At 69.6% G+C, this 55,074-nt stretch carries 50 protein-coding genes, 2 tRNA genes and 1 riboswitch (1 of these 53 only partly in view); of the genes, 23 read left to right on the top strand and 29 right to left on the bottom strand.

Features of this window, described 5'->3' with window-relative positions:
• From ACSSVZ_RS24080 to ACSSVZ_RS24070, 3 genes are all read right to left on the bottom strand, one after another.
• Window positions 1-1,021 carry the 5' portion of a tyrosine-type recombinase/integrase gene (locus ACSSVZ_RS24080; protein ID WP_453973377.1) on the bottom strand. The gene continues 164 nt to the left of window position 1, outside the view, so only the first 1,021 of its 1,185 coding nucleotides appear in the window; the start codon lies at window positions 1,019-1,021; its stop codon lies beyond the left edge, outside the window.
• Window positions 1,022-1,184: 163 nt separating this feature from the next.
• A tRNA-Phe gene (locus ACSSVZ_RS24075) sits at window positions 1,185-1,260 on the bottom strand.
• 855 nt (window positions 1,261-2,115) lie between these two features.
• A complete protein-coding gene (locus ACSSVZ_RS24070; RefSeq protein ID WP_453973376.1) occupies window positions 2,116-4,773 on the bottom strand; it encodes a cation:proton antiporter in 2,658 nt (885 codons plus the stop codon).
• A gap of 608 nt (window positions 4,774-5,381) precedes the next feature.
• On the opposite strand from ACSSVZ_RS24070, the gene ACSSVZ_RS24065 reads away from it, so the two are divergent.
• From ACSSVZ_RS24065 to ACSSVZ_RS24055, 3 genes are all read left to right on the top strand, one after another.
• On the top strand, window positions 5,382-6,512 hold the full coding sequence (locus ACSSVZ_RS24065; protein WP_453973375.1) for a type III PLP-dependent enzyme: 1,131 nt from the start codon (window positions 5,382-5,384) through the stop codon (window positions 6,510-6,512).
• 176 nt (window positions 6,513-6,688) lie between these two features.
• Entirely contained in the window at window positions 6,689-7,243 is a 555-nt protein-coding gene (locus tag ACSSVZ_RS24060) for a GNAT family N-acetyltransferase (RefSeq protein ID WP_453973374.1), read from the top strand.
• Between the two features lie 107 nt (window positions 7,244-7,350).
• Window positions 7,351-8,781: a homospermidine synthase gene (locus ACSSVZ_RS24055; protein ID WP_453973373.1), complete on the top strand. Its 1,431-nt coding sequence runs from the start codon at window positions 7,351-7,353 to the stop codon at window positions 8,779-8,781.
• A gap of 88 nt (window positions 8,782-8,869) precedes the next feature.
• Here the strand turns inward: ACSSVZ_RS24055 and ACSSVZ_RS24050 are convergent, their stop codons facing one another.
• Complete coding sequence (locus ACSSVZ_RS24050) at window positions 8,870-9,370, bottom strand: DUF2937 family protein (RefSeq protein ID WP_453973371.1); 501 nt, start codon at window positions 9,368-9,370, stop codon at window positions 8,870-8,872.
• 396 nt (window positions 9,371-9,766) lie between these two features.
• Here ACSSVZ_RS24050 and ACSSVZ_RS24045 point away from each other — a divergent pair, with 396 nt between their 5' ends.
• The 3 genes from ACSSVZ_RS24045 (at window position 9,767) to ACSSVZ_RS24035 (ending at window position 12,996) form a co-directional block, all read left to right on the top strand.
• Complete coding sequence (locus ACSSVZ_RS24045; protein ID WP_453973370.1) at window positions 9,767-11,173, top strand: adenylate/guanylate cyclase domain-containing protein; 1,407 nt, start codon at window positions 9,767-9,769, stop codon at window positions 11,171-11,173.
• Between the two features lie 126 nt (window positions 11,174-11,299).
• Window positions 11,300-11,869: an O-acetyl-ADP-ribose deacetylase gene (locus ACSSVZ_RS24040; protein ID WP_453973369.1), complete on the top strand. Its 570-nt coding sequence runs from the start codon at window positions 11,300-11,302 to the stop codon at window positions 11,867-11,869.
• A 128-nt stretch (window positions 11,870-11,997) separates the two neighbouring features.
• Window positions 11,998-12,996: a glutathione S-transferase family protein gene (locus ACSSVZ_RS24035; RefSeq protein WP_453973368.1), complete on the top strand. Its 999-nt coding sequence runs from the start codon at window positions 11,998-12,000 to the stop codon at window positions 12,994-12,996.
• Between the two features lie 15 nt (window positions 12,997-13,011).
• On the opposite strand, the gene ACSSVZ_RS24030 is transcribed toward ACSSVZ_RS24035, so the two are convergent.
• Together ACSSVZ_RS24030 and ACSSVZ_RS24025 are read right to left on the bottom strand one after the other, a co-directional pair.
• The gene (locus tag ACSSVZ_RS24030) at window positions 13,012-13,746 is read right to left on the bottom strand and encodes an autoinducer binding domain-containing protein (protein ID WP_453973366.1); all 735 of its coding nucleotides are present in this window, start codon (window positions 13,744-13,746) and stop codon (window positions 13,012-13,014) included.
• A 373-nt stretch (window positions 13,747-14,119) separates the two neighbouring features.
• Complete coding sequence (locus ACSSVZ_RS24025) at window positions 14,120-15,166, bottom strand: LLM class flavin-dependent oxidoreductase (protein WP_453973365.1); 1,047 nt, start codon at window positions 15,164-15,166, stop codon at window positions 14,120-14,122.
• Window positions 15,167-15,270: 104 nt separating this feature from the next.
• Here ACSSVZ_RS24025 and ACSSVZ_RS24020 point away from each other — a divergent pair, with 104 nt between their 5' ends.
• Both ACSSVZ_RS24020 and ACSSVZ_RS24015 read left to right on the top strand, forming a co-directional pair.
• The gene (locus ACSSVZ_RS24020; protein ID WP_453973364.1) at window positions 15,271-16,077 is read left to right on the top strand and encodes an IclR family transcriptional regulator; all 807 of its coding nucleotides are present in this window, start codon (window positions 15,271-15,273) and stop codon (window positions 16,075-16,077) included.
• 67 nt (window positions 16,078-16,144) lie between these two features.
• Complete coding sequence (locus ACSSVZ_RS24015; protein ID WP_453973363.1) at window positions 16,145-16,372, top strand: hypothetical protein; 228 nt, start codon at window positions 16,145-16,147, stop codon at window positions 16,370-16,372.
• Between the two features lie 47 nt (window positions 16,373-16,419).
• Here ACSSVZ_RS24015 and iaaH read toward each other — a convergent pair whose 3' ends face one another.
• The 3 genes from iaaH to ACSSVZ_RS24000 all read right to left on the bottom strand — a co-directional run bounded on the left by iaaH (window position 16,420) and on the right by ACSSVZ_RS24000 (window position 19,995).
• Window positions 16,420-17,940, bottom strand: coding sequence for an indoleacetamide hydrolase (gene iaaH, locus ACSSVZ_RS24010; protein ID WP_453973361.1), 1,521 nt, complete (start codon window positions 17,938-17,940; stop codon window positions 16,420-16,422).
• A 135-nt stretch (window positions 17,941-18,075) separates the two neighbouring features.
• Window positions 18,076-18,834 (bottom strand): response regulator transcription factor, encoded by a 759-nt coding sequence (locus tag ACSSVZ_RS24005; protein ID WP_453973360.1) that lies wholly within the window; start codon window positions 18,832-18,834, stop codon window positions 18,076-18,078.
• A gap of 102 nt (window positions 18,835-18,936) precedes the next feature.
• Window positions 18,937-19,995, bottom strand: a complete 1,059-nt coding sequence (locus ACSSVZ_RS24000) for a MaoC family dehydratase (RefSeq protein ID WP_453973359.1) — start codon at window positions 19,993-19,995, stop codon at window positions 18,937-18,939.
• 102 nt (window positions 19,996-20,097) lie between these two features.
• Between ACSSVZ_RS24000 and ACSSVZ_RS23995 the strand changes: the two genes are divergently transcribed.
• The 8 genes from ACSSVZ_RS23995 to ACSSVZ_RS23960 all read left to right on the top strand — a co-directional run bounded on the left by ACSSVZ_RS23995 (window position 20,098) and on the right by ACSSVZ_RS23960 (window position 24,865).
• On the top strand, window positions 20,098-20,496 hold the full coding sequence (locus tag ACSSVZ_RS23995) for a RidA family protein (protein ID WP_453973358.1): 399 nt from the start codon (window positions 20,098-20,100) through the stop codon (window positions 20,494-20,496).
• Window positions 20,497-20,627: 131 nt separating this feature from the next.
• Complete coding sequence (locus ACSSVZ_RS23990; protein WP_453973357.1) at window positions 20,628-21,209, top strand: YqaA family protein; 582 nt, start codon at window positions 20,628-20,630, stop codon at window positions 21,207-21,209.
• A gap of 272 nt (window positions 21,210-21,481) precedes the next feature.
• Entirely contained in the window at window positions 21,482-21,994 is a 513-nt protein-coding gene (locus tag ACSSVZ_RS23985; protein ID WP_453973356.1) for a disulfide bond formation protein B, read from the top strand.
• Window positions 21,991-22,116 carry a hypothetical protein gene (locus ACSSVZ_RS23980; RefSeq protein WP_453973355.1) on the top strand — a complete coding sequence of 42 codons (126 nt, stop codon included), beginning with the start codon at window positions 21,991-21,993 and terminating at the stop codon, window positions 22,114-22,116. Before ACSSVZ_RS23985 ends, ACSSVZ_RS23980 begins: the two co-directional genes overlap by 4 nt.
• 112 nt (window positions 22,117-22,228) lie before the next feature.
• Window positions 22,229-22,855, top strand: a complete 627-nt coding sequence (locus ACSSVZ_RS23975; protein WP_453973354.1) for an N-acetyltransferase family protein — start codon at window positions 22,229-22,231, stop codon at window positions 22,853-22,855.
• Between the two features lie 209 nt (window positions 22,856-23,064).
• Window positions 23,065-23,487, top strand: a complete 423-nt coding sequence (locus ACSSVZ_RS23970; RefSeq protein WP_453973353.1) for a metallopeptidase family protein — start codon at window positions 23,065-23,067, stop codon at window positions 23,485-23,487.
• A gap of 172 nt (window positions 23,488-23,659) precedes the next feature.
• Window positions 23,660-24,307 (top strand): cytochrome c oxidase assembly protein, encoded by a 648-nt coding sequence (locus ACSSVZ_RS23965; RefSeq protein ID WP_453973351.1) that lies wholly within the window; start codon window positions 23,660-23,662, stop codon window positions 24,305-24,307.
• Between the two features lie 72 nt (window positions 24,308-24,379).
• Window positions 24,380-24,865: a copper chaperone PCu(A)C gene (locus tag ACSSVZ_RS23960; RefSeq protein WP_453973350.1), complete on the top strand. Its 486-nt coding sequence runs from the start codon at window positions 24,380-24,382 to the stop codon at window positions 24,863-24,865.
• Window positions 24,866-24,961: 96 nt separating this feature from the next.
• Here ACSSVZ_RS23960 and ACSSVZ_RS23955 read toward each other — a convergent pair whose 3' ends face one another.
• The 7 genes from ACSSVZ_RS23955 to typA form a co-directional block, all read right to left on the bottom strand.
• Entirely contained in the window at window positions 24,962-25,894 is a 933-nt protein-coding gene (locus tag ACSSVZ_RS23955) for a CHAD domain-containing protein (RefSeq protein ID WP_453973348.1), read from the bottom strand.
• 514 nt (window positions 25,895-26,408) lie between these two features.
• Entirely contained in the window at window positions 26,409-29,582 is a 3,174-nt protein-coding gene (locus tag ACSSVZ_RS23950) for a multidrug efflux RND transporter permease subunit (RefSeq protein WP_453973347.1), read from the bottom strand.
• A gap of 13 nt (window positions 29,583-29,595) precedes the next feature.
• Window positions 29,596-30,801, bottom strand: coding sequence for an efflux RND transporter periplasmic adaptor subunit (locus tag ACSSVZ_RS23945; RefSeq protein ID WP_453973346.1), 1,206 nt, complete (start codon window positions 30,799-30,801; stop codon window positions 29,596-29,598).
• An 81-nt stretch (window positions 30,802-30,882) separates the two neighbouring features.
• Window positions 30,883-31,470 (bottom strand): TetR/AcrR family transcriptional regulator, encoded by a 588-nt coding sequence (locus ACSSVZ_RS23940; RefSeq protein ID WP_453973345.1) that lies wholly within the window; start codon window positions 31,468-31,470, stop codon window positions 30,883-30,885.
• Between the two features lie 144 nt (window positions 31,471-31,614).
• Window positions 31,615-32,160 carry an inorganic diphosphatase gene (gene ppa, locus ACSSVZ_RS23935; protein WP_453973344.1) on the bottom strand — a complete coding sequence of 182 codons (546 nt, stop codon included), beginning with the start codon at window positions 32,158-32,160 and terminating at the stop codon, window positions 31,615-31,617.
• A 397-nt stretch (window positions 32,161-32,557) separates the two neighbouring features.
• Window positions 32,558-33,103 (bottom strand): N-acetyltransferase family protein, encoded by a 546-nt coding sequence (locus tag ACSSVZ_RS23930; RefSeq protein WP_453973342.1) that lies wholly within the window; start codon window positions 33,101-33,103, stop codon window positions 32,558-32,560.
• Between the two features lie 162 nt (window positions 33,104-33,265).
• Window positions 33,266-35,089 (bottom strand): translational GTPase TypA, encoded by a 1,824-nt coding sequence (typA, locus tag ACSSVZ_RS23925; RefSeq protein WP_453973341.1) that lies wholly within the window; start codon window positions 35,087-35,089, stop codon window positions 33,266-33,268.
• A gap of 521 nt (window positions 35,090-35,610) precedes the next feature.
• On the opposite strand from typA, the gene ACSSVZ_RS23920 reads away from it, so the two are divergent.
• Window positions 35,611-36,645: an aspartate-semialdehyde dehydrogenase gene (locus ACSSVZ_RS23920; RefSeq protein WP_453973383.1), complete on the top strand. Its 1,035-nt coding sequence runs from the start codon at window positions 35,611-35,613 to the stop codon at window positions 36,643-36,645.
• Window positions 36,646-36,763: 118 nt separating this feature from the next.
• On the opposite strand, the gene ACSSVZ_RS23915 is transcribed toward ACSSVZ_RS23920, so the two are convergent.
• From ACSSVZ_RS23915 to ACSSVZ_RS23905, 3 genes are read right to left on the bottom strand one after another with little or no spacing between them, the layout of a single operon-like run.
• Window positions 36,764-37,546: a hypothetical protein gene (locus ACSSVZ_RS23915; protein WP_453973340.1), complete on the bottom strand. Its 783-nt coding sequence runs from the start codon at window positions 37,544-37,546 to the stop codon at window positions 36,764-36,766.
• A gap of 58 nt (window positions 37,547-37,604) precedes the next feature.
• Window positions 37,605-38,708 (bottom strand): quinone-dependent dihydroorotate dehydrogenase, encoded by a 1,104-nt coding sequence (locus tag ACSSVZ_RS23910; RefSeq protein WP_453973339.1) that lies wholly within the window; start codon window positions 38,706-38,708, stop codon window positions 37,605-37,607.
• Window positions 38,705-39,052, bottom strand: coding sequence for a DUF952 domain-containing protein (locus tag ACSSVZ_RS23905; RefSeq protein WP_453973338.1), 348 nt, complete (start codon window positions 39,050-39,052; stop codon window positions 38,705-38,707). The genes ACSSVZ_RS23910 and ACSSVZ_RS23905 overlap by 4 nt, the downstream gene beginning before the upstream one ends.
• Window positions 39,053-39,422: 370 nt before the next feature.
• Here ACSSVZ_RS23905 and ACSSVZ_RS23900 point away from each other — a divergent pair, with 370 nt between their 5' ends.
• Both ACSSVZ_RS23900 and ACSSVZ_RS23895 read left to right on the top strand, forming a co-directional pair.
• A complete protein-coding gene (locus tag ACSSVZ_RS23900) occupies window positions 39,423-40,064 on the top strand; it encodes a S24 family peptidase (RefSeq protein WP_453973337.1) in 642 nt (213 codons plus the stop codon).
• Window positions 40,064-40,924 carry a thermonuclease family protein gene (locus tag ACSSVZ_RS23895; protein ID WP_453973336.1) on the top strand — a complete coding sequence of 287 codons (861 nt, stop codon included), beginning with the start codon at window positions 40,064-40,066 and terminating at the stop codon, window positions 40,922-40,924. The genes ACSSVZ_RS23900 and ACSSVZ_RS23895 overlap by 1 nt, the downstream gene beginning before the upstream one ends.
• Window positions 40,925-40,944: 20 nt before the next feature.
• On the opposite strand, the gene ACSSVZ_RS23890 is transcribed toward ACSSVZ_RS23895, so the two are convergent.
• Window positions 40,945-42,603, bottom strand: coding sequence for a lysine--tRNA ligase (locus ACSSVZ_RS23890; protein WP_453973335.1), 1,659 nt, complete (start codon window positions 42,601-42,603; stop codon window positions 40,945-40,947).
• Window positions 42,604-42,881: 278 nt separating this feature from the next.
• On the opposite strand from ACSSVZ_RS23890, the gene ACSSVZ_RS23885 reads away from it, so the two are divergent.
• Window positions 42,882-43,295: a tellurite resistance TerB family protein gene (locus ACSSVZ_RS23885; protein WP_453973334.1), complete on the top strand. Its 414-nt coding sequence runs from the start codon at window positions 42,882-42,884 to the stop codon at window positions 43,293-43,295.
• Window positions 43,296-43,526: 231 nt separating this feature from the next.
• On the opposite strand, the gene apaG is transcribed toward ACSSVZ_RS23885, so the two are convergent.
• Window positions 43,527-43,919 carry a Co2+/Mg2+ efflux protein ApaG gene (gene apaG, locus ACSSVZ_RS23880; RefSeq protein ID WP_453973333.1) on the bottom strand — a complete coding sequence of 131 codons (393 nt, stop codon included), beginning with the start codon at window positions 43,917-43,919 and terminating at the stop codon, window positions 43,527-43,529.
• 209 nt (window positions 43,920-44,128) lie between these two features.
• Between apaG and ACSSVZ_RS23875 the strand changes: the two genes are divergently transcribed.
• A complete protein-coding gene (locus ACSSVZ_RS23875; protein WP_453973332.1) occupies window positions 44,129-44,746 on the top strand; it encodes a CDP-alcohol phosphatidyltransferase family protein in 618 nt (205 codons plus the stop codon).
• Here the strand turns inward: ACSSVZ_RS23875 and ACSSVZ_RS23870 are convergent.
• The gene (locus tag ACSSVZ_RS23870) at window positions 44,743-45,963 is read right to left on the bottom strand and encodes an O-succinylhomoserine sulfhydrylase (RefSeq protein ID WP_453973330.1); all 1,221 of its coding nucleotides are present in this window, start codon (window positions 45,961-45,963) and stop codon (window positions 44,743-44,745) included. The two genes, ACSSVZ_RS23875 and ACSSVZ_RS23870, sit on opposite strands and share 4 nt — an antisense overlap.
• Before the next feature lie 161 nt (window positions 45,964-46,124).
• Window positions 46,125-46,204: riboswitch (SAM riboswitch) on the bottom strand.
• A 101-nt stretch (window positions 46,205-46,305) separates the two neighbouring features.
• Here ACSSVZ_RS23870 and ACSSVZ_RS23865 point away from each other — a divergent pair.
• Window positions 46,306-47,397 (top strand): 2'-deoxycytidine 5'-triphosphate deaminase, encoded by a 1,092-nt coding sequence (locus tag ACSSVZ_RS23865; RefSeq protein ID WP_453973328.1) that lies wholly within the window; start codon window positions 46,306-46,308, stop codon window positions 47,395-47,397.
• 137 nt (window positions 47,398-47,534) lie between these two features.
• Here the strand turns inward: ACSSVZ_RS23865 and ACSSVZ_RS23860 are convergent, their stop codons facing one another.
• On the bottom strand, window positions 47,535-48,371 hold the full coding sequence (locus ACSSVZ_RS23860) for an ion transporter (RefSeq protein WP_453973326.1): 837 nt from the start codon (window positions 48,369-48,371) through the stop codon (window positions 47,535-47,537).
• A 142-nt stretch (window positions 48,372-48,513) separates the two neighbouring features.
• Here ACSSVZ_RS23860 and ACSSVZ_RS23855 point away from each other — a divergent pair.
• Window positions 48,514-48,588: transfer RNA gene (locus tag ACSSVZ_RS23855), tRNA-Gly, on the top strand.
• Window positions 48,589-48,772: 184 nt separating this feature from the next.
• Here the strand turns inward: ACSSVZ_RS23855 and ACSSVZ_RS23850 are convergent.
• From ACSSVZ_RS23850 to ACSSVZ_RS23825, 6 genes are all read right to left on the bottom strand, one after another.
• Window positions 48,773-49,387 (bottom strand): hypothetical protein, encoded by a 615-nt coding sequence (locus tag ACSSVZ_RS23850; protein ID WP_453973324.1) that lies wholly within the window; start codon window positions 49,385-49,387, stop codon window positions 48,773-48,775.
• Window positions 49,384-50,001 (bottom strand): hypothetical protein, encoded by a 618-nt coding sequence (locus tag ACSSVZ_RS23845; protein ID WP_453973322.1) that lies wholly within the window; start codon window positions 49,999-50,001, stop codon window positions 49,384-49,386. The genes ACSSVZ_RS23850 and ACSSVZ_RS23845 overlap by 4 nt, the downstream gene beginning before the upstream one ends.
• 99 nt (window positions 50,002-50,100) lie before the next feature.
• Window positions 50,101-51,642: an ABC transporter substrate-binding protein gene (locus ACSSVZ_RS23840; protein ID WP_453973320.1), complete on the bottom strand. Its 1,542-nt coding sequence runs from the start codon at window positions 51,640-51,642 to the stop codon at window positions 50,101-50,103.
• Window positions 51,639-52,520, bottom strand: a complete 882-nt coding sequence (locus tag ACSSVZ_RS23835; protein ID WP_453973318.1) for an ABC transporter permease — start codon at window positions 52,518-52,520, stop codon at window positions 51,639-51,641. The genes ACSSVZ_RS23840 and ACSSVZ_RS23835 overlap by 4 nt, the downstream gene beginning before the upstream one ends.
• Window positions 52,520-53,458: an ABC transporter permease gene (locus ACSSVZ_RS23830; protein WP_453973315.1), complete on the bottom strand. Its 939-nt coding sequence runs from the start codon at window positions 53,456-53,458 to the stop codon at window positions 52,520-52,522. Before ACSSVZ_RS23830 ends, ACSSVZ_RS23835 begins: the two co-directional genes overlap by 1 nt.
• Before the next feature lie 379 nt (window positions 53,459-53,837).
• Complete coding sequence (locus ACSSVZ_RS23825) at window positions 53,838-54,608, bottom strand: TetR/AcrR family transcriptional regulator (RefSeq protein WP_453973313.1); 771 nt, start codon at window positions 54,606-54,608, stop codon at window positions 53,838-53,840.
• Between the last annotated feature and the right edge of the window lie 466 nt (window positions 54,609-55,074).

Genomic DNA, 55,074 nt, shown 5'->3' with positions numbered 1-55,074 from the left:
TCGAGCTTGCCGTCGCCCGGAAGCCATGCGCCGTGACCTCGTCCTTGCCGTAGCCCATGCGGCGGAGCGCCGTGTTCATCGCGTTATCGGAGATCGGCCGGCGCACCGTCCGGATCGACGGGAAGACCAGGCCGTCCGGGGTGGAGATCGGCCGCACGTCCTCCAGCACTGCGAGCGCTTGCCGTGACAGCGGTACAGCGTGCTGCTGGCGCATCTTCATCCGCTCTGCCGGAATGCGCCAGATGGCGGCGTCGAGGTCGAACTCGGCATGGACGGCGCCGCGCACCTCGCCCGGACGCACGCACGTCAGGATCAGGAACTTCATCGCGGCTGCAATGGTCGGCCAGCCGTCATACTCGTCGATCGCCCGCAGTAGCGCCCCGAACCGGCGCTCGTCGGTGATCGCCGCCCGTCTGGCCACCTTCGGCGCCTGCAGAGCCCCGTGGAGCGGCACGGTCGGATCAGCGTCGGCGCGGAGCGTCACGATGGCGTAGCGAAAGACGCTGCCGATCATGCCGCGCAGCCGGCGAGCAGTCTCCCGTCGGCCGGTCTTCTCGATGCGGGTGAGGAGTGCGAGAAGCTCCGCCGGCGTGATCTCCTTGATCGGCCGGGTCTCAAGCGGCGCAGCGAGATCCTTCAGAAGCCAGCGCGTCTTGGAAAGGGTGCTCTCGGCCGCGCCGTTTTGCACCATGCGCTCGATATACTCGTCGGCGATGAGACCGAAGGTCGTGCGGGCTTCGAGCTCCGCTTGCGCTCTGGCAGTGCGCTTCTCGTTTGCAGGATCGAGCCCTTCGAGGATCTGCTTCTTGGCCTCCTCCCGCTTCTGCCGTGCCTCGGCGATCGTCACGAGGGGGTAGGGCCCGAACGAGAGCAGCTTCTCCTTCTTGGCGAAGCGGTATTTGAGCCGCCAGAGCTTTGACCCGTTGGGCTGGACGAGCAGGTGAAGCCCGCCGCCATCGGAGAGTTTGTAGGGCTTGTCGCGGGGCTTGGCGCGCCGCACGGCCAGGTCCGAGAGGCTCATTGGGGGTACCGCCATTTTGCGTTGGGGGTAACTCCCGAAATGATACCCCCAAACGCATGCGCTTCAAGGGTGTGCGGTGGTCACGCATGAGCACCCCGCGGGGTCAGAACCCGCAGTTTTCCTGACTTTTTGAGGCGCTATGAGAAGCCGTGAGAAGGGGAAATGGTGCCCAGGGGCGGATTCGAACCACCGACACTGCGATTTTCAGTCGCATGCTCTACCAACTGAGCTACCTGGGCGACCGTGAGGGCGCGGACCGGCCGGTCCGTCCCCCGCGTTGGGAGCGACGGTTTATAGGAAGTCGGCGGCGACCTGTCCAGCCCGTTCGCACACCGTGCGGCCCAATCCACACCCGACGCCCGATCGCGGCCGGCATTCAAGCGGAAATCGACCGAGGCTGTGCCGGCGGGGAATTTCCAACATCCTGATTTCTCGTCGATTTTCGCATCGAGCCGAGGGGCGCGCCGGATCGGGGGAGGCCGATCGCCGGATGACGTGGGCGCCCTGCCCCGCCGCCCGGCGCCGCCTCCGGCTGCAAATGGTCTACGCCCTCGGACCACCCGAATCCCGATGCATCCATCGCCCGGCAGGCCCAACGGCAAGGCGATGGTCCGATCGCGGAATCACGGCACCGGCAGGCCTGACACGGGACGGCGTGCCAACGCCGGGCCACAGACCACGCGCCCGTCTTCCACCTGCGGTCGGTCCGCGGGCCTCCGGAGTCCCGTCGCTCCACCGGGCCTGACCTCTTCGGCGCCGAGGGATGGGACGGATGCGGCAGGCCTCTCCGCCGGACCGGGCCATAGAAGTGGCAGGCCGTGCGCGTCGCCCCCGATTGCACCCTGGTGAACGGGGCGGGCGTGCCCGGTCCACCAAGCTGCATGGAGGGGGTCCGATCGTTGTGGCCGCGAAGGGAGCGGGCGGACGCGCCTTGCTCGCCCCTGGGGCGACCCCGTACGACGGGCCGCGGGCCCAAGCCCCCCGCAATCGCAGCCCCGTGCCCGGCCGCACGAAATCCGACAAGCCCATCACGGCCGGACTCACCCGCTCCGGTTCGGCGCGGGCCCGGCTCAGCCCTCTTTCGGACCCGCGGGTCAGCCGCCCTTCTTGTCGGCCTTTTCGGGCGGGCCGGAGGATCCCGGCGAGCGCCAGCGCATCAGCGCCGCGACGCGGCGGGCGGAGCGGTCGTCGTCGTCGTCGTCGTCCTCGTAGGCGCTGTTGGTGCGAAAATCCGGCGCCGCCCCGGAGGTGGTCTCCTCGGGGTGGGCGATGCGGGTGTTCATCAGGTTGCGCGCCTTGGCGATCGCCTCGACCTCGACGCCGATCTCCGGATAGCGGCCGATCAGCGCCTTGAAGGCTTCGCCCTCCAGGACCAGCATCTGGCAGTAGCCGAGCGCCGTCACGTCGGCGTTGCGGCGGCCGCCGTAAAGCAGCGCCAGCTCGCCGATGAAGTCGCCGCGGCCGAGCCGCACGCGCCGCTCGCCGGTGGTGACCTCCACGGCGCCCGAGGAGATGAAGTAGACGGAATCGCCGCGCTCCCCCTTGCGGATCAGCCGCTCGCCCGGCACCGCGAAGCGCGGCCTGAGCAGCCGCACCACCTTGTCGATCTGGTCCGACGTGAGGTTCTTGAACAGCGGGAACTGGGCGACCAGGTCGCGGGTGCGCATGCCGAGATCGAGGCGCGGCCCGCGCTCGACGGTGGCCCGGGTGCGGTCGATCCCGCGCTCCAGGTCGGAGAACAGCTCCGAGCCGATCAGATGGTCGGCGTAGAGCGCGCGGTACTCGCGCTCCTCGCGCTGGGTGGCGATCCGCAGCAGGAAGCGACGCTCCAGGTCGGCGGCGTAGTCGGGATACTGCAGCCTGAGCGCATCGAGCGCCTTGGCGACCGAATCGCGCCTGAGCGTCAGGATTTCCTCGACGATGTCGCCGACGCGTTCGCCGAGCAGCGGCGCCAGCCGGTTGCGGACGTAAGGGACCAGCTCGCCCAGCACGATGCGGCTGACCAGCAGCCGCTCGAAGCGTTCCGCCAGCGCCCTGATCAGCCAGCGGTCGATGCCGGAGAACCGGTGGATCCGGAGCCCGATGCGGAAGGAGAGCGGGAACTCGAGGGCGCGCCGGGCCGCCCGCCGGTAGCCGACGCGGCCGGAATAGCGCGCGTTTTCCCGCATCCGCTCGGCATCGACGACCAGCAGCGAGACGATGCCGGGCGACACCGTGCGCTCGTTGACGTGCTCCAGCAGGATCGAGCGCTCCTGGTCGGCGAGCGCCACCAGACCGAGGGTGACGCGGTCGCGGTCGAGGATGTCCTCGGCCTTCTCGGCCTCCGCCTTGGCGGCGGAGATCCGCGCCTCGTAGGGGCGGCCCGCCTCGCGGGCGACCGAGGGCGCGATGTCGTAGTCGTCGGCCGCGGTGGCCACCGCGTCGCGCACGTTGCCGAGCGCCAGCGCCAGCACCTCCTCGCGCAGCGCCCGGTCGAACGCCGACAGCTGGTCCAGCTTCAGGAGCCGGATCAGCGGCTTGAGGGTGAGGCCGTTGACCAGGATGGTGTAGAGCGTGAAGCCGGTCGCCAGCACCGCGATGAAGCGCTTCTGGTCCTGTTCCAGAAGCCCGTTCTCGGTGACGGCCAGCGCCAGCGCCAGCGTGGCGGCGCCGCGCAGCCCACCCCACAGGATCACCGCCTTGATGGGGGCGGCCACCTTCTGGGAGAGCCGCGCCAGCGACAACAGCGGCAGCAGCCCGAACAGCACCGCGGCGCGGGCCGCCAGCGCCGCGAGAATCAGCACCACCAGGCTCGCCAGGTCGCCCCAGTCGACACCGCCGAGCAGCTTCGGCACCAGGAGCGAGGCGAACACGAAGATCAGCGAGCTCGCCCAGAAGGCGATCTGGTCCCAGATCTCGGTGACGTGGCGCCACGCGTCGGGCGACACCCGGGTCGGGCCGCCCGAGGCGACCACCAGCGCCGCCGTGACCACCGCGCTGACGCCGGAGGTGTGGAAGGCCGTCTCGCAGATCACGTAGACCAGGTAGGGCAGCGCCAGCGACAGCGTCATCAGCGCCGCCGGCAGGTCGCGCACCAGCCGGAACAGCGCCAGCGCGCACCAGCCGCCGATCAGCCCGACCAGCACGCCGCCGGCGGCCGACACGGCCAGCGTGTAGGCCGCCGCCTGCAGGGTGATCTCGGCGTTGGTGGTCAGCGCCTCCAGGAGCAGCACGAACAGCGCGATCGCGGCGGCGTCGTTGAACAGGCTCTCGCCTTCCACCAGGCGCACCAGCCGGGCCGGGGCGCCGAGGTCGCGGAAGATGGCGATGACGGCGACGGGATCGGTGGTCGCGACGATCGAGCCGAGCAGCAGGCAGACCAGCAGCGGCATGCCGGAGACCGGCTGCAGCGCGAAGCCGATGACGAAGGTGGCGACGATGACGGCGACGACGGCGAGCAGGAAGATCGGCGCCGCGTCCTCCATCAGCCGGCGCACGTCGAGCGACAGCGAGGCGTGGAACAGCAGCGCCGGCAGGAAGATGTAGAGGAACACCTCCGAATTCAGCGGTGGGAACACGAACACCGCGGCGACGTCGTCGAGGCCGCTGCTGAAGCTGGAAAACAGCAGCAGCGAGGCGCCGGTGCCGATCAGGATGCCCACCACGGCGAGCATGACCGACGGCGGCAGCGCCAGCCTGCGGCTGAGCGGCTCCGTCAGCCCGATCACGAGCAGCAGACCGGAAATGGCAGCGAGAACGTAAGGAAGGCTCATTGATCGCCCCGGTGACTCGGACGCGGTCTCATCGGACCCAAAAGAGGCTTTTCTGGAGCGAAGAACAAGGGCCGCGTCGCAACCCCGACTGCACGCCCCACGAGCATGATGAAATTCGCCCCAGACGCAAGTTTGCCCTTGCGGGACGGGGTCATTTCTCCTATTTGCGTCTTGCCCAATTTCGCACGTGCCTGTGGTCGCGTGCCGGTCAGTCGATAACAAGACAGGGCAAGACCGGTCTTCCGGAGCATACCGGACCCTGCGAGCGGATCGCCGCACGCAGCGCGACTTGAAGCAACGACGTAGAGGGCTTTTTTGGTCTCTGCCGGCTCTCCAAAGGCCGGGGTCACTGAAGAGGCGACACTACATCCTTGCCAGGCGTGCGGAATGGGACTCTCCCGTTCCAAACGGCGGCATTTCGATAGGCCGGATTCGCATTCCGCACTGGGGTCTGTTCCCCGCGCGGAGGATCCGCCTACGCAATGAGCATAGCCGGCCTTCGGGTCGGCTTCGGGTCTTTGAGGTCGTCCTGCCGTCTCCATCGCGGCCGTTGACGCCCAAGAAGCAGCCCGGTTGGAGCAACCTCGTAGAGAGGGGGAGAAGCGACAATGACCGATCGCATCCTCGACTTTCTTCGTACGCGTCGCCCCGACGGCCCTTGCCTCGTCGTGGACCTTGACGTCGTGCGCCAGAACTATCTCGGCTTCGCCCACGCGATGCCGGACACCCGCATCTTCTACGCGGTGAAGGCCAACCCGGCGCCCGAAATCCTGTCGCTCCTCGCGGAGCTCGGATCCAACTTCGACTGCGCCTCGATCGTCGAGATCGACCAGGTGCTCGCGACCGGCATCGGCCCGCAGCGCATCTCGTTCGGCAACACGATCAAGAAGGAACGGGACATCGCCCGCGCCCACGCGCTCGGCGTCGACCTGTTCGCGGTCGACTGCATCGCCGAAGTGGACAAGGTGTCCCGGGCCGCTCCCGGCGCGCGCGTCTTCTGTCGCATCCTGTGCGACGGCGAGGGCGCCGAGTGGCCGCTGTCGCGCAAGTTCGGCTGCGAGCCGGCGATGGCCGTCGACGTGATGAGCCACGCCCGTTCGGCCGGCCTGACGCCCTACGGCATCTCCTTCCACGTCGGGTCGCAGCAGCGCGACACCGAAGCCTGGGACCGCGCCCTGTCGGTGGCGGCCGATCTCTTCCGCAGCCTCGCCGAGCGTGGCGTGGAGCTGAAGATGGTCAACCTCGGCGGCGGCTTCGCGGCGAAGTACCTGAAGGACATCCCGACGGCGGAGACCTACGGTCGCGCCATCATGGGCTCGGTCCGCCGGCACTTCGGCAACCGCATTCCGGAGACGATCATCGAGCCGGGCCGCGGCATGGTCGGCGGCGCGGGCGTGATCAAGACGGAAGTCGTGCTGATCTCCACCAAGAGCGCGGCCGAGGACACCCGCTGGGTCTATCTCGACATCGGCAAGTTCGGCGGTCTCGCCGAGACGATGGAAGAGGCGATCCGCTACCCGATCCGCACCGGCCGCGACGGCGATCAGGCGACGCCCTGCATCCTCGCCGGACCGACCTGCGATTCGGCGGACGTCCTCTACGAGAAGACGCCGTACCCGCTGCCGATCACGCTTGAGATCGGGGACGAGATCCTCATCGAAGGCACCGGCGCCTACACGACGACCTATTCGTCGGCGGGTTTCAACGGCTTCCCGCCGCTGCAGTCCTACGTGATCTGACATCCAACGTCGCGGCTTCGTCCGCGGCGCGACACGGCGGCCCGCAAGAGCCGGCGCGCGATCCGCGGTCCCTTCGGGGACCGCGGAAGCGCCCGGCTGCGACCCGGCCCCACCATTTCACCCGTTGTTCGTCTTCTCGCCGGTCTGCCAAGCGCGGGCCGGAAGGGGTTAGGCCGATGTTCCACCTGCGCGACGAAATGCCGACCGACTGGTCGGCCCGCGAAACCCTTCTCGACGCCGTCTTCGGAGCCGACCGCTTCGCCAAGACGAGCGAAGCGCTGCGCGCCGGCCGCCTGCCGGCCGAGGGCCTCGCGCTCGCCGCCGAGGACGACGGCCGGCTCGTCGGCTCGGTGCGCCTGTGGCACGTCGCCGCCGGCCGCGTGTCGGCGCTGCTGCTCGGGCCGCTCGCCGTCGATCCGGCCGCCCAGGGCCTCGGCGTCGGTTCGGCGCTGATGCGCCGCGCCCTCAACCGCGCCGGTGCGCTCGGCCATGCCGCCGTGCTGCTGGTCGGCGACCCGGCCTACTATGCCCGCTTCGGCTTTTCGGCCGGTCTGACCGGCGCGCTGGTGCTGCCGGGACCGGTCGACCGGCTGCGCTTCCAGGCCACCGAACTCGTCGACGGCGCGCTGTCGGGCGCCCGCGGCATGGTGGTCGCCACCGGCGCCTGCGCGGAGCCGTCGTTCGCGACCCCGCTGGCGCCGCTTCCGCGCTATCTTGCGGCAGCCGCCTGAGGCAGGATTTTCCCCACGATCGCGGTCGGTGACGGTCACACAACCGTCACCGCCTGCCCCCTCATGTTGCCTGACCCTTTCCTTTCGCCTGTTTCAAGGAGCTTTCCATGGCCGACCATCCGGTACACGGCACCATCAGCGGCCCCGTCGTGATGATCGGCTTCGGCTCGATCGGCCGCGGGACCCTTCCGCTCATCGAACGCCACTTCCAATTCGACCGCGACCGCATGGTGGTGATCGATCCGGTCGACACCGACCGCGCCCTGCTCGACGAGCGCGGCATCGCGTTCGAGCAGCTGGCGATCACCAGGGACAACTACCGCGAGGTGCTGACGCCGCTGCTGACCAAGGGCGGCGGCCAGGGCTTCTGCGTGAACCTGTCGGTCGACACCTCCTCCCTCGACATCATGAAGCTGTGCCGCGAGATCGGCGCGCTCTACATCGACACCGTCGTCGAGCCGTGGCTGGGCTTCTATTTCGACAAGTCGGCCGGCGCCGCCGCCCGCACCAACTACGCGCTGCGCGAGACGGTGCGCCGCGAGAAGGCCGCCAACCCGGGCGGCACCACCGCCGTCTCCTGCTGCGGCGCCAACCCGGGCATGGTTTCCTGGTTCGTCAAGCAGGCGCTGGTCGACCTTGCCGGCGAACTGAAGCTCGACCGCGCGGAGCCGACCAGCCGCGAGGAATGGGCCGCCTACATGCGCGACCTCGGCGTCAAGGGCGTCCACATCGCCGAGCGCGACACCCAGCGCGCCCGCCTGCCGAAGCCGATGGGCGTGTTCTGGAACACCTGGTCGGTGGAGGGCTTCATCTCCGAGGGCTTCCAGCCGGCCGAGCTCGGCTGGGGCAGCCACGAGACCTGGCAGCCCGACAACATGCACAGCCAGGCGGAGGGCTGCCAGTCGGCCCGCTTCATGCTGCAGCCGGGCGCCAACACCCGCGTGCGCAGCTGGTGCCCGACCCCCGGCGCCCAGTACGGCTTCCTGGTGACCCACAACGAGTCCGTCTCGATCTCCGACTACTTCACCGTCGGGTCCGGCCTCGATCCGGAGTACCGGCCGACCTGCCACTACGCCTACCACCCGGCCAACGACGCGGTGCTGTCGCTGCACGAGCTGTTCGGCAACGGCGGCACCCCGCAGAAGGAGCTGCACGTCCTCGACGAGACCGAGATCGTCGACGGCATCGACGAGCTCGGCGTGCTCATCTACGGCCACGCGAAGAACGCCTACTGGTACGGCTCGCAGCTCTCCATCGAGGAGACCCGCCGGATCGCCCCCTACCAGAACGCCACCGGCCTGCAGGTGACGAGCGCCGTGCTCGCCGGCATGGTGTGGGCGCTGGAGAACCCGGCGGCCGGCATCGTCGAGGCCGACGAGATGGACTATCGCCGCTGCCTGGAAATCCAGCGCCCCTATCTCGGCCCGGTCAACGGCTACTACACCGACTGGACGCCGCTCACCGACCGCCCGGGCTTCTACCCGGAAGACATCGACGAGAGCGATCCCTGGCAGTTCCGCAACGTGCTGGTGCGGTAGGCGAAGCGAACAAAAGCGGGATCCGGCGGTCCGTCCGGAATCGGGGACGAGCCCCGTTCCGGGCGGGCTTCGGCGCTGCGGACGGCCGTCACGCCGTCGCGCTGCGCCTGCGTCTCCGCCCGCCGAACACCCCCAGCAGCCCCGCCAGCACCACGCCGAAGACGGCGCCGGCGCCGCCCACCACCGCGCCTTCGATGGTGGTCGGCACCGCCGGCTCGAAGTCGGCCCAGGCGTTTTCGGCGAGCTTCGGATCGAAGTCCTCGGCCAGCACCGCCATCCGCCCGAACGGGCCTGCGGTGCGGAACGCCGCCTGCTGGCGGGTCAGCCGCTCGTAGCGCTCGATGGTTTCCTGCATGGATTTCGCCCGCTCGCGCGGGAACGGGTCGTCGGCGCGGGCGAGCGCCGCGATCGCCTGGGGCCGCGAGTAGCCCACACGGCTGGCGTCGGCGTCGAACGAGGCGACCACCGCCTGCAGCTCGTCGACCGCGCCGCCGAGCCGCTGGCGGTACTGCTGGGTGTATTCGGGAAGCTGCGAGAAGATGACGCCGCACACGACGGCGGAGACGAGAGTGATGCTGCGTCTCACCATGGCTGTCCGTCCCCTGCCGCCCCATGTCCCGCGCCGATCGAATCGATCGGGCGCCGAAGGAAGTGCCCGACAGAGTGACGGGCGCGCCCCTCGCTGTCGATCCGGCACGGCCGCCCGGCCCTGAAGGCGCAGACGCCCGCGTGCGGCTTGCCTGAAACGCGCCACGATACCAAGGTGTTCCCGCCGTCACCGCCTCGGGAGGCCCGGTGTGCCGCCCCCCGCGCCGGATCGCCCTTCACGATCCCGTCACCATCGGACAGGTCCGCAGCACGCCGCGCCCCACCGGTCTATCATCCGCCGCAACCGCATCGGGCCCGGGGGCTGCCGCTCCGGCCCGATGCGGGGACAGGCGCCGCGGGATGGCCGGTGCCGCCGGGCGTTCAGAGGGAACACAGCATGGGCGATCAGCCGCCGGTGATCGAAGCGGAGGGACGCGCGGCACGCCGCGCCCTCGCGCCCTTCGGCCTGTTCCGCCGCTCCGGCCCACCTCTCCGCCCGATGCGGCTGCCGGCGCGCATCCAGAAGCTGGTGATCGCCGAGGAGGAGCGCTCCGAACGGCTGATCGGCTGGGTCCAGCTCGCCGTCGTCCTCACCTTCGCCACCCTCTACGCCCTCGCGCCGCGCCCCGCCGATGCCGGCATGATGCTGGCGCCGGTGCCGATCGCGCTCGGCATCTACCTGGTGTTCACGCTGGTCCGCATCGCGCTCGCCCGCGTCAACGCGCTGCCCGGCTGGTACCTGTTTCTCTCCATGGTGGTCGACACGGCGATGCTGTTCGGGCTGATCTGGTCGTTCCACTACCAGTACGGCCAGCCGGCAGCCTTTTCGCTGAAGGTGCCGACGTTCATGTACATCTTCGTGTTCATCGCGGTCAGGGCGCTGCGCGTCGACCCGCGCTTCGTCATCACCCAGGGGCTGCTGGCGGCCGCCGGCTGGATCGCCGTCGTCGGCCTGGCGCTCCACGAGTCGCCGCCCGGCACCGTCACCCGCTCCTTCTCCGCCTATCTCGGCGGCAACGCCATCCTGATCGGCGCCGAGTTCGACAAGGTGTTCGTCATCCTGATGGTGACGGCGATCCTGGCGCTGCTGCTCTGGCGGGCCCGGACCACCCTGATCACCGCCATCCGCGAAAGCAGCGCCACCCGCGACATGCGCCGCTTCCTGTCAGAAGGGGTCGCCGACGTCATCACCTCGTCCGAGATGGAACTCTCCGCCGGGCAGGCGGTGGAGCGCGACGCCGCGGTGATGATGCTCGACATCCGGTCGTTCACGCCGTTCGCCACCACCGTATCGCCGCACGTGGTCGTCGAGGCGCTGACGCTCTATCACGGGCTGGTGGTGCCGATCGTCGAGCGCCACGGCGGCGTCATCGACAAGTTCCTGGGCGACGGCGTGATGGCGAGCTTCGGCGCCGTCATGCCGTCCGCCACCGCCGCCGCCGACGCGGTCGCCGCCCTCGACGAGATCCTCGCCATCGTGCCCGCCTGGCACGCGGCCCTCGCGGCGCACGGCATCGACGAGCCGCTCCGGATCAACGGCGCCGTTGCCGCCGGGCGCATCGTGTTCGCCACCATCGGCAACGACGAGCGCCTCGAATACACGGTGATCGGCGAGCCGGCCAACCTCGCCGCCAAGCTGGAGAAACACAACAAGGTTGCCGGCTGCATCGGGCTGGTCGACGGCGACACGTATGCGCGGGCGTGCGATCAGGGCTACGCGCCGGCGCGCGCCGTCCGCACCCTCGCGGACTGCCGCGTCGACGGCGCCGTCGGTACCCTGACGCTGGTGGCGTTCGATGCCTGAGCCGTTGCGGCGGGGCACAGCAAACCGAACCGAACGGCGGCGGCACCGTTCCCCTCCCGTGGGGCGGCGCCGCTGCGGCGCCCCGCTTCGATCCGAACCGACGCACATACACCGCACCGCCCGCCCATGAAGACGATCCGCACCGGAACCATCGACCGCACGAGACTGACGATCGTGGTCGCCGACATCACGGCGCTGGAGGTCGACGCCATCGTCAACGCGGCCAACTCCCGGCTCGCCGGCGGCGGCGGTGTCGACGGCGCCATCCACCGGGCCGCCGGGCCGGAGCTGATGGCGGCATGTCGCCGGATCGGCGGCTGCCCGACCGGCGAGGCGCGGCTGACCGACGGCTTCCGACTTCCCGCCCGCCATGTCATCCACACGGTGGGGCCCGTCTGGTCGGGCGGCGACCGCGACGAGGACGCGCTGCTCGCCTCGGCCTACCGGTCCTCGCTGGCGCTGGCCGCCGGGGCCGGCGCGGCCTCGATCGCGTTTCCGGCGATCTCGACGGGCGTCTACGGCTTTCCCGCCGATCGGGCGGCCCGGATCGCGGTCGCCACCGCCGCCGACTGGCTGGACGCCGAGCCGCGCGACCTCGACACCGTGGTGTTCTGCTGCTTTTCGGAAGCGAGCGCCGACCACCACGCCACCGCCTTCCAGGCCCGCGGCATCGCCGCGGCGCCGGAGCGGCCTTGACCATCGACGACGCCACCGGGCCCGGCCATCGCACCGCGCGCCCGGCCACCCGCAACGCTGCCGGGCCGCGCCGCTCAATCCCATCGGATCCGAGCGGACCGGGACCGGGCGACAGGAAGGAAAGCTGAATGGGCTATCTCGACAACGGCCAGTGGGTCTCGGACGAAGGCGGGTTCGCCAACAAGGACGGCACGTTCGTCCGCAAGGACTCCGCCTTCCGCAACTACGTCACCGCCGACGGCAGCCCCGGCCCCACCGGCGAGGGCGGGTTCCAGGCCGAGCCGGGCCGCTACCATCTCTACGTCTCGCTCGCCTGCCCATGGGCGCACCGGACGCTGATCCTGCGCGCCCGCAAGGGTCTGAACGACCAGATCGGGCTGTCGGTGGTGCACTGGCTGATGAAGGAGAACGGCTGGACGTTCCGGGAGGCGCCCGGCACCATCCCCGACACCGTCAACCACGCCGACGCGCTCCACCAGGTCTACACCGCCGCCGCACCGACCTATTCCGGCAAGGTGACCGTCCCGGTCCTGTGGGACAAGCAGCGCGGCACGATCGTCTCCAACGAATCGGCCGACATCGTCCGCATGTTCAACAGCGCCTTCGACGGCGTCGGGGCGGCGGCCGGCGACTACTATCCCGAACCGCTGCGCGCCGACATCGATGCCGTCAACGCGCGGGTCTACGAAACCGTCAACAACGGCGTCTACCGATCGGGCTTCGCCACCTCACAGGAGGCCTACGAGGAGGCGGTCACCGCGCTGTTTGAATCCCTCGACTGGATCGAGGAGCGGCTGTCGAAGCACCGCTTCCTGGTGGGCGACCGGCTGACCGAGGCGGACATCCGGCTGTTCACGACGCTCGTGCGCTTCGATCCCGTCTATCACGGCCACTTCAAGTGCAACGTACGGCGGATCGTCGACTACCCGAACCTGTGGAACTACACCCGCGATCTCTATCAGCGGCCGGGCTTCCGCGAGACCGTCGACCTCACGCACATCAAGAACCACTATTATCAGAGCCACGCCTCGGTGAACCCGTCGGGCGTCGTGCCGGTCGGGCCGGCGATCGACTACGACGGCCCCCACGACCGCGGGCGCTTCGACGAGGAGGCGGTCGCGTCCTGACGCGCGCCGACAGGCTCAGCTGATCAGGCCGCGCCGCAGCGCCTCCGCCACCGCATGCAGCCGGTTCGCCGCGCCCAGCTTGCGTCCGGCGGAGGCGAGATACCAGTCGGCGGTGTGCTGGGAGATCGACAGGATCTGGCTGATTTCCCAGCTCGTCTTGCCCTCGGCGCACCACTGCAGGCACTCCCGCTCGCGGCGCGTCAGCGTGCCGCGTTCGGCCGTGGCCGGAACGGCATGGACGACCGCGCCGGTCAGCCGGGCGTGCGCATTCGTGGACACCACCTGCAGCAGGGCCATGGCCTTCGGCGCGGTGCAGGCCTCGGCAGCCCCGGCGAACACGGCCACCGCCGGCGCCGCCGACAGGCGGCGCACCGGGATCGCGATGCCGTCGGTCAGGCCGAACCCCGCAGCCTCCTCGAAGAAGGCGGTTTGGGCGGCGCCCCCCTCCCCGGCGTCGCGCACGTCCCGCCAGGTGAACGGGTCCACGCGCCGCTCGGCGAAGGCGAGGATCGGGTCCGTCGCCAGATATGCGCGGGACTGGTACAGGCTCGACCACCCCTTGGGCCAGCGCTCGATCAGCACCGAGCGTCCCGTCGGACGGGCTCCCTCCACGGCGTGGAGGGTCGTCAGGCCGAAGCCGCTCAGGCCGAGGCCGGGCAGCGTTCCGCCGACGCACGCCGCCACGTCCCGAGCCGATGTCGCCCTGCGCAGAGTGTCCAGAACCTGTAGCGCCTGATTGAGAAACTCCATTGAAATGTCGATTTCCGATGGTCGGTCCCATCGCCCCCCAGTTCGGCCCGTAGCACGCCCGCAAGCCCAGTCCACCCATGAAATTTCGCGACCTGCGAACCCGCGGCGGCGCGGCGGACCGAAGGTCGCTCCCGTCGGCTTCCGGGCGGTTCCCCCGTCGGGTCCTCGGCCCGAACGCGATCCGCCGCCGGAGCCGAGGATGTCGGCTGGCCCATTGACACTGCGGAGGGAGAGGGAGGCAAGGAGACTTTGAACCGATCGTTCAAAAAGGTGACCAGACCGATCGGCATTTCCGCACGGCGGCCGCGCCGTCCGGATCGTGCCGATGCGGACGGGCGCCTTCTCCCGGTAGTGTGTCGTCTGGGGCGGGCGGCTACGCGGCGGACACGCCGTCGGCCGCGGCGGCCGTCGAACCGGCCCGGTGCGGCCGCGCGTTCGGCACGGCGTCACGCATCAGCCGCCGCATCGACGCTTCGATCTCGGGCACCGGCAACAGGCCGAAATTGTGGAGGGTGACGATGTGGTTCACCCCCATCGCCTGAAGCGCCGCCACCTTGTCGCGCACCGTGTCGACGCCGCCCATCAGCGACAGGCCCGACGCCATGATGTCGTCGTAGGTCTGCTTGCGGGCATAGAGCCTCGTGTCGACGTAGAGGTCGAAGGCACTTTCCGCCGTGCGCCGGGCCGCCGCGTCGCTGTCCGCCACATGGGTGTGGAGGGTCACCAGGATGTCGTCCGGCTCGCCGTCGATGCCGCCGTCGGCCTGGCCGTTGCGATAGGCCTCGACGAGGCCTCTGATGTCGTCGAAGCCGCCGACCGAGGCATAGGGGACGGTGAAGACCTTCTGGCCCTTCCGGCCGATGTGGTAGGCCGCCTCGGCGTTCAGGATCGCCACGTGCACCGGCGGCGTCGGCCGCTGCAGCGGCACGACGTTCAGCGCCACGTCTTCCACGGTGCGCCACTTGCCCTCGTAGCGCACCCGCCCGCCGGCCAGCGCCTTCTCGACGATCGCCAGGTTTTCGTCGAAGCGCTCGCGCTTCTCGGCCGGGTGAATGCCGTAGCCTTCGAACTCGTGCTTGAGATAGCCCGAGCCGACGCCGAGCACGAGCCGGCCGCCCGACAGGACGTCGAGCATGGCATAGCCTTCCGCCACCGTCAGCGGATCGTGGAAGGTGAGGATCGAGATGGCCGTGCCGAGCCGGATGCGGCTGGTGCGCTGGGCCATCGCCGACAGCATGATCAGCGGGTTCGGCACCACGCCGTATTCGTGGAAATGATGCTCGGCGACGAAGAAGGTGTCGTAGCCCTCGGCTTCCGCGAATTCGGCCTGGCCGAGCACCTGCTCGTAGAGCTCGGCGATCGACCGGCCGCGGCCCGGATAATGGTCCTGCACGGAGAAGATCGAGGTGCGGAACGTCATGGCGGATCCTCCGAAGACCGGTGGCAAGCGCTTCGGCCCGCTCCGCCCGGTCTTTCCTTATTTCGTAATTCAATTACACATAGCGTAATTCTGGAGCGCGCCCGATGTCAACGACCGACCCCGCCGACCCGCCCGCACCCGCCGACGATCCCGGCTCCTCCGGCGTGCGCTCGGTCGAGGTCGGTCTGTCGCTGCTGCCGGCGATCGCCGGGGCGGAGGGACCCGTGTCGCTGACGGCGATTGCCCAGGCGACCGGCATGGCCGCCCCCAAGGCGCACCGCTATCTGGCGAGCCTGATCCGCGCCGGCCTGGTCGCGCGCGATCCCGACAGCGGCCACTACGCGCTCGGGCCGCTGGCGGTGACGGTCGGCCTGTCGGCGCTCGGCCTCCTCGATCCGGAGCGGCGCGGGCGGGCAGCGGTCCGCCGGCTCGCCCACGATCTCGGCGAGACGGCGCTGCTCGCCGTGCTCGCCAACCGCGGCGCCACCGTCGCCGCGGTGGAGCCGGCCGCCCAGTCGGTGTTCATGGCGGTGCGCGTCGGCTCGGTGCTGTCGATGGCGCGCTCCGCCTCGGGCCGCGCCTTCCTGGCCTTCCACGACGATCCGGCGGTCCGGGCAGAAGCCGAGACCGAACTGACGCCGGCCGAAATCGACGCCCTCGTCGCCGGAATCCGGTCCGCCGGCGTCGCCTGCGTCCGCGACACCATGCTGGCCGGCATCTCCGCCGTCGCCGCCCCGGTGTTCGATCACGAGGGCCGCGTCGTCCAGGTGCTCACCGTGCTCGGCTCCAGCACCGGGTTCGATGCCTCCCCGAATGGCCAGCCGGCCCGCGCCGTCCGCGCCGCCGCCGATGCGATTTCCGAGGGCCTCGGCAGGAATACCCCCAAGCGCTCGACTCTATATTCGAAGTAACACTAAGAACACACTATATTATATACACTGAGACAACGTAGAATCCTTACCATTAAAGGAGATGGCCGTGAAAGTTTACACCTACCAGATTGGGGACGGCGATGGCCGCTCGATCTCAGCGCTCTCACACTCCGAAACGTTAGGAGCAAGTGACCTCAATGCTGCGATTGCCCAAGCAATAGCGATTACAAAAGGGAGGTCCTCAGATAAGAATGAAAATACGATCAGACTTTTAGAGGAAACCGGTGAGGACAGCATCCCAGTTTGGGTTCGTCCCAGATCCTCAATTGAGTGATGCTCACAACGTCCACGAAGCCTCACCGGTAGCGAGTAGAAATAGGCCTACTCGCTGGCCACCGCCGGCGGCGGCAGCGTGCCGAACAGGTCTTCCATGGCCAGCCCGATCGCCAGCAGGCGGCGGTCGGTGAAGCCCGGCCCGTCGAGTTCCAGCCCCACCGGCAGCCCGGCCTCCGTCAGCCCGATCGGCAGCGTCAGCCCCGGCAGGCCGGCGTTGGAGCCGGGATCGGTGTTGCGGATGTAGGTCTGGAAGGTCGGCACCTGCGCGCCGTCGAGGTCGACGGTCTCGCCCGAGCCTTCCTTCGGCGGTGCCGCCAGGATCGTCGTCGGGAACACCAGCGCATCGAGGCGGTTGGCCGCGAACGTCTCGGCGTAGAGGGCCTGGAGCTGGGGCCGGAGGACGCCGATCGCCGCGGCGTAGGCCGCCTCGGGCATCTGCTTGTCGCCGACCACGAAGCTGTCGAACACGAACTTCACGTCCGGGCTCGCCACGCCGTCGGCGACATCCTGCAGGCTCGCGCCGGCCTTCCACGTGTCCAGGAACGCCGGCAGGTCGCGCGCCACCTCGTAGAGCGCGACGGGGAAGCCGATCTGTTCGTTGAGCGCCATCACCTCCGGCATCTCCACCGGCACCAGCGTCGCGCCGGCGGCCTCGAGCTTCGCCACCGCCGCGTCCCAGACGCCCTGGACCTCCTTCGACAGCCCGCCGGTGAACGCTTCGGCGACGCCCAGGCGAACGCCGTCGAGTGCCACCGGATCGAGTTCGGTCGCGCCGCCCGTGATGGCGCCGTCCAGCAGCACCAGGTCGTCGACGGTGCGGGCGATCGGCCCCGGCGTGTCGCGGGTGTGGGAGATCGGCACGACACCGGACGCCGGATAGCGGCCCATCGTCGGCCTGAGGCCGGCGATGCCGTTGAGGGCGGCCGGGATGCGCACCGAGCCGCCGGTGTCGGTGCCGAGCCCGCCCGGCGCCAGGTGCGCGGCGACGGCCGCCCCGGTGCCGCCGGACGATCCACCGGCCGAGCGGCTGGCGTCGTAGGCGTTGCCGACCGCGCCGAAGCGGGCGTTGTCGGAGGTGATGCCGAAGGCGAGCTCATGCATGTTGGTCTTGCCGAGGATGATCGCGCCGGCCGCCTCCAGCCGCTCGATCACCGGCGCGTTCGCCTCGCTCACGAAGCCTTCCAGCGCCGGCGTGCCGCCGGTGGTCGGCAGCCCCTTCACGATGATGTTGTCCTTGATGACCAGCGGCACACCCAGCAGCGGCTGATCGGCCGCCTCGTCGCGGGCAATCCGCTCGTCGGCATCGGCGGCGGCGGCCTCGGCGGCCCCCACGTCCAGCGTGATGAAGGCGTTGAGATCGGCGTGCGCCTCGGCGGCCTTGGCCAGCGCCTCGACCAGCTGGACGCTGGTCACCTGTCCGTCCCGGATGGCTGCGGCCGCCTCGCGGACCGTCATGGCCCGCGGCTCCTGCTGGGCGGCGGCAGGCGCGGCCACCAGGCCGGCACCCAGAGCCAGGGCCATGGCAAGCCCCTTTCGTCGGATCGCGAACGTCGGTTCGGTCGTCATGATGCACGTCTCCCCTCGTGCGGCCCCTCCCGGAGCCGAAAGGCCGAGCCTCGCCCATCGCGCGCGCCATGCCATCCTCGAAAATGACGATGCCGGTGGTCGCGGTCAGCCGCCCGCGTTCCGCTCGCAGGCGGACTACAGCAGCACGCCCAGGAGCGCCGCGCGGGAGCGGCAGCCGGTCTTGGCGAACATGTGGGTGAGATGGGTCCGGAGCGTCGGCACGCTCATGGCGCAGGCCTCGGCGATGGTGGCGTCGCTGCCGCCGGCGGCCAGCGCCCGGGCCACCTCGGTCTCGCGCGGCGTCAGCCGGTAGTGCGCCGCCGCCACCGCGATCCTGGCGGCGCGGTCGTCGCCGCCGCGCCGATCGGCGAACCGGTACGCGGTGCGCATCGCCGAGGTGAAGGCCGGACCGATCAGGTCGAGCAGCGCCAGCTCGGAGCGGTCGAAGTTCGGCTTGCCGCGCCGGCGCCAGATGCGCAGGTCGCCGACGTGCCGGACGCCGTCGTGGCCGTGGTAGTTCATGCCGAAATGCAGGCCGTCGCGGGCCAGGAAGTCGTTGAAGAACTCGGTCCGCTCGAGCGCCGGCTGCTCCAGCACCTCGTTCACGTGGGTCGCGCGCAGCCGCTTCTTCAGCTCCAGCGTGATCGGGTCGCGGAACTGGAAATAGGCGTCGTAGGTATCGACGTTGGCCGGGTCCATGTTGAGGAACACCCCGTCGCCGAAGCTGCGCCGGACCGGATCCCAGACGAAGGAGGCGAACTGGTCGGCATGCAGCAGGTCGAGCAGAACCTCGCCGGCGCGGGTGCGCATGCGGTCCCGATCCTCGCAGTCCGCGAGGGTCGCCATCAGCTTGCCGACGAGGCGCACGTCGCGTGCGCCGAGCGTGGTCAGCATCGGCCGGTCCTCAACCTCAACCTCGACGTCGAGAGGCGAGTGTAGCGCAACCCGCGCCGCCGTCCATCGCCGTGCGTCGCGGCGGCGGCGGCGCATCGGGCCCTATTCGGTGACCGGCATCAGCACCCAGTAGTCGAGGTCGAGCACCACCGACGGATCGTAGTGGCCGTCGGCGTCGCGGTCGGGGAAATCGGCGCACGGCCGGTCCTTGGTGGCGACCGTCCGCAGCCGCAGCGCGCCGAGATCGCGCCGTCCGGGGATCTCGCCCATGTCGAGCACCTCCGACCACGCATAGATCGTGTCGCCGGCGAAGGCGGGCGCCACGTGCCGGCCGCCATTGATGGCGGCGAGATGAAAGGCGGTGGCCAGCCCGTTGAACGACAGCGCCCGGGCGAGCGAGATCACGTGGCCGCCGTAGACCAGCCGCCGGCCGAACCGTCCCTCGCCCTCGGTGTGCTGGTTGAAGTGCACCCGGGCGGTGTTCTGGTAGAGCCGGGTGGCGATCTGGTGCTCGGCCTCCTCGATGGTCATGCCGTCGACGTGGTCGATCTTCTCGCCGATCGAGTAGTGGCCATAGCGGAACGGCGAGCCGGCGAGCGCATCGCTCCAGCCGTCGACGTCGAGCAGCGGCACGGCGTTGCCGAGCGAGTCGGCGTCCAGCGCCGCCGGGAGATGCGGCACGTGGGCCTCCGGCGGCGGCGTGTCGGGGTCGCGCTTGCGCACCATCACCCAGCGCACGTACTCCAGCACCTCGGTGCCGTCGGCCTTGTAGCCGGTGGAGCGGACGTAGACGACGCCGGTCTTGCCGTTCGAGTTCTCCTTCACGCCGATCACCTCGGAGACCGCGTTCAGCGTATCGCCCGGATAGACCGGCGCCATGAACCGGCAGCCGGCGTAGCCGAGGTTGGCGACGGCGTTCAGGGAGATGTCGGGCACCGTCTTGCCGAAGACGATGTGGAAGACCAGAAGATCGTCGACCGGGCTGTGCGGATAGCCCAGCGCATGGGCGAACGCCTCCGACGACTGCACCGCGAACCGCGATCCGAACAGGCCGGTGTAGAGCGCGACGTCGCCGGCCGTCACGGTGCGCGGCGTGGCGTGCCGGATCTCCATCCCGACGGTGAAGTCCTCGAAGAAATTGCCGTAGAAGGTTTTCGACACGCGCCGCACCCCGATCGTGGTTTCTCGAAACCTGTTGCAGCGGTTGCCCGGGGTGCTGTCAAGATGGCGTGGTGGAACGCCAGGCCGAGGGAGGGTTCCGACATGACACGCAGGCTGATTTCTTCCGGATCGCCGTTCGAGGCCGCCGCGGGATACGCGCGCGCGGTGGTCGACGGCCGCTGGGTCTTCGTCTCCGGCACCACGGGGTACGACTACGCCACGATGACGATGCCGGACGACGTGGTGGAGCAGACCCGCAACGCGCTGGCGACCGTCGGGCAGGCGCTGGCCGATGCCGACGCCTCGTTCGAGGACGTGGTCCGCGCCCGCTACTACATCGTCGATCCCGACGACGTCGAACGGGTGTTCGCCATCCTCGGGTCGGTGTTCGGCCGGATCCGGCCGGCCGCGACGATGATCGTCTGCGACCTCATCCGCCCGGAGATGAAGATCGAGATCGAAGTCACCGCCCGGCGCAGGATCTCCCGCCCGGACGACTGAAGTCGGAAGCTGGAGCGGCATCCCGCGCACGCCGATCTCGTCATCGTCCGCAAACTGCGCTATGGGCTCCGCAGCCCGTGTGATGGGACCGCGCCGGCCTGTGGCCGGTCCCGCTCCGCCAAGGACATCCGATGCTTCGCCGCCTCTACGACAAGACGCTGGCTCTCGCCGCCGGCCGCCATGCCCCCGCAGCGCTTGCGGGCGTCTCGTTTGCCGAAAGCTCGGTCTTTCCGATCCCGCCCGACGCGCTGCTGATCCCGATGGTGATCGCGCGGCGGTCCAAATGGGCGTGGTTCGCGCTGATCTGCACCGTCGCCTCGGTCATCGGCGGGGCGTTCGGCTACCTCATCGGCTACGCCGCGTTCGAGACCATCGCCCAGCCGATCCTCGCCTTCTACGGCTATGCCCACAAGTTCGAGGACTTCGCGGCCCGCTACAACGACTACGGCGCCTGGATCGTCTTCATCGCCGGGCTGACGCCGTTTCCCTACAAGGTGATCACCATCGCGTCCGGCGCCACCGGGCTCGACTTCGCGGTGTTCATGGTGGCGAGCGTGCTGTCGCGCGGCCTCCGCTTCTTCGTGGTGTCCGGGCTGCTCTACCTGTTCGGCCCGCCGATCAAGGCGTTCATCGAGAAGCGGCTCGGGCTGGTGTTCACCGTCGGCGTCGTCCTGCTCGTCGGCGGCTTCGTCGCCGCCAAGCTGTTGATGTAGCGCGTTCGGGGGGGCGGGCCCGGCCCGGGAGCCACGGTCCTCGGGGACGTCCGCCGCACGGCCGGCGGCTCGCCGCCGCCAGGCGCGCGGCGACCGGAGACGATCGCACCGCCTTTTTGTCGCAATCTGTGCCAAGAAGGCGCGACATGGTCCCTCGCCTGATTCCCGCGTCTCGTCCGCCTTCGACCGCCCCGCGGCCCGAGCAGGTGCGGCAACACCGCCGTTGAAGCCGACCGTGATCGCCGTATGCTGCCCCCATGCTGGAGCCTGAAGTGAATCCGCTTTCCCGCCGCCGCCTCATGCTGTACGCGGCCGCCGCGTTCGTCGTCTCAGCGGCGACGATCCTGACCGCCTGGGGATTCCAGCTGATCGGCGGCTACCTGCCCTGCCCGCTCTGCCTGGAGCAGCGCGTGCCCTATTATGTCGGCATCCCGCTGGCGCTGCTCGCGGTCTGGTTCGCCGCCGTCGGGCGGGTGCGGACCTCGCGGATCCTGCTGTTCGCCTTTGCCGTGGTGATGGCCTACGGCTGCTATCTCGGCGTCTACCAGGCCGGCGCGGAATGGGGCTTCTGGCCGGGGCCGACCGACTGCGCCACCGCCGACACCACGGTGCGCAGCGCCGGCAGCCTGCTGCAGACGCTCAGCACCACCCGGATCGTCAGCTGCACCGAGCCGGCCCTGCGCATCTTCGGGCTGTCGTTTGCCGGCTGGAACGCCGTGGTCTGCGCGGTGCTGGTGCTGATCGGCCTCGTCGGCGCGCTGGGCGGGCGGGTCCGCAGCCGATGAGCCGCCGGCCGCCCCCGCCGCCGGAAGACTGGACGGAGCGATGGGGCCGGCGGATCGGACGCGGGCTCGGCTATGTCGCCGCGCTCGGGCTGATCGTCTATCTCGTTCTCACCTACCTCTGACTCCGGACCAGGCTGGAACGCTTCCGGTGTTCACCCTGGCCGCGTTTTCCTGTCGACGCGCCGACCGGCGCATTGCACACTTCTTCCGCTTGGGTTTTCCGGGGGGAGGCACATGACGACTTCGCGCGCCATCGCCATACGGGCCGCGACCATCGAGGATGCCGCCGAGATCGGGCGGATACACGTCGCGGCGTGGCGCGAGACCTACGCCGGCCTGCTGCCGCCGACCGTCCTCGACGCGCAGTCGGAAACCAGGCGCGCCCAGCTCTGGGAAAAGGTCATGCGCGCCCCGGGCCGCCACGGCACCACCGGCATCTTCGTGGCGGAGACCGATCACGGCATCGCCGGTTTCGGCTCCTGTGGCCAGCAGCGCGCCGCCGCCCTGAAGTCGAAGGGCCACGACGGCGAGATCTCCACCCTCTATGTGCTGCGCGCGTTCCAGCGCCGCCGCATCGGCTCCGACCTGATGCGGACCATGGCCGGCGCCCTGCTTGACGACGGCATCCGCGCCATGAGCCTGTGGGTGCTGCGCGAGAACGAGGGCGCCCGGCACTTCTACAAGCGCCTCGGCGGCACGCTTGCCGGCGTGCGCGAGGAGACGCTGGGGCAGACGGTCCTCTCCGAAGTCGCCTATCACTGGAACGCGCTCGACGGCCTCGCCGACGGACGGGCCCCCGAAGACCGCGACAACGGTCCGCAAACGCCGCACGGTGCAGGGTCCGGCCATGTCATATGCTAATGCGCCCGACGCGCCATACCGATAGGCACGGTATCGAATCGGGTGCCATCACCGGCTGCCCGTGACGCTCCGCGCCCCGGCCGGCCGGGTCTGCCGCCCCCGGCGGCGTGATCCAGCCGCCGCTCCGCTGGCTGCGGCACGTGCACGGGTCCGGCAGAACTGATCAACAGACTGAGAATCCAGCCGGATTCTCTCACCGCAGAGTCGAAATGAGAACGACGCACCCAGACCGCTGGCCTGCCCTGACCGCGCCCGATCTCGATGCGTTCGAGCAGTTGGGGCGCAGCGCCTTCGAGCGCCTGCCCGAATCGTTCCGGGCGCTGACCGGCGACCTGGTCATCCGCGTCGCCGATTTCGCCGAAAAGGACGCGCTGGACGATCTCGGTCTGGACTCGCCCTTCGAGCTGCTGGGCCTGTTCGAGGGGGTCGGCATGACGCTCTCCGGCGGCCTGGCCCAGACCGGCCAGATGCCCAACCAGATCTGGCTGTTCCGCCGCCCCATCCTGGATTTCTGGGCCGACACCGGCAACACCCTGGGCGACATCGTCACCCATGTGCTGATCCATGAGATCGGCCACCATTTCGGCCTTTCCGACGCCGACATGGAAGCCATCGAGGCCGCCTCGGACTGAGCGGATCCGTCGGCCCCGACGCCGCGGTCGGCGCCTCCCTGCGGGCCCGTCCCGCGGGTGCGTCGTTCTGTCTGACGGGCGCGGGGGCGCCACAGTTGCTAGATAAGGAGGCAACCGGCGCCCGCGCCCTCTGCGGACACGCAGGGCGGACAATCAGGGAAGGACGCTCGTCATGCGCATCGGCAGGAACGCCCCGCTGCTGGCCGTCCAGGTCACCGTGCTCGCGGTGATGATCGGCCTGGTCTCCTATTCGCCGACGCTCTACCGGATGTTCTGCGCCGCGACGGGCTACGGCGGCACCGTCAACCGGGCCGAGGCCTCCGTCGCCCCCGCCACCTCCGACGGCCATACGGTCACGGTGCGCTTCGACGCCAACGTCGCGCCGGGGCTCGACTGGGAGTTCGAGCCCGGCCAGCGCTCGGTCGAGGCCCGCATCGGCGAACCGACCAAGGCCTACTACACCGCCCGCAACACCTCCGACGAGACCATCGTCGCGCACGCCAGCTTCAACGTGACGCCCTACCAGCTGGCGCCGTATTTCTTCAAGATCGAGTGCTTCTGCTTCACCGAGGAGCGCCTCGGCCCTGGCGAGAGCGCGAAAATGCCGCTGGTCTTCTATCTCGACGAGGAAATGCTGAACGACAAGGACGCGGCCGACCTCAAGTCCGTCACGCTGTCCTACACCTTCTTCAAGCAGACCGGCCTGACGGCGGAACAGATCGCCGCCGCCCGCGACCTGGCCGGCGAGTCGGAGACGCTGGACGCCGAGCTCGCCGAGGGCGGCAAGGCCTCGTTCGCCAACGACGCGCCGCGGCAATAGCGGGAGAGGGACAGGCGGAACCGGTTTCCCCTCGCCCCGCTCTCACCCCCAGTTGAGACCACCGGAGGCCCCATGACGGTGCCCGTTTGCCGCTCCACCCCCACCGCGCGCCGCCGCGCGCCGCTGCGCGTCGCCGCGGCCGCCGTCGCGCTGCTCGCCTGCGCCACCGCCGCCATGGCCCACAGCTACAAGCTGGGCGACATCGCCGTCGGCCACATCTGGGCAAGCCCGCCCGCCGCCGGTGCCGATGGGATGGCCGTCTACGTGCCGATCCTCAACCGCGGCACGGACACCGTCACGCTGGTCGGCGTCAGCTCGCCGATCGCGGCGTCGGCCGGCTTCCGGCGCGACAAGGACGGCGCGGTGACCGAGGTCGACACCATCGACGTTCCGTCGATGAAGCCGGTCTCGCTGGCCGCCTGGCGCGAGCACATCTGGCTGCAGGGGCTGAACAGACCGATCGAGGTGGGCGATGCCTTCCCGCTCACCCTCGATTTCGGCCCGGCCGGCACGGTCGAGGTGGAGGTCGAGGTCGAGAAGGCGGGCGAGCAGCACTGAGCGGCCGCCCCGAGCGAAGGGGCGACGGGGCCGGCCGGTGATCGACGGTGATCTACGGGAGATCGCCCCCGTCTGTATCGACCGAGCCACGCCGCCTCAGGCGGCGGCGGCAGCCGCCGCCGGCAGGTCGCCGGTCTTGCGCCAGGCGCGCCAGTAGGCGCCCCAGCGCTCGGAAAGCGCGTCGGCGGGCTCGCACAGCAGCCGCTCGCCGATGTCGAGGGCCTCCGCTTCCAGCCCCTTCCGCCGCTCGTCCATCAGCGCCACGAACACCTCGATGTCGCCCGTCCGCCCGTAGGCGTCGGGCTCCTCGGCGAGCGACTGGGTGAACACGTCGAGATCGTGGTGGGCGCCGAGCGTCTTGCCCAGCGCATCGGCGGCCGCGTGATGCGCGGCGATCGGCCCCTCCCAGGCGGGCGTCAGGAGCCGGGCGTGGTAGCCGTGATACTTGATGCGCTTGCGCCACTCGTGGAAGGCCTCGGCGGAGGGCTTGCGGCGCGCCGCCTTCATCGCCTTGCGGGCCCGGCCGTAGGTCTCGGCGAGACCGCCGGCGATCGCATCGGCGCCATTCCCCTCCAGGCTCCAGCGCAGCGCCCGCACCTTCGCCTCCACCATCGTCTCGCGGAAGGCGTCCAGCCGGTCGGCGAGATCGTCGCGCGCCTCGGCCTCCTTCTGCCGGAGCGTCAGCCGGCGGCGGATCGAGGCGAACGCCTGCCGGTCGATCTGCGCCTCGTAGAGGCCGGTCACGCGGTCGTAGGTCTCGATCAGCGCCTCGGTATCACGCAGGAACGACAGCTCGCGCGCCGCATCCCGGTAGGTTGCGTTCTCGCGGCTGTAGTCGGGAAAGGCGGGACGGATCAGGCGCACCACGCCGCGCAGCTTCTTGCAGCGCTTGCGCACCTGATGGACGGTCAGCCGGGCGTCGAGGGAAGCATCGTCGAGCTCTTCGATCGCCTTGTCGATCTGCTCCACCGCGATGCGGCGGACGCCCTCGCCAACGGCGGCGTCGTCGAGCTTGAACCGGTAGGCCAATGCGATCTCCCTTGGGTCATTCTCGGGTCGTTCGGTCGGGGAGAGCGGTCGCCGGACACGCGTGGCTCCGGCGCTCTGCGACCGGCGCGTCCCAGCCGTCGCAGCTCCGCATCCGGGCGCGATCGGGCCGGAAGGCAACCCGGCCGGCCGCGATCGACGCTTGGAGTCGCCGATCGCAGCCGGCCAGTCGCGTCCGCTCGGAGAGGCAACGTGTGCGCCCCGGGAAGGTTCCCCGGGGCAGCACCCGCCGCCCATCCGAGGCGCGCCCGGCTGCGCCTGGACGGCCGCCATCGGGCGGACCGTCGGCAGCGCATTCCGGGATCCTGTCACGGCGAGGCAGCCGCGGAAACCGATCCCTGGCGGTATCCTCTCGATCGGGTAAACCCACCCGATCGAATGCCAGCGAGAGCCCGTTTCGCCGTCCGGGAGCGGTCCCCGACGGCCTTCATCGCGCGCTCCGGAGGCGCCCAGAGCACGTCCCGTTCAGGTCGAAGTGACGTGACCGGAAAAGTCTCTAGTGGGCCGCCTCCTGTCCCGGTCCGGCCGGTGGCGCGGCATCGTCCGGTGCGCCGCCGCTCGCCGGCGGCGCGATCACCTTCTTGGCGCGGGACCCGAAGGTCCGCATCACGAAGACGAAGAACACGGGCACGAACAGGAGCGCCAGCACGGTGGCCGAAATCATGCCGCCGAGCACGCCGGTGCCGATGGCGTTCTGGCTGGCCGCGCTGGCGCCGGTCGCGATGGCGAGCGGCGTCACGCCGAGCGCGAACGCCAGCGACGTCATCAGGATCGGCCGGAAGCGCAGTTCCGCCGCCTCCCAGGTCGCCTCGTACAGGTCCTTGCCCTCGGCCCTGAGGTCCTTGGCGAACTCGACGATCAGGATGGCGTTCTTGGCCGACAGGCCGATGATCGTGATCAGGCCCACCTTGAAGTACACGTCGTTGGACATGTCGCGCATCATCACGGCCAGCACCGCGCCGAGCGCCCCCAGCGGCACCACCAGCATGACCGCCAGCGGGATCGCCCAGCTCTCGTAGAGGGCCGCCAGCAGCAGGAACACGAACAGGATCGACAGCCCGATCAGCAGCGGAGCCTGGGTGCCCGAGGCGATCTCCTGCAGCGACTGGCCGGTCCACTCGTAGCCGAAGCCCGGCGGAAGTTCGCCGACGAGCCGCTCCATCTCGGCGATGGCATCGCCGGAGGAATAGCCCGGCGCCGCCTGGCCGGAAATGCGGATCGAGGGATAGCCGTTGTAGCCCACCACCTGCAGCGGCCCGCGCGTCCACTCCACCGTGGCGAACGCCGACAGGGGCACCATGCCGCCGTTGACGTTGCGCACGTTGAGGTCCAGCAGGTCGGTGGTCTGCATGCGGCTCCGCTCGCTCGCCTCCACGGTCACCCGCTGCATCCGGCCGGCGTTCGGGAAGTCGTTGACGTAGGACGAGCCGAGATTGGCGGAGATCGCCGAGTTGATGTCGGCGAACTGGACCCCGAAGGCGTTGGCCTTCTCCCGGTCGATCAGCAGGCTGACCTGCGGCGCGTCCGGCAGGCCCTCCACCCGCAACCCGGTCACCATCTGGCTCTCGCCGGCGGCGGCCAGAAGCTGGTCGCGGGCGGCGACCAGCGCCTCCTGGCCGAGGCCGCTGCGGTCCTGGAGCCGGAACGAGAAGCCGCTGGTCGTGCCGAGACCCTGGATCGGCGGCGGCGACAGCGCGAAGGCGATGGCGTCCTTGATGCCGAAGATCTTCATGTTCGCCCGCTGGGCGATCGCGTTGGCGGAATTCTCCGGCCCGCGCTCGCTCCAGTCCTTCAGCGTGACGAAGGCGAGAGCCGCGTTCTGGCCCGATCCGGAGAACGAGAAGCCGAGGATCGAGATGACCTTGTCGACCGCTTCCTCGCCTTGCATGATCGCCTCGACCTGACGGATCACGTCGAGGGTCCGGTTGGCGCTCGCGTCCGGCGGCGCCTGCATGTCGACGATCAGGAAGCCCTGGTCCTCGTTGGGCAGGAACGCGGTCGGCAGCCGCAGGTACAGGTAGCCGAGACCAACGACCAGCCCGAGATAGACGATCATGAACAGGCCGGCGTAGCGGGTGGAACCGCGCACCGTCTTGCCGTAGCCCTGTGTCGTCCGCGTGAAGTTGCGGTTGAACCAGCCGAAGAAGCCGCGCCGCTCGTGGTGACCCTTGATCGGCTTCAGCAGCGTGGCGCAGAGCGCCGGCGTCAGCGACAGCGCCAGGAAGCCCGAGAACAGGATCGACACCACCATCGTCAGCGAGAACTGCTTGTAGATGACGCCGACCGCGCCGGGGAAGAACGCCATCGGCACGAACACCGCCGTCAGCACCACGGTGATGCCGACGATGGCACCGGAGATCTGGCCCATCGCCTTGATCGTCGCCTCGCGCGGCCCCAGGCCCTCGGTCGCCATGATGCGCTCGACGTTCTCGATGACGACGATGGCGTCGTCGACGAGGATGCCGATCGCCAGCACCATCGCGAACATGGTGAGCACGTTGATCGAGAAGCCGGTGGCGAGCATCACGCCGCAGGTTCCGAGCAGCGCGATCGGCACCACGATCGCCGGGATGATCGTGTAGCGGAAGCTCTGCAGGAACAGGAACATCACCAGGAAGACGAGCCCGACCGCCTCCAGCAGCGTGTGCAGCACCTTCTCGATGGAGATCTCCACGAAGGGAGAGGTGTCGTAGGGAACGTCGTATTCCACGCCCTCGGGGAAGTAGCGGGAGAGATCCTCCATCCGCTCGCGCACCGCGTCGGAGGTCGACAGCGCGTTTCCGGAGGGCGACAGCTGGATGCCGACCGCCGCCGCCGGCTGGCCGTTGAGGCGGGAGGAGAAGTTGTAGCTCTCGCTGCCGAGCTCGACCTGCGCCACGTCGCGCAGGCGCACCGTGGATCCGTCGGGATTTGCGCGCAGCACGATGCCGCCGAAGTCCTCGACCGTCTTCAGCTGGCCTTCGACCAGCACCGTCGCGGAAATCTGCTGGGAATCCGGGACCGGGGCGGCGCCGATGCTGCCGGCGGCGACCTGGGCGTTCTGGGCGCCGATGGCGGCGATGATGTCGTCGGCGGTGAGATCCAGGCCGACCATGCGGTCCGGGTCCATCCAGACGCGCATCGCCCGCTGGGTGGAGAACAGCTGCGCGCTGCCGACGCCCTCGACGCGCCGGATTTCGCCGATGACGTTGCGGGTGATGTAGTCGCCGAGCCCCACCGGGCTCATCGAGCCGTCGGTCGAGGTCAGGGCGACCACCATCAGGAAGCCCGAGTTGGCCTGGTCGACCTGGATGCCCTGGCGCTTCACCACGTCCGGCAGGCGCGATTCCACCCGCCGGATGCGGTTCTGCACGTCGACGGACGCCTGGTCGATCGAGGTGCCGGACTCGAAGGTGGCCGTGATGTTCACCCGGCCGGACGCCTCGGAGGTGGACTCGAAATAGACCAGCCCGTCGACGCCGTTGAGCTCCTCTTCGATCGGCCGCGTGACGCTCTGGTAGAGGTCTTCCGGCGAGGCGCCCGGGTAGTTGGTCTGGATCGACACCTGCGGCGGCGCGACCTTCGGATACTGCGAAATCGGCAGCTGCGGGATGGCGATCACGCCGGCGATCACGATGAAGATCGCGATCACCCAGGCAAAGATCGGACGGTCGATAAAGAATCTCGGCATCGTTGGGGTGCCCTCAGCCGGCTTTCTGGGGAGCGCCGGTGGACGGCTCCGTCACTGCGGTGCCTTCCGATTTCCACGGCTGGCCGTTGACCGGCGCGCCCGGCCGGATCTTCTGGAAGCCCTCGACGATCACCTTGTCGCCGGCCTTCAGCCCTTCGGAGATGATCCAGCGCTCTCCGATGATCCGTCCGGTCTCGACCGGGCGCAGCTCGGCTTTGGAGTCGGCGCTGACCACGTAGACCTGGGCATTGCCGCCGGCGTCGTGCTGGACCGCCTGCTGCGGCACCGCCAGCGCGTTCTCCTCGATGCCCTGCTCGATCAGCACGCGCACGTAGAGGCCCGGCAGGAGGTCGCCGTCCGGGTTGGGAAACTCGGCGCGCAGGATGACCTGGCCGGTGGTGCGGTCGACGGTGGTGTCGGAGAACAGCAGCCGGCCCGGCTGTCCGTACGGGGTGCCGTCGTCGAGCAGCAGCTTGACCGGCGCCTCGCCGGGATCCTTGGCCAGCGCCCCCATGTGCAGCGAGTTGCGCAGCGCCATCAGGTCGCGCACCGACTGGGTGAAGTCGGCGTAGACCGGATCGAGCTGCAGGATCGTCGCCAGCGGTTCGGTGTTGTTGGCGCTGACGAGCGCGCCTTCGGTGATCAGCGCCCGGCCGATCCGGCCGGAGATCGGCGCCTTCACGTCGGCGTACTGCAGATCGAGTTGGGCGGCTTCGAGCTCGGCCTTCGCGACGGCAACGTTGGCGTTGGCCTGGGCCAGCGTCGCGGTCGACGTCTCCAGAGCCTGGGCCGCGATGACCTTGCGATCCAGCAGCAGCTTCTGCCGGTCGGTGTCCTGCTGGGCGCGAAGCTGCTCGGCCTTGGCGCGCTCCAGGCTCGCCTGGGTGCGGGCGACCTCGACCTTGAACTTCGCGGGATCGATCTTGTAGAGCACGTCGCCCGCCTCGACGCGGCTGCCCTGGGTGAACACCCGGTCGGTCACGATGCCGGAGACCCGCGGCCGCACTTCGGCGATCCGCGTCGGCGAGATCCGGCCCGGCAGTTCGTTGACGATCGGGATGACCTCCGGCTCGACGGTGATGATCGACACCGCCGACGGCGGCCGCGCCGGCGCCGCCGCAGCCTTGTCCTTGCCGTCGCCGCTGTCGTTGCAGGCAGCCAGCATCGGCAGCAGAAGGGCGGCGGCGATCAGAGCGAAAGAAGATCGGGTCCGTGACATTCCGGCTCTCCGTATGCCACGCACGGGACGAGGTCGGCCCGGGGCGTGCAAAAGAAACTGATTGGTCGAAAGGGGGTGCGGTCAGGCGACCTCGGCCGGGACATCGAGCGGAACCCGCGTGGGCTCCTGATCGACGAGCCAGCGAATCTGTTCGATCAGCCGAAGCCGGTCGGCCGGGTCGAAATTGTAGACGCCGAAGTGCTCCATCATCCGCAGGCCCTCCAGCGCGACGAAAGCAAGAAGCGCGCCGTCCTGGTTCTTCGACGACTTGCGGAGCTCGGCGATGCTGTCGCCGATCTTGCTGCAGATCGGCTTGCGCAGTTCGTTGTCCTGGGCCACCGCCGCCGCCATGCACAGCGTGATCGCCTGGTCGTCGTCGGTGGCGGGGTCGGAAGCGGCGGTGAGGCGGGTGCGGATGAACGCGTTGGGCACGTTGCCGAGCGCGGCGCGGATCTGGTCCTCGCGGGCGTGTTCGGCGGCCATGCGGCGCTCGACGATCGCCCGCATCAGGGCAGACTTGGTCTTGTAGTCGTAGAGAACGCTGGCCTTGGAGATCCCGGCTTCCGCGGCCACCGCATCGAGGGTCAGCCGGGCGGTGCCGTCCCGCTGGACCACGCACTGAGCAGCGTCGAGAACCGCTTCGCGGTCGATGGTACGTTTGCGACCCATGGTACTGTCGTCCGATTAATTTCCAACCGGACGGTTATCTATATAGCCGGACGCGTGCCGTCAATATGTTTGCTGCGCCGCAACAATCAATAACTGCGTGATCGGCCGGCCGGCCCAGGATTTCCGGGCCGGCCGGCCCGCAGATTATTCAGCCGGCTTGGTCTCGGCGGCGGCCTGCCGGATCGACCGCTCGATGATCGCCTCGGCTTCCTCGGGGCCCTGCCAGCCGGTCACCTCGACCCACTTGTTCGGCTCGAGGTCCTTGTAGTGGTCGAAGAAGTGGACGATCTGCTCCAGCGTGATCTTCGGCAGGTCCTCGTAGCTGCGCACCGTCTCGTAGCGGCGGGTGAGCTTGGTGGTCGGCACCGCGAGGATCTTCTCGTCCGCGCCCGCCTCGTCCTGCATCATCAGCACGCCGATCGGGCGGCAGTTCATCACCGCGCCGGGCACGATCGGCCGCTGGTTGACCACGATCACGTCGAGCGGATCGCCGTCGTCGGCCAGGGTGTGCGGCACGAAGCCGTAGTTCCCCGGGTAGCGCATCGGCGTGTACAGGAAGCGGTCGACCCAGAGCGTTCCGGACTCCTTGTGGAGCTCGTACTTGATCGGCTCGCCACCCACCGGCACTTCGATGATGACGTTGATGTCCTTGGGAGGGTTGGTCCCGATCGGGATCGCCTCGATGCGCATGTTGGTGTCACCTTGTTTTTCTCTGCCGGGACAGCACCGCAGCGATGACGCGCTGCAAAATCGACCGGCGTGGTGCCTTCAACCACGGCTCTACGCCGCGGACAAGTGCGCCGACCCGCTTTTTGGCGCCAATGTGAACGAAGCGGCCTCCGGAGCCGGAGGGTGCGGCATGGCGCCGCGCCGCCTTTGCGCCGGCTAACCGTCCCAGGCATTCCTGCCTGCGCTTCGAGGCGCCGGGTGCGCCCCCGCACGCCGCCCGCCCCCGGCCCCGCCGTGTCTCGCCAACCGCTTGCTGCAGCAACGTTTTCCTGGAGGCCGCCGGCCGGACTGGGCGCCCGTGCGCGCCGGCATGCGCGAGCCGGTCGCTGCGCGCCAGGTCGCCCGCACCGGGACGGCCTCAGCCGGAGTGTTCGGGACCGGTCTGGCGGGCGTGCCGGGCCGCGAAGCCGAAGGCGATCTTCGGCAGGTGCGCCGGGCCGATGGTCTCTTCCGCGTTGGCGACGGCGTGCCCGCCGAGGCGTTCGTAAAACCGGCAGGCCGCCTCGTTGTCCGCCAGCGCCCACACGACGAACGACCGCCGACCCTCGTTCGACATGGCCGTCCGCGCCGCATCGAACAGCCTGCGGCCGAAGCCGAGACCGGAATATTCGGGCTGGATGTAGAGTTCGTAGACCTCGCCCCGGTAGGGCAGGCTGCGGGCCCGGCTGGCGCCGAAGGTGATGTAGCCGCGCACGGTGTCGCCGACTTCCAGCACCATGATCGACACCCGGCGCTGGATGGCGCGCTCCCACCAGGCCGGTCCCCGGCGCGCGATCATGCGCTCCAGTTCGGCGCCCGGCAGGACCCCGCGGTAGGCGTAGCGCCAGGCCGAATCATGGACCTCTGCGATCGCCGCAGCATCCGTCAGCCGTGCGCGCCTTATGCCGATCGAACCCGTCTTCATGAGAGGAAGGGTAGCTCGACCTTCGCGGCGGGAAAAGAGGAAAGCCGCTGCCGGGGCGATCGCCCACAAGCACGACCGCCGCCGGGCCGATGCCGGCGGCGTCGTGATCGGCTGGAAGGCCTTGGTTTCCGTGCCGTTCCGGCGCCCGGGCCGGGGAGCCGGTCAGGCCACGCCGGCCTGCTTGCTGCGCTCCGCCTTCTTGCGATCGTTCGGGTCGAGGATCGCCTTGCGGAGGCGAATCGACTGCGGCGTGATCTCCACCCGCTCGTCTTCGGCGATGAAGGCCAGCGCCTTCTCCAGCGTCATCCGCATCGGCGGGGTGAGCTTGATCGCCTCGTCCTTGCCCGAGGAGCGCACGTTGGAGAGCTGCTTGCCCTTCATCACGTTGACCTCGAGGTCGTTGCCGCGGGTATGCTCGCCGACGATCATCCCCTCGTACACCTTGGAGCCCGGATCGATCATCATCGGACCGCGGTCCTCCAGGTTCCACAGCGCGTAGGCGACGGCCTCGCCTTCGGAATTGGAGATGAGCACGCCGGTGTGACGGGTCGGCACCTCGCCCTTGTACGGCTCGTAGGCCCGGAAGACGCGGTTCATCACGGCCGTGCCGCGGGTGTCGGAAAGCAGCTCCGCCTGATAGCCGATCAGGCCGCGGGTCGGGGCGTAGAACAGCAGCCGCACCCGGTTGCCGCCCGACGGACGCATTTCCTGCATTTCCGCCTTGCGCTCGGAGAGCTTGGAGACGACCGCGCCGGAATACTCGTCGTCGACGTCGATGGTGACTTCCTCGACCGGCTCCTGCAGGTTGCCGTCGTCGTCGCGCTTGTAGACGACCTTCGGCCGGCTGACCGTCAGCTCGAACCCTTCGCGGCGCATCTGCTCGATCAGGATCGCCAGCTGCAGTTCGCCGCGGCCCGACACGATCATCGAGTCGGCGTCCTCGCCCGGCTCGACCTTCAGCGCCACGTTGCCGGCGGCTTCCTTGAGGAGACGGTCGCGGATGACGCGGCTCTGCACCTTGTCGCCCTCGCGGCCGGCCAGCGGCCCGTCGTTGATGCGGAAGGTGACCGACACGGTCGGCGGATCGATCGGCTGCGCTTCGATCGGCTCGGTGACCGAGGAATCGGCGAGCGTGTCGGCGACGGTGGCCGTCTGCATGCCCGCGAGCGCGACGATGTCGCCGGCGCTGGCGCTTTCGACCGGCAGGCGCTCGAGCCCGCGGAACGACAGCACCTGGCTGACGCGGCCGGTCTCGACCACCTTGCCTTCGCGGTTGAGCGCCTTGATGGCCTGGTTCGGATGGACCTCGCCCGAGCTGATCCGGCCGGTCAGGATGCGGCCCAGGAACGGATGCGCCTCGATGGTGGTGGCGAGCATCCGGAACGGCCCGTCGTCCACCGGCGGCGGCGGAACGTGGGAGACCACGAGGTCGAGGAGCGGGCCGATGGATTCCTGCGGGCCGGTCGGCTCTTCCGCCATCCAGGCTTCCTTGGCCGAGCCGTAGAGCACCTTGAAGTCGAGCTGGTCCTCGTCGGCGTCGAGCGAGGCGAACAGGTCGAAGATCTCGTTCAGCACTTCCTCGTGGCGCTCGTCGTGGCGGTCGATCTTGTTGATCACCACGATCGGCCGCAGGCCGACCTTCAGCGCCTTGCCGAGCACGAACTTGGTCTGCGGCATCGGCCCCTCGGCGGCGTCGACCAGCAGGATCGCGCCGTCCACCATCTGCAGGATGCGCTCGACCTCGCCGCCGAAGTCGGCGTGGCCGGGGGTGTCGACGATGTTGATCCGCGTGTCCTTCCAGATGACCGCGGTCACCTTGGCGAGGATGGTGATCCCGCGCTCACGCTCGATGTCGTTGGAGTCCATCGCCCGTTCGGCGACCCGCTGGTTGTCGCGGAAGGTTCCGGACTGCTGCAGGAGCCGGTCGACGAGCGTCGTCTTGCCGTGGTCGACGTGGGCGATGATGGCGATGTTGCGCAGGGTCATGAAGATGTCCGTCTGGATCGTCCGCGGCCGGACGATCGATGTTCGTGTGTCGCTAGAGCATGTCCCGGCCGGATCGAACCGATCCGATCGGGAACGCAATGCTCAACTTGTTGAATCCTGAAGCCATTCCTTGTCGATCAGATGTCACCACCTGGTCGGAAGTGGCCGGGCCGGTTCGCCCCATGGCTCCGAACGCGAGACCGCCGCGTTGTCGAAACGGCGATCCTGTCGATCCGGCGGCTGGAGGAGCGGGTTTCGCCGGCACCGCGCGTGTGCTGCAGCGCAAGAGCCATAGCGGATCGGACGCGGCGCGAAAAGGCAATTCGCGCCATTTCTTGGCCGCACCCCCTCGGAACCGGCGTTTTTGGACGCGAAAAGCTGCCCGAAGCGCACCTGCGGCGCACCTGGCGGCAATGGACACTGACGGTGAGACGCGGTAAACGCGCGTCTGCCGTTCCGGCCCGCCCTTGGTGGAGGCGACTGCCGCGCGAACGGACACACGATCGAAGATGAGCAACGCCATGGGCTACGTGATCGCAGTCGTCGGCGCGACAGGCAATGTCGGCCGGGAAATTCTGGATATCCTCTCCGAGCGCGGCTTTCCGGCCGACAGCGTGCTGGCTGTCGCCTCGCGCCGCAGCAAGGGCACCGAGGTCTCCTATGGCGACCGAACCCTCAAGGTCGAGGCCCTGGAGTTCGTCGACTTCTCGACCATCGATCTCTGCCTGATGTCGGCAGGCGGCGAGATCTCGAAGGAATGGGCGCCGAAGATCGCCAAGGCCGGCGCCGTGGTCATCGACAACTCGTCGTGCTGGCGCAACGATCCCGACGTGCCGCTGATCGTTCCGGAAGTGAACGCCGACGCGATCGTGGGCTTCACCAAGAAGAACATCATCGCCAATCCGAACTGCTCGACCGCTCAGCTGGTCGTCGCGCTGAAGCCGCTGCACGATGCGGCGACCATCAAGCGCGTCGTCGTCGCCACCTACCAGTCGGTCTCCGGCGCCGGCAAGGAGGGCATGGACGAGCTGTTCACCCAGACGCGCGCGGTGTTCGTCTCCGATCCGCTGCAGACGAACAAGTTCCCCAAGCGCATCGCCTTCAACCTCATTCCCCAGATCGACGTCTTCATGGAAGACGGCTCGACCAAGGAGGAGTGGAAGATGGTGGTGGAGACCAAGAAGATCCTCGATCCGAAGATCAAGCTGACCGCCACCTGCGTGCGCGTGCCGGTGTTCATCTCCCATTCCGAGGCGGTGAACATCGAGTTCGAGAACCCGATCACGGCGGAAGAGGCCCGCGACATCCTGCGCGAGGCGCCCGGCTGTCTGGTCGTCGACAAGCACGAGCCCGGCGGCTACGTGACCCCCTACGAGGCGGCCGGCGAGGACGCGACCTACATCAGCCGTATCCGCGAGGACATGACCGTCGACAACGGCCTGTCCATGTGGGTGGTCTCCGACAATCTGCGCAAGGGCGCGGCGCTGAACACGGTGCAGATCGCCGAGCTGCTGGTGAACCGCAAGCTGATCACGCCCCGCAAGCAAGCCGCGTAGGCGCCGCCTGCCGGCGCTCCCGACCCGGAGCGCGCAGATCCAACTCACGCCATAACGGGAGGCGGCCGGCAACGGCCGCCTTTTTCTGTGGCCGGTCCGCCGCCTCGCGGCGGGCGGCTCACTGCCGCCCGTTGACCGTCGTCACCTGCCCGCCGGTTCCCTCGCATGGCGCGTCCGCGAGCTCCGACCCCTCGAGATCGAGATCGGAGAAGCGGGCGCGGAACGTCTCGCCGTCGATCGCGTAGCGGCACGTCCACCACTGGACGGAACGCACGTCGGGGTCGGCCGGGCGGCTGTTCGACCGGATGGCGAGCGAGATCCGGTTCGCGACGGCATCGACGTCGAACGTCGCGTCCTGGGTCGCTCCGAACGTCTCCACGCGCGTGAGCTCCCCACCGTCCAGCAGCGCCAGGGTCAACGTGGCGCCCATCGCCGGCGGCGGATACTCCCCGTCGGCGATGAGGACAAGGAAACGTCCATCGGGCAGCGCCACCGCCTGCTCCACCCGGGTGAGCCAGGCGCCGTCCTCGCCGCTCTGGCTGCGGCTGAAATCGCGGAACAGGTCGGTCACCTCGCCGGGCGCCAGGTGCCGCAGCCGGGGCTCCAGCCCGGAGAGCTGGCGCAGCGAGGCGGAAAGATAGCGCGCCTGGAGTTCCTCGATGGTCTTCCGGCTGCTGCCCAGATCCTCGCGCGCCAGAACGAGCTCCGCCCGGACCGCCGTCAGATCGGCTTCAAGGCCGGCGAGCCGGCGCTCGTAGTCGGCCGCGGACTGCTCCGACATCCACCACGTGGCGCAGCCGAACAGGAGCCCGCAGATGCCGACGATGCCCTGGGTGGTGGCCGACGTGCAGACGCTGGCGAGGCTGGCCCCGAACCTGGCGATATGCGCCTTCTTCACCATCGCGTTTTCCAAGGAAGCATCGCGCCGGACGGGGCGCGACGCGCGGCGCCTTGCGGGCCTATTGGCCCGCCCCGACCGTCGCCTCGCCCTTCGCCCAGGCGGCGCGGTCGCAGCCGACGGCATCGGCGATCGACGTCATGCCCCGGCGGCGGACCTCCTCGCCGAGATGGCGCAGGATCGTGCCCACCAGCCCGCCGCCCTCGTAGACGAGGCCGGTGTAGAGCTGCACCAGGCTGGCGCCGGCGGCGATCTTGGCGAACGCCGTCTCGCCCGAGCAGACGCCGCCGACGCCGATGATCGGCATCCGGCCGTCGATCCGCTCGGCGACCTTGGCCAGCACCACCGTCGACGGCTGAAACAGCGGCCGGCCGGACAGCCCGCCGGTCTCGCGCGCCGTGCGCGCGTCGGTCAGCCGCGGCCGGGCAATCGTCGTGTTGGAGACGATCAGGCCATCCACCGCGTGGGTCAGCGCGGCGGCGGCGATGGCATCGATGCCGGCGTCGTCGAGATCCGGCGCCACCTTCACCAGCAGCGGCACCCGGCGGCCGATCGCCGCCATCTCGCCCCGGGCGGCCAGCACCCGCGTCAGGAGCTCGTCGAGCGCCTCCGCGCCCTGCAGGTCGCGCAGGCCCGGCGTGTTCGGCGAGGAAATGTTGATGGTGAAATAGTCGGCCACGTCGGCGAACGTGCGGATGCCGCGGACGTAGTCGTCGATGCGGTCGTGGGTGACCTTGTTGGCGCCGAGGTTGACCCCGACGATGCCCTCGAAGCGGCGCGCCGCGAGGCGCTCGTGGGCGGCCGCATGGCCGCCGTTGTTGAAGCCGAGCCGGTTGATGAGCGCCCGGTCGGCGCGCAGCCGGAACACCCGCGGCTTCGGATTGCCGGGCTGGGCGAGCGGCGTCACCGTGCCGATCTCGACGAAGCCGAAGCCGAGCTTGAGCAGCGGCCCCGGCACCTCGGCGTCCTTGTCGAAGCCGGCCGCCATGCCCAGCGGGTTGGGAAACGACAGGCCGAAGGCGTCGACCTGCAGCGCCGCATCCTTGGGGAAGGTCTCGGTCGGCGCGAGGCCGGTGGCGAGCGCGGTGATGGTCAGCCGATGGGCGCGCTCCGCATCCAGCCGGCGCAGCAGCGCGGGGGCGGCCGTCGACAGTCCTGGGATCACGCGTCGAGCTCCGGAAAGATATGGCCCGCCGGCGACAGCGGCAGCGGCTTGACCCAGGCCGCCGCATCGGTCGGCAGGTCGGCGTAGAGGTGCGGGAACAGCTCGTTGCCGCGCGACTTTTCCCACTTGAGGTCGTCGCCGAGCCGCTCCGAGCGGATCGCCACCAGCAGCAGCCCCCGCATCCCGCGGAAATGCTTGCGCGCCGTGTCCATCACCTGGCTGCGCGCGGAGAGATGGATGAAGCCGTCGGCGAGGTCGACGGGGGCGCCGCGATAGACACCCTCGGCCTTGGCGGCGTCCCAGGACTCCCTGTCGACGATCTTGTAGACGGTTTGCGCGCGCATCTGCCCGTTCTCCCGATTTTTCCCGGAGCCTAGAGCATTTCCCGTTCAGATCGAAGCGATCTGAACGAAAAGGAATTGCTCAAGGTATTGAATCCGGAGCCATTTCTTGTCGATCAGCTGTGACCAGCTGATGGGAAAAGGCTCTGGAGCATTTCCCGCCCAGATCGAACCGGTCTGAAGTGAAAAGCCTCTAGCCGCTCCGCTGGCCCCCGGACAAGTCAACGCAGCCGCGCCGCACGCGTTCTCCCCCAGGGATTTCTGGACAGGACCCGCCCCGGGGATTAGGGTGCGGCCTAGGTATGTATTCCTTTCACTTTCCCCGGGGACAACCCGGGCCGGCTTCCGCCCCGTCGACGGAGAGGTGACGAGCATGCTCACGCACGAGCAGGTATGGGCGGCCATCGATCGCCTTGCCGAGCGGCAGGGCCTGAGCCCCTCCGGACTCGCGCGCCGGGCCGGCCTCGATCCCACGACCTTCAACAAGTCGAAGCGGCTGGCCGGTGACGGCCGGCCGCGCTGGCCGTCGACGGAATCCATCGCCAAGGTGCTGGAGGCGACCGGCGCCGGGCTGGCCGACTTTTTCGGCCGCACGCCGGGGGCGCCCGGCGACGACGCCCTGCCGGTTCCCCGCGCCGTGCCGCTGCTCGGCTTCGCCCAGGCGGGGGCCGGCGGCTTCTTCGACGACGGCGGGTTTCCGGTCGGCACCGGCTGGGACGAGATCTCCTTTCCCGAGCGCCGGGACGAGCCCGTTTACGCTTTGGAGATTTCGGGCGATTCCATGCTTCCGCTCTACCGCCACGGTGACGTATTGATCGTCTCGCGCGCCTCCTCGGTTCGGCGCGGCGACCGTGTGGTGGTGAAGACGACGGACGGCGAAGTGATGGCGAAGATCCTGCACCGGCGCACGCCCCGGCAGATCGAGCTGACCTCGCTCAATCCCGACCATCCCGACCGCACGGTGCCGCTGGCCGAGATCGAATGGATGGCGCGGATCCTGTGGGCGAGTCAGTGATGGCGTACACTCCCGGCTATTCCGGACGCGGCCGGCGGCGGTCCGATACGATCACCCGGTCGATCTATGCGCTGGTGGTGGTGACGGCTGCGGCGGTGAGCGTGCTGCCGCTGCTGCTGCTCGACGAAACGGTGCTCGGCCCCATCGTCCAGAAGATGAAGTCGCTGCCGCTCGGCGCGCCGGAAGACGAGCCGCAGACACCCTCCGACTGGGGCGGCGTCGAACCCAAGCGCCAGGGCAGCCTCGGCTTCGAGGCCCCGCCGGCCGGCGAGACCACGCCCGGCGAGGGCTTCGGCATCGAGCCCGACCGGCTGGTGCGCGACGTCTCGTCCGACCGGATCACCCGCAGCCCCGACCTTGCCGCGCCGCTGCAGCGGCTGCCAAGCTCGGTGCAGCCGCCGCCGCCGCTGCCGCCGAAGCCGGTGCGCTATCATCTGGTCGTGGTCGAGGACGCCACCACCATCGATTCCTCCGGGACCGTGCTGAAGATCGGCGAGGTCCAGGGGCCGGCGTCGTTCAAGGCGTGCGAGGACGGCTCGCCGGTGCAGTGGAGCTGCGAGCTGCGCGCCCGCACGGCGTTGCGCCAGCTGGTGCGGTCGCGGGCGATCGAATGCCTGGCGCTCGATGAGGATGCGGCCCGCCGCCTGGAGGCCTCCGCCGACGGCAACGCCGAGCCGCCGGAGGGCGGCCCCTTCCCCGCGACCTGTTCGGTCGGCGGCACCGACATCGCCAGCTGGCTGGTGTCGCAGGGCTGGGCGCGGCCGGCCGAGGGCGCCCCGGACCGGCTCAAGGTGCTGTCGTGGATCGCCCAGGAACAGAAGCGCGGCCTGTGGCGGCCGGTGCCCCCGACCGCGCAGTAGGCGGGGCAATCGCGCCGGGTTCAGCCCGCGGGCGCGACGAGTTCCCCGGCCAGCGCCCTGGCGATGAGGGCACGGGTCTCGTCGATCCCGTAGAGCGCCACGAAGGAGCCGAAGCGCGGCCCCTGCTCCTGGCCCAGGAGCACCTGATAGAGCGCCTGGAACCAGGTGCCCGACACGCCCGGTCCGCCGTCGGGGCTCTTCCGCTTGGCGTCCTGGTAGCGCTCGATCGGACGCGCCACGTCGAGGATGGCGTCCTGGATGGCGGCGGAATCGGCGTCCTTCGGCAGCGTGGCGAGCTTGGCGTCCAGCGCCGCAAGCGCCGCCCGCTCGGTCTCGTCCGGCGCCCGGTAGACCTTCTTCGGGCGGACGAAATCCTCGAAGTAGCGGATCGCGTAGCCGACGAGGGCATCGAGCTCCGGCGCGCTCTCCGGCGTGACGTCCGGCACGTGGCGCAAGATGTAGCCCCACAGCACGTCCGCCGTCTCCGCGTTCGACGCCGACACCAGGTTCAGGAGCAGCGCGAACGACACCGGCAGGGTGATCTCCGGCGGGTTGCCGTTGTGGATGTGCCAGACCGGATTGTTCACCTGCGCCACCGGGTCCTGGCGCCGGAACGCCGACAGGTGGGCGAAGTACTCGTCGACGGCGCGCGGGATGACGTCGAAATAGAGCCGCTTGGCGGTCTTCGGCTTCTGGAACATGAACAGCGCCAGGCTGTCGGGCGAGGCGTAGGTCAGCCACTCGTCGATGGTCAGCCCGTTGCCCTTCGACTTGGAGATCTTCTCGCCGTTGTCGTCGAGGAACAGCTCGTAGACGAAGTGCTCCGGCGGCTTGCCGCCGAGCACCGAGCAGATGCGGTCGTAGACCGGCTGGTTGGAGAGGTGGTCCTTGCCGAACATCTCGAAGTCGACGTCGAGAGCCGCCCAGCGCGCCCCGAAATCGGGCTTCCACTGCAGCTTCACGTTGCCGCCGGTGACCGGCAGGGTGACCTCGGTGCCGTCCTCGTCGGCGAACGTCACGGTGCCGGCGGCGGCGTCGACCGCCTTCATCGGCACGTAGAGGACGCGGCCGGTGGTCGGCGAGATCGGCAGGAACGGGCTGTAGGTCGCCTGGCGCTCCTCGCGCAGCGTCGGCAGCATCACCTCCATGATCGCCTGGTAGCGCTCGGCGACCCTGAGCAGGATCTCGTCGAAGCGTCCGGACGTGTAGTAGTCGGTGGCGCTGGCGAACTCGTAGTCGAAGCCGAAGGCGTCGAGGAAGGCGCGCAGGCGGGCGTTGTTGTGGGCGCCGAACGAGGCGTGGGTGCCGAACGGGTCCGGGACCCGGGTCAGCGGCCGGCCGAGGTTCTCGTGCAGCAGCGCCTGGTTCGGCACGTTCTCCGGCACCTTGCGCATGCCGTCCATGTCGTCGGAGAAGCACAAGAGCCGGGTCGGGATCCGGTCCTCGGTGATGACGCGGAAGGCATGGCGCACCATCGTCGTGCGCAGCACCTCGCCGAAGGTGCCGATGTGCGGCAGGCCCGACGGCCCGTAGCCGGTCTCGAACAGGACCTCGCTCTTGCCGGACCGCTCCAGCCGCTCGACGATGCGCCGCGCCTCCTCGAAGGTCCACGCTTTGCCCGTCTTCGCCGCAGCAACGATCTCTTCGGACAGATCGGCGGAGGCGGGGCGGACGGTCATGATGGCGGTTTCCCAGTCAACTGCGTCGGAATGGATCGGATCACCGGCATCGGCCATGCGGCCCTGAATGCCCGGTTCCGGCGGATGGTCTAGAGCATATCCCGCCCCGACAAAAGCAGCCTGTACGGCAGGCGGCGCGCTGCCGTGCCGGACTGCGGACCGCCAGGCGGCTGCACGGCCATTTCCGATCGAGCAAATGATTCCACTCGCCGGCAAAACGCTCTAGGGTCCCGACCACCGAATTCCCGCGCACCGCAACACTTTCGCGAGCACACCTGATGAATCAGACGATTTCGCATCACGACGCCCTCATCTACGTCATGGTCACCATGTCGGCGGCCGACAGCACGATGACGGACGCCGAGCTTCACCAGATCGGCGAGGTCGTCCGCACGACACCGGTGTTCCGGGACTACCGCGAAGAGAAGCTCGTCTCCTCCGCCGAGACCTGCGCCGACATCCTGCAGGCCGAGGACGGCCTGGAGACGGTGCTCGAACTCGTCCGCACCTGCCTGCCGGAGCGGCTCTACGAGACCGCCTACGCCCTCGGCGTCGAGGTGGCCGCCGCAGACCTGCACGTCGAGCCGGAGGAGCTTCGGCTGCTGGCGATGCTGCGCGACCGGCTCGGCCTCGACAAGCTCACCACCGCGGCGATCGAGCGCGGCGCCCGGGCCCGCTTCCGCACGCTCTAAGTATTCCCCTCACGCCGGGTTCGCTGCGCGCACCGGCTCCGGGTGGGCGGCCTCCGGCCGGCGCGCGGTCGCGCGCTGGTGGGAGCAATCCAGACGCGATCCGGGATGGGTGCGCGGTCGGCCGTACCGACTATCAGTAAATCACCAATCCGCATGCGACTGCATGCCGGCCGGAGGCCGCGCCCGCGCAGCCGGTGCGCAACGCGAACTCGGCGTGAGGTGATCAAATACCTAATTCAGCGTCGGCTGGGCGTCGGGCATATCGAGCGAGAAGGCCGGGATGTCGACCTCGAAGCGCTCGCCGCCGGAGGTTTCCATCTCGTAGGCCCCGACCATGATGCCGGACGGCGTCGGCAGCGGGCAGCCCGACGTGTAGGTGAAGGCATCGCCCGGCGCGAGCACCGGCTGTTCGCCGACCACGCCCGGGCCGCGCACCTCCTGCACGTGGCCGCGCGCATCGGTGATCTGCCAGTAGCGGTTCAGAAGCTGTACGGTCTCGGAGCCCACGTTGGCGATCTCGACCGTGTAGGCCCAGAGGAACCGCTTCTCCTCCGGCTCCGATTCATCCTCCAGATAGTGAGGATTCACCGTGACCCGCAGATTGCGTGTGATGGCTTCGTACATCGTCCGACCCAACTGATTCTCATTCCGGCGGACCGCAACCGGGAGCGACAAGGTCCGATGCGCTCATCCTGTGCCGAACCGGCAGCGAAGGAAAGTGAACACCATCAAGCTTGCGTGGCGCTCTACTGCCCCGGCAGCGGCCCGTCAATCTCGGCCGCCCGCCCGGCGCATGCGGCAGACGCCGCCGCGCCCGCCACGAGGGAGCACCGATGTTCGACGCCCGACTGCGACCGCTGATCGACCCGCCGCTCGACGCCGCCGGCCGCCGCATCGCCGCCTGGGGCCTGTCCGCCGACGCGATCACCGTCGCCGGCTTCGCCCTCGGCCTCGCCGCGGCCGTCGCCATCGCAAGCGGCCTTTCTCTCGTGGGCCTCGGCTTCCTGGCGCTCAACCGCATCGCCGACGGGCTCGACGGTGCGGTCGCCCGCGCCACCGGCAGGACCGATCGCGGCGGCTTTCTCGACATCGTGCTGGACTTCGCGATCTACGGCGCGGTCCCGTTCGCCTTCGCCGTCGCCGACCCGGCGCACAACGCGCTCGCCGCCGCCGCCCTGCTGCTGTCGTTCTACGTGAACGGCGCGTGCTTTCTGGCGTTTGCCATCTTCGCGGAGCGGCGCGGCCTGGAAACCCGCGCGCAGGGATCGAAGTCGCTGTTCTATCTGGGCGGGCTGGCGGAAGGCGGCGAGACGATCGCCGCCTTCGTGCTGATGTGCCTGGCGCCGGGCTGGTTCCCGGCGATCGCCTGGATCTTCGCCGGCGTGTGCCTGGTGTCGGCGACGGCGCGGCTGGTGCTCGCCGCGCGCACCCTGTCCGACGACGGCAGCTAGCCGACGCTGGCGGCCGCCTTCGTGCCCGACCGGTCGAGCGCCTGGGTCATGTCGGCGATCAGGTCCTCGACGTCCTCCAGCCCGATGGAGAGCCGCAGCAGGCCCGGCCCGATCTCCAGCTCGGCCCGCTGCTCGTCGGTGAGCCGCTGGTGGGTGGTGCTGGCCGGATGGGTGATCAGGCTCTTGGCGTCGCCGAGGTTGTTGGAGATCTTGACGACCCTGAGCGCGTTGGAGAAGGCGAACGCCGCGTCGCGGCCGCCCTGCATGTCGATGGCGATCAGCGTGCCGCCGCCGGTCATCTGCTTGCGGGCGATCTCCGCCTGGGGATGGTCGTCGCGGCCCGGATAGATCACCTGGCGGACGGCCGGATGGCCGGCGATCGCGTCGGCGACGGCGGCCGCGTTGGCGGTCTGCTGGCGCACCCGGAGCGGGTAGGTCTCCAGCGACTTCAGCATCACCCAGGCGTTGAAGGGCGACATCGCCGGGCCGGTCTGGCGCAGGATGGTGTCGAGCTTCTCGGTCACCCACTCCTCGTCGGCGAGGATCGCGCCGCCCAGGCAGCGGCCCTGCCCGTCGACGTGCTTGGTGGCGGAATAGACGACCACGTCGGCGCCGAGCTTCAGCGGCGACTGGTGCAGCGCGGTGGCGAACACGTTGTCGACCACCAGCCGGGCGCCGACCGAATGGGCGATCTCGGCGACGCCGGCGATGTCGACCAGCGCCAGCGTCGGGTTGGCCGGGGTCTCGGTGAACATGGCGGTGGTGTTCGGGCGCGTCGCCGCCTGCCAGGCGTCGAGATCGCCGCCGTCGACCAGGGTCGCCTCGACGCCGAAGCGGGGCAGGAACTCCTCGACCACGTAGCGACAGCCGCCGAACAGCGCCCGCGAGGCGACGACGTGGTCGCCGGCCTTGACGCAGGCCACCATCGCCGCCGTCACCGCGGCCATGCCGCTGGCGGTGGCGCGGGCCGCCTCGGCGCCTTCCAGCAGCGCCATGCGGTCCTGGAACATCGTCACCGTCGGATTGCCGTAGCGGGAATAGACGTAGCCCTCGGCCTCGCCGGCGAAGCGGGCTTCGGCGGCTTCCGCGCTCTCGTAGACGAACCCCTGGGTCAGAAAGAGCGCCTCGGAGGTTTCACCGAACTGGGACCGCTCGGTGCCGCCGTGAACGAGGCGGGTCGAGGGTCCGGCATCCGAAGGCAGCGACGACGACGACATGGACACATCCTTTCCAGATCCACCGGCAGCACCCGCGACGGGGCGGACGGCGCGGTGCGGGACGGGCCTTCGCCCCGACGACCCGCAGCGCGGTCGGTCCGGGCGCGTGCCTGCGTGCGAGCGGCACGGCACAAAAAAACCCGGCCGAAACGAACGACCGGGGCGTACCTCGCCCGGCCTTTTTAGCGATTTCTTTAACGTGGCTGCAAGCCGGCCGGCTCAAATGACCACGGGACAAAAAGCTCTTTACGCCCCGCTTTCCTTGGCGTCAATGCACCGATCGGTTTAGGTCTTGGGCTGACGCGAGCGCGACGAAGCTTCCAGGTGCGGGACGAACGACACATGCAGGAAACCGCCGGCATCCTTCCGCGGCAGGCGATCGAGGCGCTTGGGCACGCGGGGGCGATTTCCTGCGACGCGCCGTTCGACGCCGACCAGATCCAGCCGGCGAGCCTCGACCTGCGGCTCGGCACGGTCGCCCACAGGATCCGCGCGAGCTTCCTGCCCGGCCCCGACGGGCCGGTCGCCGACAAGCTGGCCGAGGTGACGATGCACACCATCGACCTCACCCGGGGCGCCGTGCTGGAGACCGGCTGCGTCTACGTGGTGCCGCTGCAGGAGCGCCTGGCGCTGCCGGCCGACGTCGCCGCCTCCACCAACCCGAAGAGCTCCACCGGCCGCCTCGACGTGTTCACCCGGGTGACCGCCGACCGCGCCGGCGCCTTCGACCGGGTGCCGGCCGGCTACGCCGGGCCGCTCTACGCCGAGATCTCGCCGCGCACCTTCCCCGTGCTGGTGCGCGCCGGCTCGCGGCTGTCGCAGATCCGCTTCCGGCGCGGCAACGCCACGCTCACCGACCCCGAGCTGCGCGCCCTGCACGAGCGCGAGCCGCTGGTGGTGCCCGGAAACGCCGGCATCGAGGACGGGCTGCAGCTCTCCATCGACCTGCAGAGCACCGACGCCAGCGGCCTCGTCGGCTACCGCGGCAAGCGCCACACCGGCGTCATCGACGTCGACCGCAAGGACGGCTACGACGTCGCCGACTTCTGGGACCCGGTGACGGTGCGGCCCGGCCGCGGGCTGATCCTCGACCCCAACGAGTTCTACATCCTGGTGTCGCGCGAGGCGGTGCAGGTGCCGCCCCAGTGCGCCGCCGAAATGGTGCCGTTCGACCCGCTGGTGGGCGAGTTCCGGGTGCACTATGCCGGCTTCTTCGATCCGGGCTTCGGCCACGGCACGTCGGGCGCCGGCGCCCGCGCCGTGCTGGAGGTCAGGAGCCACGAGGTGCCGTTCATCCTCGACCACGGCCAGGTGGTGGGCCGGCTCGTCTACGAGCGGATGGGGGCGCTGCCCGACACGCTCTACGGGGCGGGCGTCGGGTCCAACTACCAGGCCCAGCGGCTGAAGCTGTCCAAGCACTTCCGCAGCGACTGACCCCCTTTTCGGCCAGGCGGGGTCATCCGGCCGAGGCGACAGGACCGCAGCATCCGTTCCTTGAGGCCGCCCGGCTCCGGGCGGGAAACCGCCCCCCAGATCGGCGCGCACGGTGAACGCCGGGACGACAGCCGTCCCTACTCCGCAAGCCCCGACCGCATGCCTGGGTCGGCCTGCATTCGGCTGCCGGAGATCTCGCCACGCAGTGCGGCGATCTCGCCCCGGAGCGCCCGCATCTCTTGCGAGATCTGCGCCTGCTCGTCGTGCAGCACCTGGCGCTCGGCATCCAGCGCCGCCTCGTGCTCCTGCTGCATGGCCGAGACGATGATGCCGATGAACAGGTTCAGCACGGTGAAGGCCGTCGCCATGATGAACGGCACGAAGAAGGTCCAGGCGTTGGGGAACTCCGCCATCACCGGCCGGACGATGCCCATCGACCAGGATTCCAGCGTCATGATCTGGAACAGGGTGTAGGCGGCCGCCCCCAGGGTGCCGAACCATTCCGGGAAGGCGGCGCCGTAGAGGTTGGTGGCCATCACCGCGAACACGTAGAAGATGATCGCCATCAGCAGCACGATCGAGCCCATGCCCGGCAGCGCCGCGATCAGCCCGCCGACGACGCGGCGCAGCGACGGCACCACGCTGATCAGCCGCAGCACCCGCAGGATGCGGAGCGAGCGGAGCACCGACAGGCCGTGCTGGTTGGGCACCACGGCGATGGCGACGACGACGAAATCGAACAGGCTCCACGGATCGCGGAAGAAGCCCAGCCGGTGGACGTAGAGGCGGAGCGCGATCTCGACCACGAACAGCGCGATCACCGCGCCGTCGAGGAAGACCAGCAGCGGACCGGCCTCCGCCATCGCCCGGCTGCTGGTCATCAGGCCGAGGACGACGGCGTTGAAGACGATCAGTCCGGCGATGAACCACTCCCAGCGGGAGCTTTCCAGAAGGGTCTGCACGCGGTCACGCATCGTCTGGCTCATTCGGGGAACGGTGGATCGGAGGGAGGCATGCCGGGCGGGCACGGCCGCGCGACGGCGGAACGCCCGGCCCGGCGCGCTTCATCTAATGCGCTTGACAGGAGCATTCCAGAGCGGTCATTTCGCAGCAGGCGCGGGCGTAGTTCAGTGGTAGAACGTCAGCTTCCCAAGCTGAATGTCGTCGGTTCGATCCCGATCGCCCGCTCCAATTTCCTGAAGCTCAGCATGGGCTTAACGTCCGCGCAGGCCGCCCGTTCCGAGGTCGGCGGACGTCCGGCGCCCTCGCACGTTTCCCGGTCTCATCAAAGCCATCCGAACGAAAAGGCATGGCTCAAGACCTTGAGTCTGAAACCGTTTCCAAATCGATCCGGTGAGTCCACCTGATCGAATGCCTAGCCGCGCGGGCTGCTGCCGATGCCTCTCAGGAAGGGGAGGAAGCCGTCGAGGAACCGCGTCGTCGCCGGCATGAAATGGCTGCCGTGGTGGTACATCGGGTCGAGCGCGGTGACGATCAGCGTGCCGTTGGTCGTCACCCGGTCCTCGTAGAGGATCGAACCGTCCTGGACGTCGATCAGCGACCGGGCGCCGGCCGGCGGCGCGAAGTGGCCGTGGTGGTGCCAGGTCGCGTCGTCGAGGGTGATGTGGCCGAACAGCGGATGGTCGGGCGCGACGCACCGCAGGCCGAGGCTGCCGCCCTCCTTCCACCACCAGAAGTTCGTCGGCGTGTCGGTCCAGACCACGCCGTCGAGCCACTGGTGCGGCCCGGTCGAGCCCATGGCGACGAGCGTGCCGCCGGCGTCAAGGAAGCGCCGGAGCTTCCCGCGGTGCGGCACCAGCAGCGACGGGTCCGTCCGGCAGGAGACGATCAGCACGTCGATGCCGGAGAGATCGGCCTCGCCGAGCCGGCGGGCATAGAGGATCGCGTCGAAGGCGTCGCGGTAGCGCGCCTCGTAGAGCGTCCGATGATGGTAGTAGGTGCCGCTGTCGAGCGCCGCGATCCGGTTCATGCGGGCACCTCCTTGTCGTGGCCGACCGCCCAGGCGCAGAGCTGCGGCACGATGCGCGCCGCCGTCGTGTCGGCGCCCGCATACATCCACAGATCGTTGCCCGCGTGCATGAAGATGCGCCCGCCGCGCGGCCGCTCGTAGACCCAGTCGCACGGCCGCCGCTCGGGGCCGAGCCCGAGCACCGGCACCGCGCCCTCGGGCGGCGGGTTGTGGCCGCGCGCATAGAAGCCCGCGACGCCGCGCCGGTAGGTGAGGTCCGCCATCTCGACGCCCGCGAAGACGGGATGCGGGGCGACCAGATGGACCTGCAGCTGGTCGAGGCCGCCCTGCGGCAGCGGCACGAAGGCCTGGAATTCGGGCAGCATCGGCCAGGCGACGTGGCCGTTGAAGACCAGCGTCCCGCCCCGGTCGAGATAGGCCTCGATCACCGGCGCGATCTCGCCGAGATAGCGCTGGTCGAGATGGGCCGGCAGGAGCAACGCCGCGTAGCGCGCCAGATCGGCCGCGTGCAGCGCGTAGTGGTCGATCTCATCGGCATCCTCGACGAAGCCCATCACGCTCGGCAGGTCGCCGCCGGCGCCCTTGATCGGTTTCAGGAACAGGCAGCGGCCCATCAAAGGAGGCTCCTTCCAGTCGGTCGGACAAGCGGGCGGGGGCGGCCCGCCGGATACCGGGACGGGGAGGCATCGGCCTTTCCCGTCCCGCTCAGAGGGTCATTCGCCCTTCGACACGCTCTTGAAGTCGAAGAAGAAGCCCGACGGATGGACGCGGTAGCCCTGCACCGCCTCGCTGGAGGCGACGACGAACACCTTGTGCACCAGCGGCATGATCGGCGCGTCCTCCTGCAGGATCGTCAGCGCCTCGCGGTAGGTGGCGTCGTAGTCCGCGCCGCGGTCGAGGGCGCGGCCGGCGTCGACGAGCGCGTCGAAGCGCGGGTTCGCCCAGCCCTGGTAGTTCATCTCCGCCTTGGAGTGGAACTGGGACTTCAGGTGCAGGTCCGGGTGCCCGGTCATCTCCGGGGTCCAGAAGACGACGGAGACGTCGTACTGGCCCTGGCGGACGAGATCGAGCATGCCTTCCCAGGTGAAGAGCTGCACCTGGCTGCCGATGCCCTGGTTGGCGAGGAGCGCCGCCAGCGCCTCGGTGATCAGCGCCATCTCGGTCCGGCTCGAATAGGAGAGGATGCGCAGGCTGAGCGGCGTGCCGTCCTTCTGCCAGCGGCCGTCCTGCCGGGTGTAGCCGGCCGCTTCCAGCAGCCCCGCCGCCTTCTCCTCGTCCATCTCGTAGGGCGCGACCCCGTCCGGCACCCAGTCGAACTGCGGTGCGAAGAAGCGCCAGGCGGGCGCGCCGACGCCGTCGAGCGCGCCGGTCACCAGGACATTGCGGTCGACCAGATGGTTGAGCGCCCGGCGCACCCTCACGTCGGCCAGCGGCGTGTCGCCCGCCGTGTTGAAGGCGCCGTAATAGAGGCCCGCCGTCGGCTCCGCGTAGACGGTGAAGTCGGCATCGGCCTGCAGCCGCGCCACGTCGGCCGGCGGCAGGTTGGTCGCGAAGTCGATCTCGCCGGCCTCCAGCGCCAGCGTGCGCGCATTGTGGTCGGGGATGTAGCGGTAGACGATGCGCCGCAGTGCCGGCGCCTCGCCCCAGTAGCCGTCGAAGCGCTCGACGATGGTGCGGTCCTGCTTGACGTAGTCCACGAACCGCCAGGGGCCGGTGCCGATCGGCGTCACGAACGTGCCGGCCGCGTCGAACGACGACGGGGCGTAGACGACGGTGATGGCGTCCGTCAGCTGGTTCGGCAGCGCCGCGAACGGCTCGGTCGTCTCGATCTCGAGGGTCAGCGGCCCGGTCGCGTCCATGCGCTCGATGTTGAGCAGGTCGGCGGCGTAGGGCAGGTGGTCGACCACCTGCTGCAGCGACGCCTTGACGACGTCGGCGGTGAGCTCCGTGCCGTCGTGGAAGACGACGCCCTCGCGCAGCTCGAAGCGCCACACGGTGGGCGACACGCGCTCCCAGGAGGTGGCGAGCCCCGGCACCAGCGTCATGTCGTAGTCGAGCTTGATCAGGGTATCGAGGATCTCGCTCTCGGTGAAGAAGCGGCTGCGCCGCGGCGCCATGGCGAGCGGCAGGGATTCCCACATCGTGCCGACGATCAGCGTATCCGCGCGGGCCGCGTCGTCCTGCGCCGTCGCCGGCGCGGGGATCAGCGCCGCGGCGGCCGCCATGGCGAGCAGGGTTCGTCTCAGGGGAATCATCCGGGTCTTCCTTTCTTGAAGCTTCGGGCGAGGACCTGGTCGACGCGCCAGCGGTCGGCGAGCGCGTCTCCATGCAGGTTGACGACGATCACCAGGCCCATGATCGACAGGCCCGGGACGAGCACGAGGCGCGGATAGGACCGCATGTGGCTGCGCGCCTCGGCGATCATCCGGCCCCATTCGGCGGTGCCCGGCTCGACGCCGAGGCCGAGAAAGCTCAGGCCGGCAAACGCCAGGATCACCCACGACATCGAATAGGCGCCGAGCACCAGCAGCGGGCCGCCGACGTTCGGCAGCAGGTGCCGGAACATGATCACCCGGCCCGGTGCGCCCATCGCCCGGGCGGCCATGACGTAGGGCTTGGCCCGCTCGACCATCGTCATGTTGCGCACCACCCGGGCGTACTCGGTCCAGTGCACCGCCGTCAGCGCGATCAGCACCGACGTGAGGTTCAGGCCCAGCGTGCCGGCGATGACGAGGCTGACCGCCAGCGCCGGCAGGATGGAGACGCCTTCGACCAGGCGCATGACCAGCCGGTCGAGCCAGCCGCCCGAATAGCCGGCGGCGAGGCCGACGAGCGTGCCGATCGCCGAGGCGGCCGCCACCACCAGAAGGGCGGCCGAGACCGTCAGCCGCGCCCCGTAGAGAAGCCGGCTCAGCAGGCACCGCCCCATGGCGTCGGTGCCGAGCGGGTGGTCCAGGCTCGGCGCCATGAGCCGGTTCAGCAGGTCGGCGCGCGCCGGATCGTGCGGCGCCAGCAGCGGCGCGGCGAGGACGACGAGGGCGATCAGGCCAAGCACGATGGCCAGCGGCGCCGGCCGCGGCAGCACCGGCCGGCGGCGGAAGACCGGCATCCCGTCGCGGAACGCGGTCGCCATCACACCACCTCCCGGACGCGCGGATCGACCGCGGCGATGGCGAGGTCGACGATCAGGTTGGTCAGGACGTAGGCCACCGCGATGGCCAGGAAGCAGGCCTGGATCAGCGGGAAGTCGCGGTTGAGGAGCGATTCGACCAGCAGCCGCCCGATGCCGGGCCAGCCGAACAGCGTCTCGACGATGATGACGCCGTCGAAGATTCGCGCGAACTGCAGCCCGGCCAGCGTCAGGATCGCCGGCAGCACGTTGGGCCCGGCGTGGCGGACCAGCGCCGACACCGGCCGCAGGCCCTTCATCGCGGCGGTGCGCATGTAGGGCCTGCCCGTCTCGTCGATCAGCAGGCTGCGGACGTAGCGCGCGCTCACCCCGCACACCGAGGTGCCGATCACGAGCGTCGGCAGGACGGCGTGCTGCCACGTTCCGTAGCCGGAGGAGGGCAGCCAGCCGAGCGTCAGCGAGAACAGCAGCGCCAGCAGGAGGGCGTACCAGAAGTTCGGGATCGACATGCCGAGCACGGCCACCACCGCGCTCAGGCGATCGAACGCCCCGTTGCGGAAGCGCGCCGCGAAGACGGCGATCGGGATCGCGATCAGGAACGACAGGGCGAGCGCCGCCAGCGCGAGCTTCAGCGAACTGGCGAGCCGCAGCACGATCTCGCGGCCGACCGGCTCGCCGGTGATCAGCGACGTGCCGAGATCACCCGTCAGCACGCCGCCGAGCCAGCGCCCGTACTGGACCGGCAGGGGGTCGTCGAAGCCGTGCGCCGCCTCGAAGGTCCGAAGCGCCTCGGCGCTCGGGATCTCGCCGTCCATCTGGGCCATCAGCAGCACCTCGGCGAAGTCGCCGGGCATCAGGCGCAGGAGGCCGAAGCCGAACACCGAGACTGCCAGCAGCAATCCGGCGGCAAAGCCCAACCGCCTCAGGATCGACGCAGCCACGATCGAGTCCACCCCCAGGTCCGAAGTCTCGGCGCAAAAACCTGACAGCTTTTGTCATGATTTAGCCCCGGGATCAATCGGCCGCGGTGATGGCCGGCGAGCTCAGCGGTACCGGCGCTGTTCCGCGCCGACCGGGTCCACCCGATCAACCCCGCCTGCGGGCCTGCCGCCGCCTGCTGGCGTGCCCGTTGTTCGCCCGCGCCGGCGAGCCGGGCCGTGCCTGTCGCGGCGACTTCCCGCTCGGCGCGCCGGATCGCGACTGACGCGGCCGCCAGGCTGCGCCCTGGACCGGGATGAGGGAAGGCGCCCGCTGCCGCCCGCGCGCATCCCGCTCAGGGAGATGCGGCCCGATCCCGTGTCTTGAATGCGGGGGCTGGCGTCAAGTCGGGGGCTGGCGTCCGGCCGGGCTCGCGGCCGCGTTCCGGTCCGTCTCGCCGAGCGCCTTCAGGCCGGCGATCAGCAGGTCGGTGTGGAAGTCGAAGCCGCCATCCAGCGGCACGGTGGCGCCGTTCTCCCAGCGCAGGATGAACGAGCGGTTGATCATCGTCTCGCGGTGCGCCGCCAGCACCGGGTAGCGCTCCGCGTCGATGGTCGAGATCAGGTGCGTCATCCGCTGCATCCAGCGCTCGGTGTCGTCCGACAGCACCATGGCGAATTCCTGGGTGATGTAGCCGACGGCCGACCCCAGCACGGCGTTGTAGGCGGCGACCAGCCGCTCGCCCTGGAAGCCCGCCTCGGTCAGCTTGGCGAGGATCCGCTCGATCATCGTCAGGTCGACGCTGGCGTTGGAGACGAGCTGCACGCCGATCAGCGGCGCCACGTTGGGGTGGCGCAGGATGGCGGCCCGGAAGCCGTGGAGGAAGGCGCGGATCCACGCCTCCCACGGCAGATCCCCGGGGGGGACGATGTCGGCGAGCACGTCGGTGATGATCTCGACGACGAGCTCGTTGCGGCTCGGGACGTGCCAGTAGAGCGCCGTCGGGTAGACGCCGAGCTCCTTGGCGACGGCGCGCAGGCTGAACGCCTCCAGCCCCTGCGCGTCGATCAGCTTGAGCGCCGTGGCGACGATGCGGTCGCGCGACAGCGCGCTCTCCTCCGCGTTGCGCGGCCGCGGCGCGCGGCGGCGGCCCTTTACCGGTAGCACCGACATCGGCAATCAGATCTCCTTGTGCGGCCGCCAGCATATCCGCCCGCAGGCCCGGGCGGGACGATTTCCTTGCGCGACCCGGTCTCGACCCGGAGCACCGGCCGCCGCCGCTCGCCGCCGACGGGACGTTGCCGGCGGCCCGCCCAATTTTGCGGCGGAGCGCCCACCGAATGGGATTTGGCCGACTGAAATTCCCGCAATCCCTGCCCTCGCGGCCTATTGTACGCCGTACATCTACAGCGTACAGTCCAAAACTTCACCTGCGACCGGACACAGGGCCCACCCGCCGATGCGTTTCGATCTCGTTCCCCCGAAGGGCTTCCAGCCCGGCCGCCGCGCGGCCGCACCCGGACCCCTCTGGCAGGCCGGGACGCCCTAGTGGATTGATCGGATCAAAGGAGTCCGCTTGGGGATTCCTCTGACGGCGCGGCCGTGCGAGTCTGACGTATGCGCAGCGGCATCTCCTTCA

Source organism: Amorphus sp. MBR-141, from assembly GCF_053628695.1.
The sequence above is the reverse complement of the archived record's forward strand: the minus strand, read 5'-3'. Positions and strand labels throughout refer to the sequence as shown.

What these genes read in the sequence shown, in the direction of transcription:
- ACSSVZ_RS23825 (WP_453973313.1), bottom strand. Translation starts at nt 54,608, where the DNA reads ATGTCGGTGCTACCGGTAAAGGGCCGCCGCCGCGCGCCGCGGCCGCGC.
- ACSSVZ_RS24025 (WP_453973365.1), bottom strand. Translation starts at nt 15,166, where the DNA reads ATGACGTTCCGCACCTCGATCTTCTCCGTGCAGGACCATTATCCGGGC.
- ACSSVZ_RS23995 (WP_453973358.1), top strand. Translation starts at nt 20,098, where the DNA reads ATGACACGCAGGCTGATTTCTTCCGGATCGCCGTTCGAGGCCGCCGCG.
- apaG (WP_453973333.1), bottom strand. Translation starts at nt 43,919, where the DNA reads ATGTACGAAGCCATCACACGCAATCTGCGGGTCACGGTGAATCCTCAC.
- ACSSVZ_RS24055 (WP_453973373.1), top strand. Translation starts at nt 7,351, where the DNA reads ATGGCCGACCATCCGGTACACGGCACCATCAGCGGCCCCGTCGTGATG.
- ppa (WP_453973344.1), bottom strand. Translation starts at nt 32,160, where the DNA reads ATGCGCATCGAGGCGATCCCGATCGGGACCAACCCTCCCAAGGACATC.
- ACSSVZ_RS23865 (WP_453973328.1), top strand. Translation starts at nt 46,306, where the DNA reads ATGCAGGAAACCGCCGGCATCCTTCCGCGGCAGGCGATCGAGGCGCTT.
- ACSSVZ_RS23850 (WP_453973324.1), bottom strand. Translation starts at nt 49,387, where the DNA reads ATGAACCGGATCGCGGCGCTCGACAGCGGCACCTACTACCATCATCGG.
- ACSSVZ_RS24050 (WP_453973371.1), bottom strand. Translation starts at nt 9,370, where the DNA reads ATGGTGAGACGCAGCATCACTCTCGTCTCCGCCGTCGTGTGCGGCGTC.
- ACSSVZ_RS24035 (WP_453973368.1), top strand. Translation starts at nt 11,998, where the DNA reads ATGGGCTATCTCGACAACGGCCAGTGGGTCTCGGACGAAGGCGGGTTC.
- ACSSVZ_RS23915 (WP_453973340.1), bottom strand. Translation starts at nt 37,546, where the DNA reads ATGGTGAAGAAGGCGCATATCGCCAGGTTCGGGGCCAGCCTCGCCAGC.
- ACSSVZ_RS23990 (WP_453973357.1), top strand. Translation starts at nt 20,628, where the DNA reads ATGCTTCGCCGCCTCTACGACAAGACGCTGGCTCTCGCCGCCGGCCGC.
- ACSSVZ_RS24070 (WP_453973376.1), bottom strand. Translation starts at nt 4,773, where the DNA reads ATGAGCCTTCCTTACGTTCTCGCTGCCATTTCCGGTCTGCTGCTCGTG.
- ACSSVZ_RS24020 (WP_453973364.1), top strand. Translation starts at nt 15,271, where the DNA reads ATGTCAACGACCGACCCCGCCGACCCGCCCGCACCCGCCGACGATCCC.
- ACSSVZ_RS23900 (WP_453973337.1), top strand. Translation starts at nt 39,423, where the DNA reads ATGCTCACGCACGAGCAGGTATGGGCGGCCATCGATCGCCTTGCCGAG.
- ACSSVZ_RS23970 (WP_453973353.1), top strand. Translation starts at nt 23,065, where the DNA reads ATGAGAACGACGCACCCAGACCGCTGGCCTGCCCTGACCGCGCCCGAT.
- ACSSVZ_RS23975 (WP_453973354.1), top strand. Translation starts at nt 22,229, where the DNA reads ATGACGACTTCGCGCGCCATCGCCATACGGGCCGCGACCATCGAGGAT.
- ACSSVZ_RS23890 (WP_453973335.1), bottom strand. Translation starts at nt 42,603, where the DNA reads ATGACCGTCCGCCCCGCCTCCGCCGATCTGTCCGAAGAGATCGTTGCT.
- ACSSVZ_RS23895 (WP_453973336.1), top strand. Translation starts at nt 40,064, where the DNA reads ATGGCGTACACTCCCGGCTATTCCGGACGCGGCCGGCGGCGGTCCGAT.
- ACSSVZ_RS23875 (WP_453973332.1), top strand. Translation starts at nt 44,129, where the DNA reads ATGTTCGACGCCCGACTGCGACCGCTGATCGACCCGCCGCTCGACGCC.
- ACSSVZ_RS24005 (WP_453973360.1), bottom strand. Translation starts at nt 18,834, where the DNA reads ATGCTGACCACGCTCGGCGCACGCGACGTGCGCCTCGTCGGCAAGCTG.
- ACSSVZ_RS23980 (WP_453973355.1), top strand. Translation starts at nt 21,991, where the DNA reads ATGAGCCGCCGGCCGCCCCCGCCGCCGGAAGACTGGACGGAGCGATGG.
- ACSSVZ_RS24045 (WP_453973370.1), top strand. Translation starts at nt 9,767, where the DNA reads ATGGGCGATCAGCCGCCGGTGATCGAAGCGGAGGGACGCGCGGCACGC.
- ACSSVZ_RS23885 (WP_453973334.1), top strand. Translation starts at nt 42,882, where the DNA reads ATGAATCAGACGATTTCGCATCACGACGCCCTCATCTACGTCATGGTC.
- ACSSVZ_RS24030 (WP_453973366.1), bottom strand. Translation starts at nt 13,746, where the DNA reads ATGGAGTTTCTCAATCAGGCGCTACAGGTTCTGGACACTCTGCGCAGG.
- ACSSVZ_RS23835 (WP_453973318.1), bottom strand. Translation starts at nt 52,520, where the DNA reads ATGGCGACCGCGTTCCGCGACGGGATGCCGGTCTTCCGCCGCCGGCCG.
- iaaH (WP_453973361.1), bottom strand. Translation starts at nt 17,940, where the DNA reads ATGACGACCGAACCGACGTTCGCGATCCGACGAAAGGGGCTTGCCATG.
- ACSSVZ_RS23945 (WP_453973346.1), bottom strand. Translation starts at nt 30,801, where the DNA reads ATGTCACGGACCCGATCTTCTTTCGCTCTGATCGCCGCCGCCCTTCTG.
- ACSSVZ_RS23960 (WP_453973350.1), top strand. Translation starts at nt 24,380, where the DNA reads ATGACGGTGCCCGTTTGCCGCTCCACCCCCACCGCGCGCCGCCGCGCG.
- ACSSVZ_RS24060 (WP_453973374.1), top strand. Translation starts at nt 6,689, where the DNA reads ATGTTCCACCTGCGCGACGAAATGCCGACCGACTGGTCGGCCCGCGAA.
- typA (WP_453973341.1), bottom strand. Translation starts at nt 35,089, where the DNA reads ATGACCCTGCGCAACATCGCCATCATCGCCCACGTCGACCACGGCAAG.
- ACSSVZ_RS23870 (WP_453973330.1), bottom strand. Translation starts at nt 45,963, where the DNA reads ATGTCGTCGTCGTCGCTGCCTTCGGATGCCGGACCCTCGACCCGCCTC.
- ACSSVZ_RS23965 (WP_453973351.1), top strand. Translation starts at nt 23,660, where the DNA reads ATGCGCATCGGCAGGAACGCCCCGCTGCTGGCCGTCCAGGTCACCGTG.
- ACSSVZ_RS24040 (WP_453973369.1), top strand. Translation starts at nt 11,300, where the DNA reads ATGAAGACGATCCGCACCGGAACCATCGACCGCACGAGACTGACGATC.
- ACSSVZ_RS23920 (WP_453973383.1), top strand. Translation starts at nt 35,611, where the DNA reads ATGGGCTACGTGATCGCAGTCGTCGGCGCGACAGGCAATGTCGGCCGG.
- ACSSVZ_RS23840 (WP_453973320.1), bottom strand. Translation starts at nt 51,642, where the DNA reads ATGATTCCCCTGAGACGAACCCTGCTCGCCATGGCGGCCGCCGCGGCG.
- ACSSVZ_RS24065 (WP_453973375.1), top strand. Translation starts at nt 5,382, where the DNA reads ATGACCGATCGCATCCTCGACTTTCTTCGTACGCGTCGCCCCGACGGC.
- ACSSVZ_RS23930 (WP_453973342.1), bottom strand. Translation starts at nt 33,103, where the DNA reads ATGAAGACGGGTTCGATCGGCATAAGGCGCGCACGGCTGACGGATGCT.
- ACSSVZ_RS23860 (WP_453973326.1), bottom strand. Translation starts at nt 48,371, where the DNA reads ATGCGTGACCGCGTGCAGACCCTTCTGGAAAGCTCCCGCTGGGAGTGG.
- ACSSVZ_RS23950 (WP_453973347.1), bottom strand. Translation starts at nt 29,582, where the DNA reads ATGCCGAGATTCTTTATCGACCGTCCGATCTTTGCCTGGGTGATCGCG.
- ACSSVZ_RS23905 (WP_453973338.1), bottom strand. Translation starts at nt 39,052, where the DNA reads ATGCGCGCGCAAACCGTCTACAAGATCGTCGACAGGGAGTCCTGGGAC.
- ACSSVZ_RS23845 (WP_453973322.1), bottom strand. Translation starts at nt 50,001, where the DNA reads ATGGGCCGCTGCCTGTTCCTGAAACCGATCAAGGGCGCCGGCGGCGAC.
- ACSSVZ_RS23940 (WP_453973345.1), bottom strand. Translation starts at nt 31,470, where the DNA reads ATGGGTCGCAAACGTACCATCGACCGCGAAGCGGTTCTCGACGCTGCT.